The sequence below is a fragment of the Streptomyces sp. NPDC101165 genome (assembly GCF_044768135.1).
In the GTDB taxonomy this organism is placed as follows: domain Bacteria; phylum Actinomycetota; class Actinomycetes; order Streptomycetales; family Streptomycetaceae; genus Streptomyces.
Genome location: NZ_JBIWPG010000007.1, coordinates 171,753 through 226,948, shown reverse-complemented (window position 1 = coordinate 226,948; position 55,196 = coordinate 171,753). Strand labels below are relative to the sequence as shown.

Genomic DNA, 55,196 nt, shown 5'->3' with positions numbered 1-55,196 from the left:
TCCGCGCCGTCCTCACGCCCGCCCGCGCCGCCCTGGACCGCTACGCCTCGTGGGAGTGGGCCGACAGCCGGGCCGACGGCGGTTTCGTGCTGTCCGGCGGACTGGTCGTCACGGCCCATGCCGTGGGCACCAAGATTCCGAAGTACGTACCGGCACAGGCGCCCGAGACCGGCGGCCCGTGGGTGACGGCGTACCGCGTCGAGGACCTGGCCAGCGGGGGAGTGCTGGTCTACGCGCCCTGCGTCGGCGCCTGGAGCCCCGTGCTGGACGAGCTGTGCGCGTCGGCCGACTGCGTGCTGCTGGACGGCACGTTCTTCGCCGCCGACGAGATGGGCAGCGCGGTGCGGACCGGCGCCGGGCAGGCGGCCATGGGACACCTGCCGGTCACGGGACCGGACGGCTCACTGGAGGCCCTGGCCCGCCATCCGGACGCGCGCCGGATCTACACCCACCTCAACAACACCAACCCGCTGCTCGACCCCGCCTCACGGGCACGCGCGCGCGTGGCCGAACACGGGGTGGAGATCCTTCCGGACGGGGCGGAGCTGACGTTCTAGCCGGCCTGCTCGGTCAGCATCCGCTCCAGCACGGCCCGCTGCAGTGGCAGTACCTCGGCGTACAGGGTGCGGCCCTTGTCCGTGAGCGCGACCCACACCCCGCGCCGGTCCTCCGCGCACACCGAGCGCTCGACCAGGCCCTCCTTCTCCAGACGGCCGATCAGCCGGGACAGCGCGCTCTGGCTGAGATGGACCCGTCCGACCAGGTTCTGCACCCGGCACTGGTCGCCCACCGCGGGCGCCGCGGCGGCGAGGATGTCCAGCACCTCGAAGTCGCTGGCGCCCAGCCCGTGCGGGTGCAGGGCACGGTCGATCTCGCACATCGTGTGGGCGTGGAGCGTGAGGATGTCCCGCCACCGCTCTTCGAGCCGGGTGTCGGCCGTCTTGACTGCCATACCCGCACCGTAGCACCGATTCGGCCAATTATTGAGTGTGCAACTAGTGCGGGTGCAAGCACTCTCGCGGGCTTCAGGCGGACGGGTCCTGGAGCAGCCCCACCAGGTTGCCGTCGGGGTCCTTCACCGAGGCGATCAGCCTGCCGTTGCCGACGTCTCGCACGTCCTGGAGCAGTTCCGCGCCCGCCCCCAGCAGCGCGGCGAGCCGCTCCCGGAGATCGGTGACATGCCAGAACGGCACCGGCCCGGTCATCCCCTGCGCGTGCCCGTTCGGGTCGAGGCCGACATCCTGTCCGGCGGCCTTGAAGCCGACGTAGTAGGGCTGGTCGACGTACGGCTCGACACCCAGCAGGGCGGTGAACAGAGCCTTGGACCGGTCCTTGTCCTTGACGGGGTAGATGATCGTCTGCAGGCCGGCGGTCATGGAACTCACTCCTTCGAGGTGCGTGGGCCGACGGGTTTCCGTCGGTGCTCTCACGCTAGGGCGCGGGAGCCCGGCGCCGCTTCTCCGATCCTGACCGGTTGCGGCGGCGGGCTCCCCGGGCCCGCCGGTCACTCGCTGCGCAGCACCTCCGCGACGGTCAGGCGGGCGGCCCGCCGGGCCGGGACGAGCGCGCCCAGGACCGCGATCACGAGCCCCGCCAGGGCCAGACCGGCCAACGTCGGGGCGTGCCAGACGTCCGTCATGTACGACGGGAGGGTGATGTCGATCGCCGCCGCCATCCGGGGGATCACCAGCTCGTAGCTGACGATCCCCAGCGGGATCCCGAGCAGGGAGCCCACCGCGCCGAGCACCGCCATGGAGGTCACCGTCATCACCGTGACCTGGCGCGGGGTCATCCCGATCGACTTGAGCATGCCGAGGTCGCGGCGCCGGTCGTGGGTGTTGAGGACCGCCGTGTTGAACACGCCGAGCGAGGAGACCAGGGCCAGCATCAGGGTGAGCGCGGTCGCGGAGCCGATGATGGTGCGGGTGACGTTGTTCGGACCGCTCAGCTGGAGGGACAGACCCGGGTCGGCCGCGCGCACCGCGCGCGCGTACGCCTGCTTATCGGCGCCCTCGCGGAGTCTGACGTGGTAGGCGATGGGCTTCACGTCCGGTATCAGGGCCGTGACCGTCGGCCAGGCGCCGACGACCAGCCGGTCGTTGTCCAGCATGGTCTCGCCGACGATGGTCAGCCGCTCCTGGCGGCCGTCCTTGCGCAGCCGCAGACGATCGCCGACGTGCGTGCCGGTCCGGTGCAGAAACGCCGTGCCGGCCACGACCTCCCCGGTGCGGTGCGTCCAACGGCCCCGGATCAGGACACTGTCCAGGGGCACGTCCCCGCGCCGGCCCTCGAACATGACCACCTGGGTGGAGCCGTCGAGGAGCGCTTCATCGTCCGACCGCGCCGTGACCCGGGTCGCTCCCGGCAGCGACTCCAGCATCGCCTGGAGCTGCCGGTCGCTGTGCACCGGCCGCACCTCCTTGCCGTGCCGGTAGTTGCCGACGTACACGGTGACGTCGAAAGCGCGGTGTCCCCCGTTCCCGAAGTCGGTCAGCGTCGCCGCCAGTCCGGTCGCGAACGTCACCGTCGTCACCCCGAGCGCAACGGCGGCCAGCGTGAGCGCGCTGCGCGCCGGACGGGCGAACGGCAGCCCCACGCCGAGGCTCACCGACCGGGGCAACCGGGCACCCGCCAGGCGCCGTTGGATGCCCAGCGCCCGTCCCGCACGCGGCGCGCTTCCCGCACTGATCGCCCGTGCCGCCGACATCCGGCGCGCCCGCATCGAGGGCCCCAGCGCGGCCAGCACGCACACGAGCGGCATGCCGAGCAGGGCGAGCACGTTCACCCGGGGCGCGATACCGACACTGTCGTGCAGCACCCCCGAGTTCGGCCCGGTGAACACGAACTGGAAGAAGGGGTGCGCCACCAGATTGCCGACCAGTGTGCCGAACGCACAGCCCAGGACGGACGGTACGGAGATCATCACGAGGTAGACGCCCAGCACCTGCCCCGGCGTGAACCCCAGCGCCTTGAGGATGCCGATGTGCCGGAACCCGGAGACCACCGCCCCGCCGACCACGTTGGCGACGATCAACACGGCCACCAGGATGCCCAGGACGCCGAAGGCCATCAGGTACGGCGCGTACGCGTGCGCGGTGCTGCCGACCCGGTGCTTCAGCGCCAGATACGACTCCGATCCGGCGAGCGCGCCCTTCGGCAGGTCCTCGGTCACCTGGGCCATGCCCGCGCGCAGCGCGCGCTCCGACGACGCGTCCCGGAACCGGAACAGCATCTGGGAGCCGGTCGGGTGCAGAGCCCCGATCTGGTCCGGGACGACCCAGGCGTTCGCCGTGTGGCTCAGGTCGAAGGCGAACCCGACGATGGTGAGCGTGGGCCCCGACGGCACGTGGAACTTCTTGCCCATGTCGTCGGCGGTCCAGTCGGACTGCCGGTTCAGGACGATCTCCCCGGGCCGGGCGGGCCACCGGCCCGCCCACAGGTCCACCCGGTCCACCGGGCCGCCGGGACCGGACCGCCCCACCACCGTGACCTCACCGCCGAGACCGAAGTCGCCCGCATCACGCGGAAGGTCCAACGAAGCCTGCCGGAACGGTCCGGCCGCCGCCTCGACCCCGGACTGCCGGGCCGCGTGCGCCAGTTGGGCGTCCGACACCTCGGCCGGGTCGAACACGGCGATGACATGCGGCCCGCGCTGCTTCCCGAAGACGTGGTCGAAGGGCGCGGACGCCGCATCGAGCAGGCCCAGCGCGACCACGAGCGACCCCGTCGACACGAGCGTGACCAGCCAGATGACCAGCGTCTGAAGTCTCCGCCGGCGTACGGCCGCCCGCGCGGCCTTCCACACCGCCCTCATGCGGACGGCTCCAGGGTGTGCTCGCCGGTCACCCGGCCGTCGGCGACCTCCACCAGCCGGCTCGCGCAGCGCCGCGCGAGATGCTGGTCGTGCGTCACGATGATCAGGGTCTGGCCGATCTGGTTCAGGTCCAGCAGCAGGTCCATCACCTGCTCCCCGGCCCTGCTGTCCAGCGCGCCGGTCGGCTCGTCGGCCAGCAGCAGCGCGGGACGGTTCATCAACGCCCGTGCCACGGCGACCCGTTGCCGCTCACCGCCGCTGAGGACCGCGGGATAGGCGTTGCGGCGGTCGGCGATGCCGAGTTCCCCGAACAGCTCCAGTGCCCGCCGCCGGGCCTGCCGGGCCGGTGTTCCGGTCAACTGGCCGGCCAGGGCCACGTTGTCGAGGGCCGACAGGTCGTCGACGAGGTTGAAGAACTGGAAGATCATGCCGATCCGGCGCCGCCGGTACAGCGCGAGTCCCTTCTCGCTCAACTCCCCGACGTTCTCGCCGTGTACGACGACCGTGCCGGCCGACGGACGGTCGAGACCGGCGATCATGTTGAGCAGCGTGGACTTCCCGCATCCCGAAGGCCCCATCACCGCGACCGCCTCCCCGGCCCGGATGTCCAGCGTGGCCCCGCCGAGGGCGACCGTCTCGCCGTACTCCTTGCGTACCCCGTCGAGCCGTACGACGGTGTCTCCCGTTCTCACCTCAGTGACCATGGACAGGACGCTAGAGGGGCGACGGGGACCTGGGCATCCCTCCGCGGATGGCACCCGGCCGAGGGACTCATCCCAGGGATGCAGGGCGCTGCATCCACAGGTCGATGCGGATGTCGGTGCCGTCTGCGAGAGTTGGGCCATGGGGGAGTACGACGTGTCGGCGGCGGCGCTCGCGGTGGCATGCGCGGCCGTCGTGGTGCTGACGGCCGCGCTGGTGCGCACCCGGCGCCGGTGGCAGGCCGCGGTCGGGGAGCGGGGGTGGCTGCTGGAGCGGGAGCGGGAGAGCGCAGCCGAGGCCGCGATCGCGGCCGAACGCGACCGGATCGCCCGCGAGTTGCACGACATCGTCAGCCACAACGTCAGCCTCATGGTCGTCCAGGCGAGCGCCGCCCGCGAGGTGCTCGGCACCATGCCCGACGAGGCCGCGACCGCCCTGCGCGCCGTCGAGGACGCCGGGCGGGGCGCGATGACCGACCTCAGACACCTGCTGGGACTGCTGGCGCCCGCGCAGAACGGCGAGGACACCGACCCGGGCCCGGCCCGCGCCGACGACCCCGGCACGCCTCTCGCGCCGCAGCCCGGCCTCGACCGGCTCGGGCACCTGGTGGACCGGATATCGTTCGCCGGCCTCCCGGTCGAGGTCCGTATCTCGGGCGAGCCGTGCCCGCTGCCCCAGGGAGTCGACGTGACCGCCTATCGCATCATCCAGGAGGCTCTGACCAATGCGCTCCGGCACGGCGACGGCGGCAAGGCGGAGGTGACCGTGCGCTACGCCGACCACGCCCTGCGCGTCGAGGTGCTCAACACCGGACCCAGTGTGCTGACCGGCACCGCACCGGCCGCACCGAGGCCGCACGGCGCGGGCACCGGGCGCGGTCTGCTCGGACTGCGCGAGCGGGTCGCCGTCTACGGCGGGGACCTGGACGCCCGGCGCCGACTCGGCGGGGGCTACCGAGTCCGCGCCCGCATACCCCTGGACCGCCCGTGACCGGGCAGGCGCCCGAGCGGGCGCCGCGCGTCCTGATCGCCGACGACCAGACGCTCATCCGGACCGGTTTCCGGCTGATCCTCACCGCCCGGGGCATCGACGTGGTCGGCGAGGCCGCCGACGGCATCGAGGCGGTAGCCGCCGCCCGTGAACTCTCCCCGGACGTCGTACTCATGGACATCCGGATGCCGACCATGGACGGTCTGGAGGCCACCCGGCGCATCCTGGAGCAGACCCCGGACTGCCGGGTGCTGATGCTGACCACCTTCGACCTGGACCGGTACGTGTACACGGCCCTGTCGTTCGGGGCCAGCGGCTTCCTGCTGAAGGACGTCACGCCGGAACACCTGGCAGCGGCCGTACGGCTCGTCGGCACCGGCGACGCCCTGCTGGCGCCGCAGATCACCCGGCGCCTGGTGGAGCGGTACGCGGCCGAGGCCGAGCGGACGGCCCAGGCCGTCCCCGCCGACCTGGCCGCCCTCACACCCCGCGAGCGGGAGGTGCTGACCCTGATGGGACGTGGTCTGTCCAACACCGAACTGGCCGCCGAGCTGACCCTCAGCGAGGCCACGGTCAAGTCCCACGTGGCCCGGATCTTCGCCAAGCTGGGGCTGCGCGACCGCGCCCAGGCGGTGGTCCTCGCCTATGAGACGGGGCTGGTCAGGCGGGGCGAACGCTGACCGGCCCGGGGCGTCCTCAGGTCGACTCGCGGCGCACCAGTTCCGTCGGGAGGATCACCGCGGCCGGGTCCTCACCGCCGATCTGGGCGAGCAGCACCCGCACCATCTCGGAGCTGATCCGGTCCCACGGCTGGCGGATGGTGGTGAGCGCCGGGGTGACGGCGGTCGCCGCGGGGGAGTCGTCGAAACCGCCGACAGCGATGTCCTGCGGCACCCGCTTGCCCGCCCGCTGCAGCACTGCCAGCACGCCCTGCGCCATCAGGTCGGAGGCCACGAACACGGCGTCCAGGTCCGGGGCCTGCGCGAGCAGCCGCTCCGCGCCCGCCTCACCACTGGCCCGGCTGTAGTCGCCGGAGACGATCAGCCGGTCGTCCACCTCGACGCCCGCCTCGGCGAGCACCTCCTTGTACCCGGCGAGCCGTTCCACCCCGCCCGGGGTGTCCAGCGGGCCGGTGACCACACCGATCCGGCGCCGGCCCAGCGACAGCAGGTGCCGCACCATGTCCCGGGCGCCACGTCACGCCGATCAATGTGACCAACAACCAGTGCACCATCAGCATCAACAGTGACGCGAACGCGGGCAACTGGATCAATGTCGACGACCTGACCTTCACGTCCGGCACCACGCGTACGTCCATCCACGGCGCCGACATCTCCTCCCTCGCCAAGAGCGAGGCCAAGGGCGGGGTGTACAGGACCAGTTCCGGCACCACCGGCGACGCCGTCACCGTCCTGAAGAACGCCGGCATGAACTACGCGCGGCTGAAGGTCTGGGTGAACCCGGCCGACGGCTTCAACGACAAGGCCCACGTCCCGGCCATGGCCAAGCGCGTCAAGGCGGCCGGCATGAAGCTGCTGGTCGACTTCCACTACTCGGACACCTGGGCCGACCCGGGCGCCCAGACCAAGCCGGGCGCCTGGGCGGGCCACGCGTACAGCCAACTCGAGACGGACGTCTACAACCACACCTACGACGTGCTGAACGCGTTGAAGGCCCAGGGCACCACCGCCGACATGGTCCAGGTGGGCAACGAGATCAACGGCGGCATGCTGTGGTCCGAGGGATCGACGGACAACTGGAGCCGGCTCGCCGGGTTGCTCAACTCGGGCTACGACGCCGTCAAGGCGGTCAACTCGTCCACGGTCGTGGCGCTGCACCTGGCCAAGGGCGGTGACAAGGCCGCGAGCTGGTCTCCGGCTACCCCGCGAGCGTGGCCGGCCAGACCAAGTGGTTGAACGACGTGGCGAGCATCGTGGAGGCCGTCCCGAACGGCCGCGGCCTCGGCGTCTTCTACTGGGAGGCGACCTGGACCGCGGTCACCGGCAACGGCTGGGACCCGACGGACGCCACCTCCGGCAACGGCTGGGAGAACCAGGCCCTGTTCGGTTACGACGACAAGGCGCTGTCCTCCATGTCGTGGTTCAGTCACCGCTGAACCACGCCTGACGGGGGCCCGGTCGTAAGGGGACGGCCGGGCCCCTCCCCGCTTCCGTGAACGGGACCGGCGGGAACGTCCGTTCGATACCGGACAAGGGCTCCGGAGTCCCGTACGGGACGGCTTCGACTGCGCGACAGTGGGAACACGGCGCACGAGGAGGCCGGGAACGGAGGCACGAGGGATGTTGAGGAACCCCACGGGCGGCATACGGCAGGACATCCTGGACTGGCTCAAGGACCCGGCCGCCCACTTCCCGTCGGGACGCCACCACGGCGACCTCGCCGAGACCGGAGTCACCGCGCGGGCGGTGGCCGCCAAGCTCGGTGTCTCCCGCCGGACCGCCGCCGCCCACCTCGATCTCCTCAGCCGCCTCGGCCTGCTCCGCACCCGCCGGATCCGCTGCCGCACCCACTACCGACGCGACGAGATCCGCATCGCCGAGGTGGCCAGGTTGTTCGAGAAGGGCTGGTGACCCGGGGGACGTCGCCGGCGGCGGCGATTTCGCCGACATCCCCCGGGACACGGCAGACGCTGGGACGATGGAGCACCGTCGACCTCGAAGGACAGGCGCCCATGACCCCTCCCACTCCTCTGGTCGTCCACCGGTACGTCGCCGTCGGCGGCGAGGGCCCCGAGGACGTCGTCGCCGACTCCCGCGGCCGGGTGCTCACCGGCGTGGCGGACGGCCGGATCCTGCGGATCGACGGCATCGCGGACCCGTCGGCCACCCGCGTCGAGGTGCTCGCCGAGACCGGAGGACGGCCGCTGGGCCTCGAACTCCTCCCGGACGGCGCCCTCTTGGTGTGCGACGCCGACCGCGGACTGCTGCGCGTGGGTCTGGACGGCGGTGGCGTCCAGGTGCTCGCCGAGGCGGTCGCGGGGGAGCGGCTGCGGTTCTGCAGCAACGCCGTCGCCCTGTCCGACGGCAGCGTGTACTTCACCGTCTCCAGCCGCCGCTACCCGCTGGAGCAGTGGATCGGTGACGTGGTCGAACACACCGGAACCGGCCGCCTGTTGCGCCTCGCGCCGGGCAGCGAACGGCCCGAAGTGCTGCTGGACGGGCTCCAGTTCGCCAACGGGCTGGTACCCGCCGCCGACGAGTCCTTCCTGGTCGTCGCCGAGACCAGCGCGTACCGGCTGACCCGCTACTGGCTGACCGGGCCCAAGTCCGGTGGGCGCGAACCCTTCGCCGACGACCTGCCCGGCATGCCCGACAACCTCTGGCGCGCGGGCAGGTCAGGACCGATCCGGGTGGCCCTGGCCGGCCCGCGCGTCCCCCCGCTCGACCTGCTGCACCGCGGCCCCGCGGCCCTGCGCCGGGCCGCCGCCCGCGTCGCCGTCCGGGCGCCCTACCGGCCCGCCGGCACCCTCGGCGTCCTCGCCGTCGACGACGACGGCCGCGTCCTGGAGCACCTCACCCGTCGCCGCTCCGGCTACCGGATGGCCACCAGCGTCTGCGAGGCCTCCGGTCACCTGGTCCTGGGCAGCGTGTGGGAGCGGGGCATCGCGGTCTGCGCCCTGCCCGAGCCCGCACGCTGACCCACTCCCAGGTGCTCGGGGGGCCGCTCGCCTCGGCCGCGTGTGCGGTCGGGGCGTCGCCGGCGTTACCCTGGTGCGCGGCCGCGATCAACCTGCGCGGCGCGGCGGTGGGGCCCGCCGTATCCGAACCGCGGCGATGGCGCCGCCAACGGTCCCTACTTGCGACGGCATGGCGCCCGTATGCCCCGGGCCCCGGCGAGTAGGAGAAGCAAGAGCATGACAGCCCCGGAAACCGAGAGCCTGCAGGCCCGCCCCGCACCCGCGCGGCGGTCGGAGTGGCGTACCCAGGCCCCCGTCGTCGCCGTGGTCGCGGTGGGCGGCGCCCTCGGTGCGACGGCCCGCTACGCGCTGGCCCTGGCCTGGCCCACGCCCTTGGGCGGATTCCCCTGGGCGACCTTCTGGACCAACGTCGTCGGGTGTGCCGTGATCGGCGTGTTCATGGTGCTGATCACCGACGTGTGGGCCGCCCACCGCCTCGTACGCCCCTTCTTCGGCACCGGCGTGCTCGGCGGCTTCACCACCTTCTCGACCTACGCCGTCGAGATCCGCAGGCTGGTCGACACCGGCCACCCCCGCACGGGGCTGGCCTATCTCGCCGCGACCCTGTTCGCGGCCCTCGCGGCGGTGTGGCTGGCCTCGGTCGCCGCCCGCCTGGTGCTCACCCGGAGGCAGCGATGACCTCACTCACCGGCCGGGCCGTGCGGCTGACCGTCTACATCGGCGAGGACGACACCTGGCACCACAAGCCCCTCTACTCCGAGATCGTGCACCGAGCCCACGCCGCCGGGCTGGCCGGGGCCAGCGTCTTCCGGGGGATCGAGGGATTCGGCGCCTCCTCCCGCATCCACACCACCCGGCTGCTGTCGCTGAGCGAGGACCTGCCCGTGGCGATCGTCGTGGTGGACACCGAGGAACGGGTCCGGGCCTTCCTGCCGCAGCTGGACGAGCTGGTCGGCGAAGGCCTCGTGACGCTGGAGGAGTGCCAGGTCATCCGGTACGTGGGGCGTGCGCCCGGCCCGGACGGGACGGAACCGAAGGGTAAGAAGTCGTTGTGAACTGGCTGCTGGTCGTCCTGGGGGCCGTGGTCGGCGCACCCCTGCGCTATCTCACCGACCGGGCCGTCCAGGCCAGGCACGACTCGCTCTTCCCCTGGGGCACCTTCGTGGTGAACGTCACCGGCTGCCTGATCCTGGGCCTGCTCACCGGCGCCGTGTCCGCCGGAGCCGCAGGTCCGCACCTACAGCTGCTGATCGGCACCGGGCTGTGCGGGGCGCTGACGACGTACTCGACCTTCTCCTACGAGACCCTGCGGCTGACCGAGGCCGGTGCGGGGCTCTACGCTGCCGCCAACGCCGTCGCCAGCGTGGTGGTGGGGCTCGCAGCGGCCTTCGCGGGCGTGTCCCTTGCCGGGGCCCTGTGGGGCTAGGCGCTCGGCCTACGGCCGGGCATAGTGAGTACTGTCTACAGCACTGTCGACCAATCTTCCTCAGAACTGGATCCGCATGAGCGCCATTTCCGTCGGTCAGGCCGTCGTCCTCGGAGTCGTCGAGGGGGTGACCGAGTTCCTCCCCGTGTCCTCCACCGGCCACCTCAAGATCGCCGAGGGGCTCATGGACATCCCGGTCGACGACAAGTCCGTCGTCGGTTTCTCCGCCGTCATCCAGGTCGGCGCCATCGCCGCCGTGCTCGTGTACTTCTTCAAGGACATCAAGCGGATCGTCTCCGCCTGGTTCCGCGGCCTGACCAAGCCCGAGGAGCGTTACCACCACGACTACAAGTTCGCCTGGTGGGTGATCGCCGCGACCGTCCCGATCGTCGTGGTGGGCCTGGCCGCCAAGCCGCTGATCGAGGGCCCGCTCGCCTCGCTCTGGGTGGTCGCCGGCTCCCTGATCGTCGGCTCCGCCGTGATGTGGGCCGCGGACCAGATGGGCCGCCACAAGCGCGGTGAGGACGACACCTCGTTCAAGGACGCGATGCTGGTCGGCGGCTCCCAGATCCTCGCCCTGCTCTTCCCCGGCTTCTCCCGTTCCGGCGCCACCATGTCCACCGCGCTCATCCTCGACCTGGACCGCGTCGCCGCCACCCGTCTCTCCTTCTTCCTGGGCATCCCGGCCCTGACCGGCGCCGGCATCTACGAGCTCAAGGACGCCCTCGGCGCGGGCGTCGGCGCCGCCCCGCTGGCCGTCGGCACGATCGTGTCCTTCGTGGTCGCCTACGCCTCCATCGCCTGGCTGCTGAAGTTCGTCGCCAAGCACTCCTTCAACGCCTTCGTGATCTACCGGCTCGTGATCGGCTTCGGCCTCCTCGGCCTGCTCGCCACCGGCACGCTCAGCAGCTGAGCGACCCTCGAACCGCCCACGGGGCGCGGATGCCTGCATTCAGGCGCCGCGCCCCGTGAATGTTTTCTTACGCGACGCCTTGACAGTTCCCTCCAGCAACCCGCAGGATCGCTCCCGTGAACCTGTCAGACAGCCAGACAGGTGGCCCGGTCCCGCGGCGCGTGAGCGCCATGGAAGCCGTTCTCGGCCACCTCCGCGGCGCCATCGAACGCGGCGACTACGGCATCGGAGACAAACTCCCCTCCGAGGCCGAGCTGTGCCGCACCCTCGAGGTGTCCCGGCCCGTGCTCCGCGAGGCGCTGCGCGCCCTGCAGACGATGGGCCTGACGGTCTCCCGGACCGGCAAGGGCACCTTCGTCGTCGCGAACGCCGTCGAGGACCCCACCTTCGGCGACTACGCCGCCAGCGACCTGCTCGAGGTGCGCCGCCACATCGAGATCCCGGTCGCCGGGTACGCGGCCCTGCGCCGCACCCCGGAGAACCTGGACCACATGGCCCACCTCCTCGACCGCATGGAGCGGGAGACGGACACCACCGCGTGGGTCGCGATGGACAGCCTCTTCCACCTCGCCGTGGCCGAGGCCGCCCAGAACCCGGTCTTCCGCCGGGTCATCGAGGAGATCCGTGACGCACTGGCGCGTCAGTCGGCCTTCCTCAACGAGCTGGGCGGGCGCCGCGAGCAGTCCAACCGCGAGCACCGGGCGATCGTCGAGGCGCTGATCGACGGTTCCGAGCACGACGCCGTCGAGGCCATGAGTCATCACCTCGACCGCGTCGAGACGACCCTCACCGACATCGTGCGCCCCGGGCGCACGGACCTCCCCACGGAAGGCGGACCCGAGGCGTGAGCGAGCAGCACCTCAAAGACGAGACGCGCCCCTCGTCCACCCACGTCGACGCCGGAGACGCGGGCTACAGCAAGAGCCTGAAGCACCGGCACGTCAACATGATCGCGATCGGCGGTGCCATCGGTACCGGCCTCTTCCTCGGCGCGGGCGGCCGGCTCGCCGACGCCGGCCCCTCCCTGTTCGTCGCGTACGCCGTCTGCGGCGTCTTCGCCTTCCTCGTCGTGCGCGCGCTCGGCGAACTCGTGCTCTACCGCCCGTCATCCGGCGCCTTCGTGTCGTACGCGCGGGAGTTCCTGGGCGAGAAGGGCGCCTACACCGCGGGCTGGATGTACTTCCTCAACTGGGCGACCACCGGCATCGCCGACATCACGGCGGTGGCCACCTACACCCACTACTGGGGCATGTTCTCCGACATCCCGCAGTGGGTGATCGCGCTGATAGCCCTGGCCGTGGTCCTCACGGTGAACCTGATCTCGGTGAAGATCTTCGGCGAACTGGAGTTCTGGTTCGCGATCGTGAAGGTCAGCGCGCTGGTGGTCTTCATGTGCATCGGCATCTTCCTGCTGGTCACCCAGCACCCCGTGGACGGCGGCACTCCCGGCCCGTCCCTGATCACCGACAACGGCGGCATCTTCCCGAACGGCCTGCTGCCCATGCTGCTGATCATCCAGGGCGTCGTCTTCGCCTACGCCTCCGTCGAGCTGGTCGGCGTCGCCGCCGGTGAGACCGAGAACCCCGAGAAGATCATGCCCAAGGCGATCAACTCGATCATGTGGCGCGTGGGCCTGTTCTACGTCGGCTCCGTCGTCCTGCTCTCGATGCTCCTGCCCTGGAACAAGTACACCGCCGGCGAGAGCCCCTTCGTCACGGTCCTGTCCCACATCGGTATCCCCGCGGCGGGCGGCGTGATGAACCTGGTCGTGCTCACCGCGGCCATGTCCTCGCTCAACTCCGGCCTCTACTCCACCGGCCGCATCCTGCGCTCCATGGCGGTCAGCGGCTCGGCCCCGAAGTTCACCGCGAAGATGAGCCGCACCCAGGTCCCGTACGGCGGCATCCTGCTCACCAGCGGTATCTGCGTCCTCGGCGTCGGCCTGAACTTCGTCGTCCCGGCGGACGCCTTCGAGATCGTCCTGAACTTCGCGGCGATCGGCATCCTCGCCACCTGGGGCATGATCATGCTCTGTCACCTGCTCTTCTGGCAGAAGACCCAGAAGGGCGAACTGGCCCGGCCCTCCTACCGGCTGCCGGGTTCCCCCTGGACCGAACTGGTGACGCTGGCGTTCCTCGCCTCCGTCCTGGTCCTCATGTACGCCGACGGCGGCGCCGGACGCACCACCGTGCTGTGCCTGCCGCTGATCGTCGCAGCGCTGGTCGCGGGCTGGTACGCCATCCGCAGGCGCATATCGCGCAAGTCCACTACCCGAGCCGATGCGTGACCCGCACGGCGCTCCCTGACAAGCAGGCAGTGATGTACAGCAGTTCCCCCGCGGACCCACCCCTCGTCCGCGAGCCCCTCCACGCCCCCGTCGCCCACCTCATCCGCGGCGGGGTCGTCGAGGGCATCCACTACGGTTCCGTCGTCGTCCTCGGAGCCGACGGCCAAGTCCAGTTCCAGCTCGGCGACATCGAGGCCGCGTTCTACCCGCGCTCGGCCCTCAAGCCCGTCCAGGCCGTGGCGATGCTGCGGGCCGGGCTGCCGCTCGACGGCGACCTGCTCTCGCTGGCCGCCGCGAGCCACTCCGGCGAGGAGCGCCACCTCGCCGGCACCCGGCGGATCCTCGAACTCGCCGGTCTCGCCGAGGACGACCTGCGCAACGTGCCCGACATGCCGTTCGACCCGGCCGTGCGGGACGCCTGGGTCCGCGAGGGCCGGCTGCCCTCGCGCCTCGCCCAGAACTGCTCCGGCAAGCACGCGGCGATGCTGTGGACCGCCAAGCTCAACGGCTGGTCCCTGGACGACTATCTGGACCCGGCCCACCCCCTGCAGCAGGCCATCGCCGAGATCGTCGAGGACCTGACCGGGCAGCGGGTGGCCCGGGTGACGGTGGACGGCTGCGGCGCGCCGCTGTTCTCCGTCTCCCTGCACGGCCTGGCCCGCGCCGTCGCCCGCATCACCACCGCCGCTCCGGGCACGCCCGAGGCCCGCGTCGCCGACGCGATGCGTGAGCACGCGGAGATGGCCTCCGGCTCCGGCCGGGACGTCTTCGCGCTGATGCGGGCCGTGCCGGGGCTGCTCGCCAAGGACGGCTTCGAGGGCGTCCAGGTGGCCGCGCTGCCCGACGGCCGTGCGATCGCCGTCAAGATCGCCGACGGGGCGAACCGGGCGCGGATTCCGGTCGCGGCGGCGGCGCTCGCTCGCGCGGGCGTGGACCCCGAGCTGCTGACCGAGTTCGCCGGAGAGGCGCTGCTGGGTGGCGGGGAGCCGGTGGGCTGCGTACGGCCGGTGCGTGCGCTGGACCCGGTGCCGTTCACTGCTTGCGCGTAGGGCTCCGCTGGTCAGGCCGTCTTGATCTGCGAGCCGGTTGTGGCCGGTCGCGCCCGCGCGGCGGTAGCCGCATGACAACAACGCCCCGCGTCCCTTTCAGGGGCGCCATCACCTCTGTACCTCAGAAAGAGGACCGCACTCTCATGACCGCGCCCACCCGAAGCGAACACGATCTGCTCGGCGACCGCGACGTACCCGCCGACGCGTACTGGGGGGTTCACACCCTGCGCGCGACGGAGAACTTCCCCATCACCGGCACCCCGATCTCCGCCTACCCGCACCTGATCGACGCCCTCGCCGCCGTCAAGGAGGCCGCCGCCCTCGCCAACGAGGAGCTGGGTCTGCTGGCGCCCGAGAAGGCCGCCGCGATCGTCGCCGCCTGCCGGGAGATCCGTGACGGCAAGCTGCACGACCAGTTCGTCGTGGACGTCATCCAGGGCGGCGCGGGCACGTCCACCAACATGAACGCCAACGAGGTCGTGGCGAACCGCGCGCTGGAGCTGCTCGGGCACGCGAAGGGGCAGTACGCGTACCTGCACCCCAACGAGGACGTCAACCTCGGGCAGTCCACGAACGACGTCTACCCGACCGCCGTCAAGATCGGGACGGTGTTCGCGGTCCGCGGCCTGCTCAAGGCGATGGCCGTGCTCCAGGACTCCTTCGCCCGCAAGGCGGTCGAGTTCCGTGACGTGCTCAAGATGGGCCGTACGCAGTTGCAGGACGCGGTGCCGATGACGCTCGGCCAGGAGTTCTCCGCGTTCGCCGTCATGATCGAGGAGGACCGGAGCCGTCTTGCCGAGGCCGTCGAGCTGATCCACGAGATCAACCTGGGCGCCACGGCCATCGGGACCGGCCTCAACGCTCCCGCCGGATACGCCGAGGCCGCCCGCCGGCACCTCGCCGCCATCACCGGGCTGCCCCTGGTCACCGCGGCCAACCTGGTCGAGGCGACCCAGGACTGCGGCGCCTTCGTCCAGATGTCCGGCGTGCTCAAGCGGATCGCGGTCAAGCTCTCCAAGAGCTGCAACGACCTGCGCCTGCTGTCCTCCGGTCCGCGCGCGGGCCTCGGCGAGATCAACCTGCCGCCCGTGCAGGCCGGTTCGTCGATCATGCCGGGCAAGGTCAACCCGGTGATCCCCGAGGTCGTCAACCAGGTCGCCTTCGAGGTGATCGGCAACGACGTCGCCATCACCATGGCGGCCGAGGCCGGACAGCTCCAGCTCAACGCCTTCGAGCCGATCATCCTGCACTCCCTGTCGGAGAGCATCACGCACCTGCGGCGCGCCTGCCTCACCCTGGCCGAGCGCTGTGTGGACGGCATCACCGCCAACACGGAGGTGCTGCGCGCGACGGTCGAGAACTCCATCGGCCTGGTCACCGCGCTCAACCCGCACATCGGGTACACGGCCGCCACCGACATCGCCAAGGAAGCCCTCGCCACCGGTCGGGGCGTGGCCGAACTCGTGCTGGAGAAGGGCCTGTTGCCGGCCGAGCAGCTGGCCGACCTGCTGCGCCCCGAGATCGTCGCGGGCAGCGGGGCACCTGCCGCCTGACCTGCGGATACGTTCCTGCGACTACGCACCTGGACCGGCCGGGAGGCACAATAGTGATCATGACAACGACGTCGTCCCTCACCTTCCTGCCGGTCCTGGAGCGCATCGCCGAGGAGATAGGGCGCACGCCCGGCCGTGGGCGTCCCGCCGACTACATCCCGGCCCTCGCGGCCCGCGATCCGCGCAGCTTCGGCATGGCGGTCGCCGAGCTGGACGGCACGGTGTACGGGGTGGGGGAGTGGCGGCAGCCGTTCTCCACGCAGTCCATCACCAAGGTCTTCACGCTCGCCCTGGAGCTGGCCCGCGAGGGCGACGAGCTCTGGGAGCACGTGGGCCGCGAGCCCTCCGGCAACCCGTTCAACTCCCTGGTGCAGCTGGAGTACGAGAACGGCATCCCGCGGAATCCTTTCATCAACGCGGGCGCGCTCGTCGTCACCGACCGCCTCCAGACCCGTACCGGAGACGCGGCCGACACCCTGCTCGCCTTCCTGCGTGCCGAGAGCGGCAACCCGGACCTGGACTTCGACCGGCAGATCGCCGCCTCCGAGACCGCGCACGGCGACCGCAACGCGGCGCTGGCGCACTTCATGAAGTCGTACGGCAACATCGAGAACGCCGTGCCGACCCTGCTCTTCGAGTACTTCCGCCAGTGCTCGATCGCCGCCTCCTGCGCCGACCTGGCCCTCGCCACCACCTTCCTGGCCCGCCACGGCATCTGCGCCGACGGCAGCCGACTGCTCACCCGCAGCCAGGCCAAGCAGATCAACGCGATCATGCTGACCTGCGGGACGTACGACGCGGCCGGTGACTTCGCCTACCGCGTCGGCCTGCCCGGCAAGAGCGGTGTCGGCGGCGGCATCATCGCGGTCGTCCCGGGCCGCTGCACCCTGTGTGTGTGGAGCCCCGGGCTGGACGAGCGCGGCAACTCGGTGGCGGGGGTGGCGGCCCTGGACCGGTTCACGACGCTGACCGGACTGTCCGTGTTCTGAGTGTTCGCCCGGCACCTGCGCACCGTACTGAACAGCACTTCTCACGCGCCGGTCATGTGCAGGCCGCCCGTTGGTGAGTGGAGTGTCTCCTTCCGGCCACCCCGCGTTGACACGCTGAACCAGTGTTGGCCATGGCTTTCCCCGTCGATCTCCGCCGCTGCCAGGTGCTGGGCCTGGCCGGTACCGCCTTTCTCGCGTTGGGCGGTGAGACGGCCGGTGCCCTGCCCGTCGAGGACCTCCTCGCCCCGGCGTCCGCGCGAGCCGCGCTCGGGCTGGTCGGGGTCTACTTCGGTGTCGTCCTGCTGATAGCGGCCTGGGTGCTCCTCGGCCGCCTGGTGCGCGGTCCGCAACCACCCACCCAGCGCTCCCTGCTGGTGGTCCTGGCCGTCTGGGCGGCCCCGCTGCTGCTCGCGCCCCCGCTGTTCAGCAGGGACGTCTACAGCTACCTCGCCCAGGGCGCCATGGTCGACGCCCACATGGACGTGTACGCCCAGGGCCCCGCCCAGCTCGGCGGACCGCTGGCCGACGAGGTGGCCCCGGTGTGGCAGCACACGGCCGCCCCGTACGGCCCCGCCTTCCTGTGGCTGGCCTCGGCGCTGTCCGGGCTGACCCGCGGCGAACTGCCCGCGGGCCTGATCGGCATGCGTCTGGTCGCCGTGCTCGGGGTGGCCCTCATGGCGGCGGCCCTGCCCCGCCTGGCCCGGCACAGCGGTGCCGACCCGGCCGCCGCGCTGTGGCTCGGCGCCCTCAACCCGCTGGTCCTGCTGCACCTGGTCGCGGGCGCCCACAACGACGCGCTCATGCTCGGGCTGCTGGGGCTCGGCCTGGTCGCCGCCCGCGGCCGGTGGCCCGTCCTCGGGGCGGTGCTCGTCACGCTGGCCGCCCTGGTGAAGGCACCCGCCGCGCTGGGCCTCCTCGCGGTGGTGGTCCTGCAGATCCGCACCCGGCGTACCCCGCTGTGGGCCACCCTGACGACGGCGGCCGCCGCGGCGGCGACCACGGTCATCGCGACCGCCGTGGCCGGCACCGGGTACGGCTGGATCCGCGCCCTGGACACACCCGTCTCCCCGCACAACTGGGCGCTCACCAGCCTGCTGGGCCGCGCCACCGGAGCCCTGCTCGACCGCCTCGGCAGCGACCTGGCCCCGCTCGCCGTACCGGTCTGGCACCTGCTGGGCCTCGCGGCCACCGCCGCGGCCATCGTGCTGATATGGCTGAGGCTGCGCCTGCGACCGGTGTACGCCCTCGGCCTGAGCCTGCTCGCCGTGGCCGTCTTCGGCCCGGCGATCCGCCCCTGGTACGTGCTGTGGGGCCTGTTCCTCATCGCGGCCGCCGCACCCAGCACCTCGGTACGGCACCGGGTGGCCGCCCTCGCCGGTGTCCTGGCCCTCGCCGTGCTGCCCAGCGGCGGCCCGGCGGACATCGGCCAGCTGGTCCTCGCCGTCTCGGGCGGGCTGCTCGGCGTGGTCGTCCTGTGGCAGGCCCACCAGGCGGCCCAGGCCCCGGCGACGGGACGCACGGCATGACGGCGCCGACGCTGCCACGCACGGACCGGGGCCGCGCGCTGCTCGTGCTGGCCCTGGCCACCGCGGTGACCGTGTTCACGGCGACCGTGCCGCTGCTGCGGGACTTCTTCGACCTGCGTGTCTACTACGGCGCGGTGCACACCTGGGTGCACCACGGCGGCCGGATCTACGACTACCGGGTGCCGGGGACGACGTACGGCTTCACGTATCCGCCGTTCGCCGCGCTCACGATGCTGCCGCTCGCCCCGATGGGCCGACACACCGCGATCGTGGCCTCCCTGCTGGTGAACCTGGCCGCGCTGGCGGTGGTCCTGCGCATCCTGGCCGGGCCCGGCTGGCGACGGCACGGCTGGTTCCGCTGGTCGCTGGCGCTGTGTGTGCTCGCGCTGTTCGAGCCGCTGCGGGACACCTTCAGCTTCGGCCAGGTGAACCTGGTCCTGCTGGCCCTGGTCCTCGGCGACGCCTGGCTGTTGACGACCGGCCGGGACCGCTGGGCGGGCGTCGGGGTCGGGCTCGCGGCAGCCGTGAAGCTCACGCCCGCCCTGTTCATCGGGCTGCTCCTGCTCGCCCGGCGCTGGCGTGCGGCAGGAGTGGCCACGGCCGTGGCCCTGGCAGCGACCGGTCTTGCCGCCTGGGCGGACCCGCGTGCGTCCCGCTTCTACTGGACCGAGGCGCTCTGGGACACCAACCGGGTCGGCCGCCTCGACTACGTCTCCAACCAGTCGCTGCAGGGCGTCCTGGCCCGGCTCGGCGATCCGGACCGATCGCTGTGGTCCGCGGTGGTCCTGCTGGTGCTGTGCGTGTGGGCGTGGCGGGCGAGCCGGGCGGTGGCGGCCGGCGACTGGACGGCAGCCTTCGCCCTCACCGGTGCCACGGCCTGCCTGGTCAGCCCGATCACCTGGGTGCACCACCTGGTGTGGCTCCTGCCGTCCTTCGCGGTGCTGGCGCGCGCCGGGCACCGGCGGCTGGCGGGCACCCTGTACGGGGTGCTGTGCACCAGCGTGGTGTGGCTCTGGTTCGAGGACTCCTCCGGCATCGACGGGTTCCTCGGCAGCAACATCTACACCTGGATCACGCTGGGCCTGCTGCTGGGCCTGCCGACCGGTCAGTCGCGTTCGGCCCGCCCGCCCTTGGACCGCAGCCCCAGCCACACCGCACCCGCGCCGAGCCCGGCGAGGCCCGCGACGGCGGCGGGCGACCAGTCCTCCTCGTCGTCCGGCCTTGGGGACGTCGCGGCCGCGACCGTGGTCGATGCCGGTCCCGATCCGACGCGCAGCCCGTCCAGCGAGCCGACCGGATCGACCTGACCGGCCGCTGTGAAACCCCAGTCGAGCAGGGCGCGGGCCTCCTCGTACACGGCGAGCCCACCGCCCTCCTGAGGGTTCATCACCGTCACCACGAGGGTGCGCCCGCCCCGTCGGGCCGCGGCGACGAGGGTGTTGCCCGCGTTGCTGGTGTAGCCGTTCTTGACGCCGATCAGACCCGGGTACCGTGCCACGCCGTCCTCGCCGGTCAGCAGGCGGTTGGTGTTCTCGATCGCATAGGGGGTCCCGTCGCCGGGGAACTGGGCCTCGGCGGTGGAGCAGTAACGGGCGAAGTCGGGGTTGCGCAGCCCCTCCCGGCCGAAGACCGCGAGGTCGAACGCCGAGGACACCTGGCCGGGGGTGTCGTAGCCGTCGGGGGAGACGACATGGGTGTCCAGGGCGCCGAGGGTGCGGGCCCTGGCCTGCATCCGGGTGGCCGTGGCGTGCCAGCCGCCGCCCAGGGCGGCCAGTACGTGCACGGCGTCGTTGCCCGAGCTGAGGAAGACCCCGCGCCACAGGTCGGACACCCGGTAGCTGTGTCCCTCCTCGACGCCCACGAGGCTGCTGCCCTCGCCGACGTCCGCCAGCTCCTCGTACCGGACGGTGTGCTGCATGGTGGCGGGCAGTCGCGGCAGCACGGTGAGCGCGAACAGCGTCTTCAGAGTGCTGGCGGGCGGCAGCCTGCGGTGCGCGTCGCCCCCGGCCAGCACCTCGCCGGTGCCGCCGTCGGCGACCAGCCAGGACAGCGCGGAGACGTCCGGCAGCTCGGGCGCGCCGCGGTGCGGTCTGACCTGGGTGCCGGAGCGGTACAGCAGGGACGGCTTCGGCACCGCCGCTCGCGGCGCGGGCGGTGCGGGATCCCCCGCGCGGTGTGCGGTGGCGGCGGCGGCCGGCGCGAGGGCCAGCACGCCCGCGACGCACAGGGCGCAGGCCGACGACACCGCCCGACAAGAGAATCCGGTGATCATATGATCAACGTAGGAAGTGGAGGGGCGTCGAGCGCGCTGCCGGGGCCGGACGGGCCATCGGAGCACCCGGATGCCGCATTCCGGGACGGCCTCAGGCCGTGGGCAGGGTCGGCTGGACGCGGCGCAGGAACGTGGCGTTGTCGGGGGTGTCCCGCAGCCGCTCCAGCAGGGTCTCCAGGTTGGCCGGTCCGCCCTCCCGGGAGCGCAGGGCCCGGCGCAGGCCCCGAGTGGCCGTCAACTCGGCCGGGGTGAGCAGGAGTTCCTCGCGGCGGGTGCCCGTGGGGTCGATGTCCACGGCCGGGAAGAGGCGGCGGGCGGCGAGTTCCCGGTCCAGCCGCAGCTCCATGTTGCCCGTGCTCTTCAGCTCCTCGAAGAAGTAGCCGTCGGCACGGGATCCGGTGTCCACCAGGACGGTGGCGAGGATGGTGAGCGAGCCACCCTCCTCGGCCTGGCGGGCGGCGCCGAAGAACCGCTTGGGACCGAGCAGGGCGCCCGCGTCGACACCGCCGCTCAGGGTGCGTCCGCCGGCGGCGGAGGCGTTGTTGTGGGCCCGGCACAGCCGGGTCAGGGAGTCGAGCAGGACGACGACGTCCTCGCCGTCCTCGACGAGCCGCTTGGCCCGCTCGACGACCAGTTCCGCGAGGGCGATGTGCTCCTTGGCCGCCCGGTCGAACGTGGAGGCGTAGACCTCGCCGCGCACCGAGCGGCGCATCTCGGTGACCTCCTCGGGACGCTCGTCCAGCAGGACGACCATCAGGCGGCACTCGGGGTGGTTGCCGGCGACGGCGGCGGCGAACTGCTGGAGCAGCACGGTCTTGCCGGTCTTCGGCGGCGCCACGATCAGCCCGCGCTGGCCCTTGCCGACCGGTGCGAACAAGTCGGTGACCCGTCCGGCGAGACCGGCCGCCGGGTGTTCCAGGCGGATGCGCTCGTGCGGGTGGAGCGGGGTGAGGTCCCGGAAGTGGCGGCGGCCCCGGAGTTCGCCCGGGTCGCGGCCGTTGACGTGCGTGATCTCGGTGAGTGCGCGCTGTGCCCCGCGGACGCCCTCGACGAGGTCGCCCTTGCGCAGGCCGTGCCTGCGCACCAGCGCGGCGGGGACCTGCGGATCGGCGGGGGAGGACAGGCAGTTCACGGCCCGCAGATGCCCCTTCCCGTGCGCGTCGATGTCGAGGACACCGGTGACGGTCCGGGCGGCAGGGGCCTGCTGCATTGCGTGAGGGGGTTCGAGTGTGGTGGTCATGGGTGGTCCTTTCACGGACGGAAGACATGAGGAAGGGGGGAGGAAGCCGCGGGACGGGAGGGCGTACGTGCCTCCGGGCGGCGGAAACGACACCTCGGTCCGAGGTGGTGCTGAGAAGCTGACGCGCCTGCGCCGGAAACGGCGGACGGATCAGCGCGGAGAGGAAAACTGGCACCGGCGCCCACAAGGGGGCGTACACAGGTGCTGATTGCACGGTACCACTCGATGGCGCGGTACGGCTGCGATCCGTCCAACACGTCGACGGCGCGGGCTATTCCCGCCACTCCGGCCTACTCGGCAACGGCGGCCGCGCACTTCCCGTGTGCCTGAGCGGCTCAGCCGTATACCAGCGGAACCCACACCAGATGTCCTCACACCGTAACGATCCCGGACGTCAGAGGACTTGACCGCCAACCCTGCACTATCGTCACGACATGTCCACGCCACCGCAGCCCCCGCCGCCGGCCGGCCAGCCCGCGCCGCAGCCCGGACAGCCCGCTCCGCAGTCGGCGGTCCCGCCGCAGCCGACGGCCTACCCCTACCCGAACCCGCAGTCTCCCGCGTCGGGGAGCTTCTACGCGCAGCCCACGCTGGTCGGACAGCCGGCCCCGCCCCAGGCGGGGGTGCCGGGGAACCCCTACGGGCAGCCGCCCCAGTACGGCCCGGTGCCCGCCCCGCCGTCCGGTGGCGGCGGTGGTGCCGGGCGTGCCGTGCTGTGGCTCGCCGTCGGCGCGGCCGTCGCCTCCGCCGCGTGGGCGGCCGGTGTGTTCCTGCTCGGCGGCATGGGCGACAGCGCGGACCTGCGCGGCTACTCGGCGCCCTCCAACATGTGCTCGGGCGCGGACTACTCGTCCTTCAAGGACGAGTACCCCCAGAACGACTCCTCGTCGACGCACAACTCCCTCAAGAACAAGGCGCTGGACGAGAGTTACTGCAGTCTGAGCCTGAAGAAGACCGGCTCCAGCTATGCGGACGCCTACCTCTCCATGCAGGTGGACCTGCACCGGAAGACCGACCCCGGGCCGGAGTTCACCGCCACCTGGAAGAACTACGGCGACAGCCACACGGGTTACGACGTCAGCCCGGTCAAGGGCATCGGCGACGAGGCCTACCTGGTCAGCCAGGACACTACCAGCGGCTCCACCAGCGGATCCCGCTACGCCACCCTCGCCGTGCGCGACGGCTGGGTGACGTACACGATGAGCTACAGCGCCTACCTCAGCTCGTACAACCAGGACAAGAACCCGCCCGCGCTCACCGACGTGACCGACTGGCTGAAGACGGACACCAAGGCAACGCTGGAGCAACTGAAGGGCTGATCCTCGGGTCGCCTGAACCGTCGGGGGCGCAGCCGCACTGCTCAGGCGGACCGCGCCTCCGCCTCCTTCACGATCTGGTCGAACCGCGCGCCCATGGCCTCGGCGAGGGCCTGGGCGCCCGACAGCGGGCGGACCATGACCATGAAGTCGTCGATCAGTCCGTCCTCGTTCACGTGCAGGAAGTCGCAGCCGGTCAGCTCCCGGTCGCCCACCCGGGCCGTGAAGACCAGGGCGTGGTCGGAGGCGTCCGGGGCGCCGATCTCACGGACGTACCGGAAGTCCTCGAACACCTGGAAGACCCCGCGCAGGATCGCCGTGGTGATGGCCTTGCCCGGGTACGGCTTGAAGACGGCCGGGCTGGTGAAGACGACGTCGTCGGCCAGCAGCGCCTCGACGGCCGCCAGATCTCCTGCCTCGACCGCCTCACGGAACGCGCGCATCGGATCACCTCGAATAGTCAATTAGATGAATAGCTGCGGATGAGAGTAGTCAGCTGCGGGATACGTGTCCACAGTCGTGTGAGCGCCTAGGCTGACGGGATGTTCAGCCCCGAAGGCCCCACGCTCCGCGAGCTAGCCGTCCAGGCGCTGTCGTCCGTCGAGCGCGGCTACGACCTGCTGGCCCCGAAGTTCGACCACACCCCCTTCCGGACACCCGACGCGGTGCTGGACTCGGTGGCGAAGGCGCTCGGGCCGCTCGGCCCGTTCGAGGACGGCCTCGACCTGTGCTGCGGCACCGGCGCCGGGACGGACGTCCTGACCGGGCTGTGCCGGCGCAGCGTCACCGGCGTCGACTTCAGCGCCGGCATGCTCGACGTCGCCCGGCGCCGGGCCGCGAGCGCGAGGCTCTCGGCCGGGGACGAGGGGCCGGGCGTCGACTGGGTGCGCGCCGACGCCCGGGCCCTGCCGTTCACCGCCGCCTTCGACCTCGTGGTCAGCTTCGGGGCGTTCGGCCACTTTCTGCCCCGGGAACTGCCCGGCCTCTTCACCCAGGTCCACTCGGTGCTGCGGCCGGGCGGCCGGTTCGCCTTCCCGGTCCTCGCCCCGCCCCGCCCGTCGAGCCCCGCGTTCTGGATGCTGTACGGCTTCGACGCGGTGATGCGGGTGCGCAACGCCCTGTGGCGACCGCCCTTCGTCATGTACTACCGGGCCTTCCGACTCGGCGACGTCCTCGGGCAGTTGACGCGCGCGGGCTTCACGGTCGACCTGCAGGCGCTGCCCGAGTTCGGGCGGCGCGGCGACGGCAGCCCCCGCGTCCGGCTGGTGTCGGCGCACAGGGCCGACGGCGCTACCCTGCCGCCGGCAGCGTGAACTCGTAGACCAGCGCGTCCTGTTCGGCGTTCACCACCAGATCGGTGATCTCCAGCGGGCGCGCGTACTGGTCGTGCACCCACCGGGTCACCCGGACCGAGGCGGCGTCGCCGACCTGGGTGATGGAGTCCCGGTGGTGCAGGGTCAGACCGGCCTTGCGCATCCAGTCGTAGGCCCGGCGCAGCTGCGCGGGAGTGGCCCCGTCGGCCCGGTCGCGGTAGCGGCCCAGCTCCGCGACCTCGGCCAGTGCCACGGCCGAGAACGACGTCACCGCCGTACGCAGTGACCGGCCGTCGGGCGTGGCCGACCGGTAGCGGTGCATCAGCGTCGGCCGCTGCGGGCCCAGGCCCAGCGCCTCGGCGTGCTTCGGCGGTGGCGGCTCCCAGGTCACCGTCGCCCGGTCGACCGCGCCCAGGTCCGCCGGGCGGGCGCCGACCGGGAAGGTGAGCGAGACCGGGTCCTCGACCGGGCGGCCGGGCAGCGTGGCATGGCTGCCCCGCCGGTCGGTGGCGACCAGACCGCCGCGGCGCAGCACCTCCAGCGCCTGCCGGACGGTCTCCCGGCTGACCCCGTAGCGCTGGGCCAGATGCCGCTCGCCGGGCAGCCGCTCACCGGGCGGAACGGTGCCGTCGTGCAGCTCGTCGAGGAGCAGCGACGCGATCTGCCAGTACAGCGGTCTGGCGTCGGTCTGCGGGGGGTCGTGTGGGGTGGTGCGGGCCATGCCGCGCCTCCTGTTGGTGACAAGACGTAGCCGAACGGGTTCATTGCGCGACCAGATCTAGCATTGGTCTAAACCACGAGGGAAGGGTGTCTTGCCGGTTAGGCCGAAACCCACCCGCGTGATCCCGGTGTCATGGGGATCACGGCGAGTGGCGACTGGCCGAAAAGGGGCGAGGGGGCGGAGGTCGGAGGAGGAGCAGCCGGCCTGCCGGCTCCTGGCGACCCTCGGCGGTGTGCCGTCGGCCTGAGCACGCCGGCGGAGCTGCCTGGTCAGGCCGTGCGCACTGCTGGGTGATCTGCTGTTGCCGTGGGATCAGCCAATACGGATCACGACGGTTCCGGGTGCCGGCGCGATGACCGCGGGTGTGCTGGGGGCCTGGGCATCGCCCCCGACCGGTGCCCCGCCCCCACCGGCGACACCCCCTGTGAGCGGGCCGGCTGTTTCGGGCGATCGTGCCGCGCCCGGGGCCTGCGCGAGTCCGTTGGCCCACAGCTGGTCGACACGCGAGCGCTCGGTGACGTTCGGGTAGCGATTGGTGCAGGACGGGCCGGCGGTGCCGCCCGACATCAGCTCACTGCACGGCCCGCCGTAGTCGTCCGGCAGGCCCAGCACGTGCCCGGTCTCGTGGGTGACGACGCGGACCGAGTCGTACTGCTGGTTCTGGGTGTAGTCGAGGAAGACGTAGCCGCTTCCGTGGCCGTTGGTGGAGGTGTAGGACCCGCGCGGGTCGTTGCCCTCGCGGTAGGAGAAGTCGGCACTACCGCTCGACGCCTCCTGGAGCTTGACGTTGGACTCGGAGCTGTTCCAGATCGAGGCCGCGCTCGCTATCTGCGAACGGTAGCTCGGTGCCTGGGAGGCGTTGTAGTAGACGGTCACCGCCTGAGCGTTCGGCTGGTCGGCACGCTTCTCGGCGACGGACTTGAGCACGGCCTCGAAGAACGCCTTGTTGTTCGCGGCCTCCTCGACCGACCCGGTGTACTGCGCCACGGAGGTACCGGTGGCACCGGACGGGGTGTCGGCCGCCTGGGCGCCGGCCGGCACCGCCACGGCCAGCGCGCCGGAGGCCAGACCCAGGCCGAGAGCGAGGGCGAGGAGTCTCGCGGACGTTCGGGACGACTTCATGTGGGGGGCTCCTACTCACTCGGTGACGCCGAGCGCCCGGTGCGCCGTCGACTCTGTGTGAACACCGGTTCCGAACTGCGGCGACGTCCTGTGGGTCGTCATTCTTAGAACGGCTCGACAGGGAGCGCAAAGGGTCCTCGCCACTATGTCGCCTCGTAGGTCCCGGGATCTCGCCAGGGCGGTGCACGGGGCTCCGGTCCGCACATGACGGGCAGGAGGGGAAGCTGTCGCGGCGTCAGAAGCCTTGCATCACCGGGCGACGGGCGTGTGGGCCGGCCGGGGGAATCCCAGGACCGCGCGGCGGGATCCATATCCCGGCCAAGACGGACAAATCCTTGGATGTCTTCCATTTCGCGTCTACTAAGCATGCCGGTTGGTTGGCGGGGCGCTGTGACCGACGTCATAGAACATGAGCTTCTGTTTCTTTTGCGCCCCACCGGCCCCAGGGCGCCCCCCCGGGGGGAGTCACCCTCGGTGCTGGGCGGCGTCCCTCACCGCTGAGCCGGGTGCGATCCCGCCCCTTTCTGCCGTCTTCTCAGGCGTACGGCCGCAGCCAGCGCAGCTTCCGTTCCTCCTGGAACGGCCCGCCGCCCTCATGGTCGTTGAAGTCGTACACCTCGATCGCCTTGTCCTCGTGCGCCCATGCGTTGAACGCGGCGAACACGGTCGACGGCGGGCAGGTCTGGTCCTCCAGGGCCGCCGAGAAGAGCGCCGGGGCCCGGCCGCGGGCCGCGAAGTGCACGCCGTCGAAGTAGGAGAGGGTGCGCAGCACGTCCGCCGCGCGGCCCCGGTGCGTCTTCAGGAACAGGCCTATCTCCCGGTACGGGTGACGCTCCGTCAGCGTCGTCGCACGCGGGAAGTCGCACAGGAACGGCACGTCCGGGGCGACCGCGACCAGGTCGGGCAGCAGCCCGCCGACGGCCAGCGCGATGCCGCCGCCCTGGCTCTCACCGATCACCACGGTCCGCGCCGCGTCGGTCAGCGGATGCGAACGGGCGGCCTCCACCGCACGCACGGCGTCCGTGAACACGCGCCGGTAGTAGTAGTTCTCGGGGGCGTCGATCCCCCGCGTCATGTACCCGGGATAGGCGGGCGCGGCGCCCACCGGGTCCGCCGTGCCGCCTCCGCCGCCCCACGCGCTGCCCTGCCCGCGGGTGTCCATCACGAAGTGCGCCCGGCCCGAGGACGCCCACAGCAGCTTCTCGTGCGGGAGACCGCGTCCGCCGCCGTAGCCGATGAACTCCACCACCAGCGGCAGCGGTTCGGTGGCGCCGGCCGGCAGTCGCAGCCAGCCCTTGACCGGGTGACCACCGAACCCGGCGAACGTCACGTCGTGCACCTGCACCGTGGACAGCCCGGCGTCCACCGGCTCGAAGCGGGCGTCCAGAGCGTGCTCGCGGGCCTCCTGGAGCGTCTTGTCCCAGAAGTCGTCGAAGTCCTCCGGCGCCCCGGACTCGCTGCGGTACGCACGGAGTTCGTCGATCGGGAGGTCGAACAGGGCCATCGGCAACCGCCTTTGCGGAGGGAGCGTGAAGGGTGACTATGTGCTCTCACCGTACGTGGATGATCGGATGACTTGCCAGGCCTGCGCCGGGCACGGACTCGCTCGGCAGCTCCTTGCCTGTAGTGATCGCGCTGGCCAAGGCGGCGAAATCGCTTGCTGCTCGTGCCCGGTGGGGTGATCGCCGGGGATCCGGTGGTCGGGTCACCTGCCGGTCAGGTCCTCGGCTGGTTCCACTTCGGTCCCGTGCGCGCCCATTCCCGTTCCCACTCGGCCAGTCGGTGTCGCAGCGCGATCCGGCGCTCCAGCGCGTGCCCGAGGAGGACCACGGCCACCGCACCGCCCGTCGCGCACACGCCGACCGTGATCGTGTGCTGCCAGACCGCGAACTCGTCCGGCGGCGGGGCGACACTGCGACCCCGGGCGTCGAACCACACGGTCACCGGGTCACCGGCCCGGGTCCCCGCCGGGACACGGGCCATCGCGGTACGCGTCCCCTTGCCCGGCTCGGTCCAGCGGACCCGGGCACGGTAGGGATGATCACGGTCGCCCTGCTCCGTGGGCAGCCGCTCGGGCGTGTTGCCGACCACCACGGCCTGCACCTGACGCCGCTCGGCCCGCTGCGACGCCGCGAGCGAGCGCGCCTGCTCATGGGCGCGCAGGCCCGCCGCCACCCCGGCCAGGGGTGTGACCACGAACAGCAGGACGATGACGACGAGTACGGTCCACGCCTCGATGACGTCCGAGCGGCGCCGCAGCGGATTGCGCCGCCAGCGCCAGCCACGCACCTGGGTACGCATGTCCACCTCCCTGCCGGAGCCGGAGGGCCGGGCGAGCCGGGTCACCGGTCGTCCGCTCCCGCCGCCGCACACGAGCGTCCACACCGGTCTCGTACCCCGTACGGCGCACCTCGCTCACGCCGCCTACCGCGACTTCAAGCCCTCATGGAGCACGGCATGCGGCACGCGCCCCAAGGCGGCGCGAGCGGCCGCGCACGGGATCCGCACGCCCAGGGGCGTGCCGTGGCCGCAGCGAGCGATCCGCGGCCGAAGCGGAAGCGTTCGATCCCTAGCCGAAGCGCTCGATGCGGATGCGGTCGACCGGCTGGCCCGCCTCGACCAGCAGGCGGGAGGCGTGCTCGGCGAACCCGTTGGAGCCGCACACATAGGCCTCCCACCCGCCCGGAGGCTGCTCGGCCAGGAGCGGCGCCACATGTGCGGCCGCCATACGACCCACCGGTACTCCCGCGGGAGCGCTGCGCGTGAACACCGCTGTCGTCTCCCCGCCCAACTCCCCGGCGTAGATCAGCTCCTCGGGGCTGCGTGCCGACACCAGCATCCGCAGCGGAACGGCGAGGTCCCGCGCCCGGTGGTGCCGCACCATCGACATCAGCGGTACGACCCCGGAACCGGCCCCCAGCAGCAGCGCGGGCCGGTCGCCCGGCCAGGCGAAGAACCCGCTCAGCGGGCCGCGCACCTCGACCGTGTCGCCGGGCCGGGCCACCGTGTTGAACCAGCCCGAGACCTCACCGCCCGGCACATGGTCCAGAGTCAGCTCGATATGGCCGGAGTCGTCCGGTGCGGACGCGATCGAGTAGTGGCGCTGGGCCACATAGCCGTCCTCCGCGGTCAGCCGCAGCATCAGATGCTGCCCGGGCAGGTGCCCCGCCCACTCCGGCACCGCGAGCCGGAACGTGGCCGCGTGCGAGGTCTCGCGCCTGATCTCCGTCACGGTGGCCGGCTGCCACACCGACGCCGCCTGGCTGCTCACGGCGATGCGGCCGGGCACGGCGAAGCGGGTCGCGGGAGTGAAGTCCGTGGTCACCGTCGTCTCAGTCACCGGAGTACCGCTGTTCCTCCCACGGGTTGCCCCGCTCGTGGTAGCCGTTGCGCTCCCAGAAACCCGGCTCGTCGTGGTCGAGGAGCGTGATACCGGCGATCCACTTGGCGCTCTTCCAGAAGTACAGGTGCGGCACCAGCAGCCGCGCCGGGCCGCCGTGCGCGGGTGCGAGCGGCTCGCCGTCGTACTCCCAGGCGATCCAGGCGCGCCCGCCGGTGAGGTCGGCGAGCGGCAGGTTCGCGGTGTAGCCGGTGTGCGAGTAGGCGATCGCATGGGTGGCGGACCCATGGGGCCGGACCACATCGAAGAACGTGTCCAGCGAGACACCGCCGAACCGCACCCCGAACTTCGACCAGCTGGTCACACAGTGGATGTCACCCGTGTACGAGGAGGCGGGCAGGGCGTGCGCCTGCTCCCAGTCCCAGGTCTGCGGCCGCTCCACCAGTCCGTCGATGCGGAAGGACCAGTCGGCGGGCGTGAGGTCGGGGGTGACCTCGGCGGACAGGACGGGCCAGTCGTCCCCGGCGTCGTACTGCCCCGGTGGCAGCCCTGGATCGGAGACACGCGGGCGACCCGTGAAGCCTCGGGTGACGTTCATGGTTCAACCGTACGCTGTCGCCGCGGGTGCTCCGTCCCAGGTCAGTACCCCGACCGTTGCGGCCGTACGAACTCTGCGCAGGGCCGGGAATAGCCGCCCCGCACTGCTCCTTGGCCTGAGTGCCGGCCGGTGCGCCGGTGACAGTACGAGGGAAACGAGGACAGACGATGCCCAAGGCGTACGTCTTCACGCGGTACGGCGGCCCGGAGACCGAGGCGCTGACCGACGTGGAACGGCCGACCCCCGGCCCCGGCCGGCTGCTGGTCGCGGTCCGGGCGGCGGGAGTGAACCCCGTCGACTGGAAACTGCGAGGCGGTTTCCGCCGCCCCGGCGAGAGCGCCGAACGCGTCTTCCCCGCGGTCTTCGGCAGCGAGGCCGCCGGTGTCGTCGAGGAGGTCGGCGCCGGTGTGACCGGGTTCGCCGTCGGCGACGCGGTGTTCGGCAACACCGTCGACGGCGGATACGCCGAGTACGCCCTGCTGCGCGCCGACCAGGCCGCGCACAAGCCGGCCGGACTGTCCTTCGCCGACGCCGCAACCCTGCCGGTCGCCGCGGCCACCGCCTACGACGGGGTCCGCCAGCTCGGGCTGCCCGAGGGCGCGACCCTGCTGGTGACGGGCGCGGGCGGCGGGGTCGGTACCGCGGCCGTCCAGATCGCCCGTGCCTTCGGAGCGAAGGTGGTGGGCGTGGCGAGCGAGAGCAAGAAGGAGTTCGTGGAGTCGCTCGGGGCCGTGCACGTGCCCGGGGGCCCGGGCCTCGCCGAGCGCGTGCGGGCCGCCGCACCCGAGGGCATCGACGCGGTGTACGACCTGGTGGGCGGCGAGACGCTCGCCGAGGCGGCCACCCTGCTCGCCGACCGGACCAGGCTGGTCACCGCGGGGGCCGCGCCCGGGACCGTCGCCGAGCTGGGCGGCTCCCGGGTCGCCCGCGCCCGCACCGCCGCGGTCCTGGACGCCGTGGCCGACCTCGTCCTGCGCGGAGCCCTGAACCCGCATGTCACCCGCACCTTCCCGCTCGACCGGGCCGAGGTGGCCCTGCGCACCGTCGAGGACGGGCACGCCCAGGGCAAGATCGTGATCGAGGTGACCGCATGAGCGACCCGACCGGCACGGGCACCAGCACCGGCTCCGGCGAGGTGACAGCCACCCCGCACGTCCTCGACAACCCCGCCCTCGCCTCCCTGACCGGCCCGCACGCCCACTTCGCGGAGCGGCGCGGTCGCGTGCTGCGCTACCCGCTGGACGTCTCCCCGTGGTCGGCCATGCCCAGTGAGCCGGACGCGGACGACTGGGCGGACCTCGCCGTGCTGGCCGGCCCCGGCACCGAGGTGCCGTTGGCCGGCTACTGCGGGGAGGTGCCGGACGGGTGGGAGGTGACCTTCCACGTCGAGGGCGTGCAGCTCGTGGACGAGGGCCTGGCCGCCGCACCCGACGCGGAGGCGGTCCGCCTCGGCCCGGCGGACGTACCCGAGATGCTCGAACTCGTGGTGCGCGCCCAGCCCGGCCCCTTCCTGCCACGTACCATCGAGATGGGCACCTACCTGGGCATCCGCCGCGAGGGCGCCCTGATCGCGATGGCGGGGGAGCGGCTGCACCCGCCGGGCTGGACCGAGATCAGCGCGGTCTGCACCGACCCGGCCTTCCGCGGCGAGGGCCTGGCCACCCGCCTGCTCCGCGCGGTCGCGCACGGTGTCCGGGAGCGCGGCGAGACCCCGTTCCTGCACGCCAGCGCCCGGAACACCAACGCCATCCGGCTGTACGAGTCCCTCGGCTTCCGGCTCCGCCGCCGCACCGCGTTCCTCGGGGCCCGGGCCCCCGAGCACCTGTCGGACGGCCGGGCCGCCGTACCGGTGCCGTGACCGGTCGTCAGTCCGAACCGGCCCCGGACGGCCCGGCGTTGTATCGCTCCAGGTAGGCAGCGAAGCGGATCAGGTCCTCCTCGGCCCAGTCGGCGAGCCGCTCCCGGAAGGCGCTCCGGCGGCTCCGGGTGACCTGCGCGAGGATCTCCTGGCCGGCCTCGGTCAGGTGCAGTACCTGGACCCGGTGGTCCTCCGGGTCCAGGCGCCGCTCGATGAGCCCGGCCCGCTCCAGCGCGGCCACCTGGCGGCTGACCGTGGACTTGTCCAGGGCGTAGTGCGCGGCCAGGTCGGTGGCCCGGCAGCCGCCGCTCTCCTCCAGGTGGCCGAGGAGGGTGTACGACACGAGCGACAGCTCGGGATGCATACGTCCCGCCGAGGCCCGGGCCCGGCGGGCGAAGATCGTCATCTCGTGCTGGATGGTCTCGACCGCCGTCTGTGCTGCTGTCACCGGAATACCTCCTCCGCCGCTCTAGTTGTATAGTACAACTTGAAGTGAAAGTTGTATAAGCCAACTATTGGAGGTCGCGCCCGATGAGGTCACCAGCGCTCCGCCATGTGCTCACGCACCTGATCACCCCGCTGCTGATGTGTCTGGGCATGGGGCTCGCGTACATGGGGGCCTTCGTGACCCCGGAGCCGAACCACCTGCCCGTCGCCGTCGTCGGCGCCGGACCCCGGGCCAAGGTGTTCGCCCAGACCGTCAAGGACACCGTGGGGGACAAGCTCGACGTCCGCACCGTCGCCACCCGCGCCGCCGCCGTCGACCTGCTGAAGTCCCGGGACGTCACCGGCGCCTACGTGCCGAGCACCGAGGCGCCCGAGCTGCTGGTGGCCACCGCCGCCTCCGACATGGGCGCCACCGCCGTCGAGAGGGTCTTCACACCGGTCGCCGCCGAGGAGGGTGTCCCGCTCAAGGTGACCGACGTGGCCGCGCCGGTCGCCGACGACCCCACCGGCCAGGGCCTGTTCTTCCTGCTGATCGCGCTCAGCATCGGCTCCTACGCCTCGGTCGCCGGCCTCGGCGCCGCGGGCGCCACGCTCCCGATGCGGATACGTACGCTGCTCGCGCTCGGTGTCTCCGCCGTGGTCAGCGGCATCGGCGCCCTGCTGGCCGGGCCGGTGTTCCACCTCGCCCACCACGGACTCGGCAGCCTGTGGGGCATGGCGTGGCTCTACTCGGCGGGCATCCTCTTCATCGGTGTCGGCCTGCACACCTTCCTCAAGCGGTGGACCACGCTGACCATGATGGTGCTGTTCGTGATGCTCAACTTCACCAGCTCCGGCGGCCTGTTCCGGCCCGAGCTGCAGAACGGCTTCTTCGGCACCCTGCACGCCTTCTGGAACGGCGCCGGCTTCGTCGAGGGCGTCCGCAGCCTGCTGTACTTCGGCGACGACGGCCTCGCGCGCAACGTGTGGACGCTCGTGATCTGGCTGCTCGTCGGCCTCGCGGTGACCGCGATCGCGGCCACGTACGAGCGGGCCCGGGCGCCCAGGCAGGCGACAGCTCTTCCCGAGCCCGCGCCGACCGCGGAGCCGGTCCGGCAGAAGGCCGAAGCGGCGGTCGATGAAGAGGCCGAGGCGGAGGTCGAGGAGACGGTCGGCGTCTGACCCGGCCGACGTACGGGGAGAGGGGGCGCACCGTCCGGCGACGGACGGCGCCCCCTCGCCACGTGAGGCTCACCGGCCCCCGGGCCCGATCGTCACCACCCGGGCCCACTCGGGCGGTGCGTCCGGCCGGTACTCGGGGTTGTCCTCGTCCCGGGACCCGCTGCCCGGCCGCTGCCGGGGAAACAGGCCCACCACCGTCCGGCACGGTGGCCGCGACTCCGGCCAGCGTGTCTGCCCGTCCGTCAGGACCACGACGACGTCCGGGCCCGGCCGTGCCCGCAGCGCCTGAGTGAAGCCCGTCCGCAGGTCCGTCCCGCCGCCGCCCACCAGCGGGATCCCCTCGGCCCGGCACAGCGGGTGCACGGTCTGGGCCGCCGCGTCGCACGACACCACCGTGACCAGGTCGCGACGGCCGCCCACGGCCCGGGAGATCGCGGCGACTTCCAGGAGCGCGCTGCCCAGTTCGGCGTCGCTGACCGATCCGGACGTGTCGACGACCACGCACACCCGAGGCGGCCTGCGCCGCAGACTCGGCAGGACCACGCCGGGCACCCCGGCCGAGCGCCGCGCCGGACGGCCGTAGCTGTAGTCGTCGCCCGAGCCCGCGCCGGAGACCGCCGAGCGCATCGCCGCACCCAGCAACTCCCGCCAGGGCTGCGGCGGATGGAATGCCTCCTCGGCCCACCGCTGCCACCCCTTGGGCGCGTTCCCCGGCGCGCCGGTGATGCCCTGCGCCACCCGGAAGCGCACCGCGTCCCGTTCCTGTTCGCTGAGCCCGTGGGCGCCGTCCGGCCCCAGGTCCCACTCACGTTCCAGGCCGTCGGCGCCGCTGCCGCAGTCCAGCCAGGCCAGCGACTGGTGCCGTGGCCCGAGCCGGAACAGCCGCAGATAGTCCTCCATCAGCTCGCCCTCGGGCAGCTTCAGTTGCCCGGGCGTGACGGCGCCTTCCGGCCGTGCCAGCCCGTCGCCGTACACGTCGTCGTTGATCTCGAGGTCCGCCGCGATGTTCATCCGCAGCCGCTCCCCGCGGCCGTGCAGTCCGCGCTCCCGGGCCACCCGGTCGCCGCGTCCGTGGTGGTCGCGCAGCAGGTGCGCCACCTCGTGCACCCACACCCCGGCGAGATCCTCCACGGGGGTCCGGTCCACGAAGGCCGGTGAGACGTAGCACCGCCAGTGCCGGTCGACGGCCATCGTCGGCACCTGCCGCGACTCGACGGGACGCAGCGCGAACAGGGCCGTCGCCAGGTAGGGCCGCACCCGGGCCGCGTGCAGCCGGGCGGCGAAGAGTTTGCCGAGGTCCAGCGCACCGGCCGTCATCGGCGGGCCCCGGCCGCGACCGCGGACCGGCGGACGGCCTCGTCGGCGCGCCGGGACAGGGAGACCACACCGGCGAGCCGCTCGATCGCCTCCGGTACGTCCCAGTCCTCGCGGCGCAGGGAGGCCAGCGTGGTGGCGGGGACGACCACCACGTCCGGGGCCCCGGTCTCCATCGCGCGGACCAACAGCGTCCACGCCGCGTCCCAGCGGGCCCGTTCCGGACGCTTGCGGATCGCGTCCACCACGCCGTCCAGCACGGCCTGCCGCAGATCCCCGCGTTCGGGCAGCACCGCACCCGCGGGGTCGGCCAGCAGGGCCTCGGGATCCGGCAGGTCCATCCGGTCCAGGCTCGCCAGCAGTTCAAGGCCCGGACCGTCCCCGACCGTCCCCCTGACCAGCAGGGACAGCACCTCGCGGGAGGAGCCGGCGGCGGTCGCGAAGGCGATCAGACGCAGGGTCATCTCCCAGCTGCGGGGCGACGGCCAGGCACCGCCCCGGCGGGTCTCGCCGCTGGGCAGCCGGTGCACGAGTGCCGGGCGCGCGGTGAGGAAACCGCAGACCGCGCGCCGCGCGAAGTCCACGGCCTCCGGCAGCTTCTCCGCGTCGAGCCGGGGCAGGGCGGCCCTGGGCCAGGTCCCGCCCAGGCCGCGTACGACGACGTCGTGGTCGTGCGTCCACTGGAGGTGCACGAACCGGTTGGCCAGGGGCGGGCTCAGTTCCCAGCCGTCGGCTGCCGAGGACCGCGGATTGGCGGCGGCCACGATCCGCACACCGGGCGGCAGCCGCAGCGCGCCGATCCGCCGCTCCAGCACCACCCGGAGCAGGGCCGCCTGGACGGCGGGCGGCGCGGTGGACAGCTCGTCCAGGAACAGCAGTCCGCGCCCGGCCCGGACCAACCGCACCGCCCAGTCCGGCGGCGCCATCGGGACCCCCTGTCCCGCCGGGTCGTCTCCTACCACGGGCAATCCGGAGAAGTCGGACGGCTCGTGGACGCTGGCGATCACGGTGGTCAGCGGCAGTTCCAGGGCGCTCGCGAGCTGCGTCAGGGCTGCCGTCTTGCCGATGCCCGGCTCACCCCACAGCAGCACGGGGAGGTCGGCGGCCACGGCCAGGGTCAGCGCTTCCAGCTGGGTGTCGGCGCGGGGCTCGGTGGTCGCGTCCCGCAGTAGGGCCAACAGGTCGGCGGCGACGTCGAGTTGAGAGGTCTGGGAGGGCGTGTCGGGCACGACGAAGGGAGTGTATGAAGACATATGTGGTCACCTGGGATGTGAAGTCGGTGGACGGGAACGTGAATTCAGCTGAGGAACGTCGCCTGACGAGGGCGTCGGCGGTGGTGTCGGGCGGCGCGGGGCTTGGGATCGACAGGGGCGGGGCCTGGACCGACGAGCCCCGCCCGGTAGAGCCCGTACGTGATCTTCCGGGCGGCGGCCGCCTCCAGCTCGTCCCGCAGGGAGCCGTCACGCAGTAGCGCGCCGGGACCCAACAGGCCCTCGACCACGGCCAGCGCGCCCGCGGTGTCGCCGTGGTCCAGGCGTTCACGGACACCCGTGAGGCGGTCCGGACGCCGGTGCGCCTCGTCGATGGCCTGCAGACAGGGCAGCGGCGGTCCGCCGAGCGCGACCAGCAGGTCCTCCCGCCGGATCTCCTCCGGAGCGTGATCCAGCGGGGCCAGCACGCCGTCGACCAGGCCGATCCGGTGCCGGGCTCCCCGGCACGCCACGAGCCGTGGTTCCCCCGCCCGGTCGGGACAGCGAGGCGGACCGGACGGCGTGTGCTCCGGCACGAGCGCGGACGTGACCAGCGGGTGCAGGCGGTCGGGTTCGAGCAGACCGGCCCGCAGCAGCTCCAGATCCGGCAGGACCCAGGTCGCCGCGTCGGGCAGGACGGGCAGCGCGGACACGCCGCCCCCGGGCAACGACGCCGCGACCCGCAGCGCAGCCGGAGCCCCACGCTCGCCGTTCGCGACCAGGTCCAGCACCAGTCGGCGCCGGCCGCCGAGCCGCACGACGAAGGGGCCGGCGGACCGGGAGGCGGATCCGAGCAGGACGGCCGCCTCGGCCGCCCATCGGCCTGTGGCACAGCCGACTCCCGGCGGCACCAGGTCCGGCAGCTCCGGGTCCGTCACGGGTGCGTCGGCCCCGGACCGGCCCCGCAGCTCACCGGCCCGGCGTGCATCCCACAGGTGCCGGTGCAGATCGAGCCGGTAGCGCCGGCTGGGGCGCGGATGCGGATGGCGGGCGACGCCCGAGCGGGACCCGTCCCACAGCGCGAGGCCGATCCGCTGACCGGCGTCGGCCCAGGCGGGAGGTGTCCGGGCCACCAGATGCACCGGGCCGCCCGCCGCCTGCCCCGGGTCGTCGTACCGGGCCAGGGTGAGGGTCAGTCCCGGGCGCAGCAGCCCGTCGGGCGCGATCCGCGGCATGTGCCAGCGCAGCAGGTCGGGAGCGAGGTGGCGGAGGTCGGCGCGGACCCGGGCCGCGAGATCCCGGCCGTGGTCGCGGGCGACCGAACGCAGATCGAGGTCGACGTCGACACCGGCGGCGGCGCACGCCCCCGCCCAGTCCCCGGCGCGGCGGCGGACGGTCGCGGTCTCGATCATGGAAGGCGGCACGGCGAACTCGCGCACGCGCAGCCACAAGGAGAGTCGGGAATCCCCGTACGCGGTCTGAGTGAGCATCAGCACTCACCTTGCGCGGACGGGACCCCCAATCTGGCAGCAGAATGAGTGGTCATCGCGGCGATCGTAACCGGCCGTACTCTGCCGCGCCAGGCAGTTTCGAACTCGGCGCGGGCGACGGCCGATGCCGCCACTGGGGTAATGTAGCCGTCCGGCCGCGCACGGTACGCGGCCACCGGCTGTCGAGGAGGTGGGACCCATTACCGCTGTGTCAGCTGGGGTGCTCTCTCCTTGTGACAGCCATCTGTGACTGCGCGGACCACCGGCACCGGTGACCGCGAGAGCGCCCTTCGGCTCCAGGTTTCCGAAAGGCTTTCGGCTTCCATGCCCTCCCTGCCCCCGCTCTCCCCTTCCGCCGTCGTCTCCACGCTGCGTGCCGCCGGGTGCGTCTTCGCCGAGGACGAGGCGGAGTTGCTCCTCGCCGCCGCCCGCACCCCCGGGGAACTGTCCGCGATGGTGGACCGGCGCGCCGCCGGACTTCCGCTCGAACTCGTCCTCGGCTGGGCCGAGTTCCACGGTCTGCGCATCGCCGTGGACGAAGGCGTCTTCGTCCCCCGCCGCCGGACCGAGTTCCTGATCGACCAGGCCCTGGCCCAGTCCCCGGACACACGGGTCGTGGTCGACCTGTGCTGCGGCTCCGGTGCGCTCGGCGCGGCCCTGGCCGCCGCGCTGGGTGCCGTCGAGGTGCACGCGTCCGACATCGACCCAGCGGCCGTACGCTGCGCCCGCCGCAACCTCACCCCGTACGGCGGCCGGGCCCACGTGGGCGACCTGTTCGACGCCCTGCCCACCGGCCTGCGGGGCCGCGTCGGCATCCTCACGGCCAACGTCCCCTACGTCCCCAGCGCCGAGGTGGCGCTCCTCCCGGCGGAGGCCCGCGACCACGAGCCGCAGACCGCCCTCGACGGTGGCGCGGACGGCCTCGACGTGCTGCGCCGGGTGGCCGCCGGGGCCCCGCAGTGGCTGGCGCCCGGCGGCTGCCTCCTGACCGAGACCAGCGAACGCCAGGCGCCGGCGGCCGTGGAGGCCTTCACGCGCGCCGGTCTGACGACCCGTCTGGCGGTGGCGGACGAGGCGTACGCGCACGTGGTGATCGGCGTACTGGACTAGGGCCTGATCCGCCGGACGGGCCCCGGCAGCTCACTCCAGTTCCTGGGCCCGGGCGATGAGCAGGGCCACGTCGTCGTGGTTGTCGGGGTGGTGCAGCGTCCGCAGGAGCAGGTCGCAGGCCTCCTCCAGGGGACGGGCGGGGTCGCCGAGCAGGGACAGCAGGAAGTCCAGGCGTTCGTCCAGGGAGTGGCAGCGGGTCTCGACCAGTCCGTCGGTGTAGAACACCAGCTCGTCGCCCGGCTCGAAGTCGACCGTCACGGTGGAGAACTCGACCCCGCCCACGCCCAGCGGTACCCCGGTGGGCAGGTCGAGCAGCTCCGGCGGGTGGCCGGGACGCACCCGGGCCGGGGGGAGGTGGCCGGCGTTGGCGATCCGGCACTGCTGCAGATGCGGGTCGTGCACGGCGTACACACAGGTGGCGATCGAGTGGTCCAGGGCCGAGGTCGTCTTGTCCAGGTGCTCCAGCAGCAGCGCCGGGTCGAGGCCGAGCGAGGCCAGCGTGGTGGTCGCGGTGCGCAGCCGGCCCATCGTGGCGGCTGCGCTGATGCCGCTGCCCATCACGTCGCCCACCACGAGCGCCGTGCGGTCGCCCTCCAACGGGATGACGTCGAACCAGTCGCCGCCGACCTCGCTGGTGGCGCCCGCGGGCTGGTAGCGGGAGGCCACCTCCAGGCCCGCGGTGACCGGCGGATGGCTGGGCAGCAGGCTGCGCTGCAGGGTGAGCGCGGTGTTACGGGCGTTCTGGTACCAGCGGGCGTTGTCGATCTGCATGGCTGCGCGGGCCGCAAGCTCGCGGGCCAGCAGGACGTCGTCCTCGTCGAAGGCCGCCGGATTGCGGGTCCGCTTGAGGTCGAGGGCGCCCAGCACCTCACCGCGGGCGATCAGCGGCACGGCCAGGTACGAGTGCATGCCCGCCCGGCCCAGCAGCACGGCCGCCTCGGGGGAGCGGGCGATGCGCGGCAGGTCCTCGTCCTTCACATGGGGCACCAGCACCGCCTCACCCGTACGGACGCACTCGGTGACCAGCCGGTCGGGCCCGTACGTGGCGATCCGGCCGGGCGCGTCGGCGGCCCGGACGGCGTCCGACTCCTGCTCGGCGCGCAGTGCCAGGGCCCGGATCACCGCGGGCTCCGACGGGCCGAGCGTGCTGGGCCGGCCCTCCACGACGGCGTCCAGCAGGTCGACGGCGGCCACGTCGGCCAGCGCGGGCACGGCGACCTCGGCCAGCTCGAACGCGGTGCGCTCCAGCTCCAGCGTCGTACCGATCCGGGTGGAGGCGTCGGCGATCACGGCGAGCCGGCGCCGCGCCTTCTCGGTCTCGATACGCCCGCGGTAGGCCTCGGTGATGTCCACCACCGAGGCCGCGACGCCGAGCACGGTGCCCACCGAGTCCTCCAGCCGGTAGAGCGACACCGACCAGGCGTGGTCCTCGTCCGGATCCGCCGGGGTCCGGCCGATGGTGGACTGGGCGACCATGGGCACCCCGGTCTCCATGACCCGGCGGGCCGCGTTCTCCAGGGCGTCGACGTCGAGCAGCGGCAGCATCTCGCCGACGGTCCGTCCGACGTGCTCCTCGGCGGGGATGCCGTTGATCTTCGCGAGGGACGGGTTGATCGAGACGTACCGCAGGTCCGTGTCGAACACCGCGAATCCGATCGGTGACTGTTTCACCATCCGCTCGGACAGCGCCACGTCCTGTTCGAGGCGGCGCACCGTGGACCGGTCGGCCGCGAGCCCCAGCGCGTACACGTCGCCCTGGTCGTCCAGCAGGCGCATGTTGCGGAACTCCACCAGCCGCGTGCCGCCGTCCTTGACCCGGATGGGGAACGCCCCGGCCCAGCTCTGACCGGTCTGCATCACGTCGGCGAACAGCTTGCCGACCAGCTCGATGTGCTCGTCGTGCACCATCAGCCGCGCGGCGAACTCGCCCAGCGCCTCCTGCGCCGAGTAGCCGAACAGCTCCTCCGCCTGGGGGCTCCACAGCACGATGCGGCCCTCGGCGTCCAGCACCACCGACGCCACGCTCAGTACGTCGAGCAGCCCGCTCGGACGCACCGGCCCGCCGCCCTCGGCCACCGGAGCCCCGGCTGCACTCATGCCATGCACCGCCTTCGCCCGTCCGCACGGCACGCCGTCCCCCGTGCCGACTCCCCTTGTTCTATCGCGCTCACACCCAACTCTCCGACGCCGTCGCCGACTATCTCCACCATCTCTCAACACGGCGGCGGACGTCCGCCGAAGTAACCACCCCCGTGACCCGCGGGCAAGCCCCCGGGCCCATGAGAGTTCACGCTGATGTTGTTCTTTGGTCTGTACATGACCATCGGGCCCCGCCAGACTGTCCGCCGACCGAGTGCCCCCACCCCCCGCTCGAGGAGTCGGCCATGCCCGCGTCCCCGTCCGTCCGGCAACGTTGTCACACAGTCCTCGCCGGACTCGTCACCCTGGCCACCGCCGCCGTCGTGTCCCTCGCCGCACCCGCCCCGGCCTCCGCCGCCGACAACTGGACCGAGACCGGCTCCGACCGCGCCGACCCGCTGACCGAGAGCCAGGGTCTGACCTCGGTGGAGGTCCCGGCGAACAGCCCCAACCGGTACACCGGCATCGGCACCATCCCCATCGGCGTCTCCAGCCGCGGCTGGAACCACGTCGGTGACCCCGATGCCTCGTACAACGGCTACTACATCGAGCCCTACCAGCAGGACTCCGGCAACTCGAAGATGTTCCGCGTGCAGGCACCGGGCGGCGCCTGGTCGGAGTACGTGCACACACTCAGCCCCGGCGAGGCCCTGAACAACTCCTGGGACGCGATCTCACCGGACGGCCAGTGGATGCTGGCGGGGGAGTGGGGCACCATGAACCGCCTGCTGGTCTTCCCGACCCCCGGCATCAACCCGAGCACCTCGCCGTCGGCGAACCTCCCGCAGGCCTCCAAGGTCAACCTCGACCACGCCGTGCGCGACGTCCAGGGCTGCGACTTCTCCGGCCCGACGACCCTGCTGTGCTCCTCGGACGACCCGGACGGCTCCCTCTTCGGCATGACCAAGCCCCTGCTCCAGATCGACCTGTCCGCGACCCCGGGCTCGGCGGACGTCTCCGGCCATGTCACCGCCCTGCGTCAGCTGCCGCTGCGCAGCTCCTGCTCGGGCACCTTCGAGGCGGAGGGCATCGACTACGACCGCCGGACCGGCGTCCTGCGCGTGATCGTCATCTCGCCCGGGTTCTGTGTGCTCACGGACAGCAAGACGTACAAGTTCGCGCGCGGCTGAGCGGATGGGCTCCCCGCCGCCTCCGGTGCCGCGACAGGTGGTGCGTTTCCGGAAAGTGGTGGTTTTCTGGGGAGGTGGCGCGGTGCGCGGGGAGCCCGCGGTATCGCGCCACCGCCATGAGAGGAGCGACCACGATGGCCCGTGAGCGATCGCACGAGGAGTCCGTCTCTCTCGAGATCAGCGGATGCAGCAAGGAAGACGCCCGGATCGTGTTCGACGCGCTGTGCGAGTGCTTCGAGTCCGACCGGTGCGCCGAGGACGTGCCGCAGCAGCTCCATGAAACGCGCCCGATGGTGTGGCTCGGCACCTTCGAGGTCACCGACGCCCACGCCTGCAGGCCGCCCGCCCGGCTCGCGGCCTCCGTCGAGGCGGACGCGCAGGGCAGCTACTGGGCGATCAACCGGCTCCACAGGACGCTGGACTCGATCTTCGCGGTGCGCAACCTCTCCTCGGCCTCGGGGGATCAGGAAAGGGAGCTGCACGTCCTGCTCGAAAGCCGGTGACACCGGACCGGCTGCACCACCCCCGGCCGCACGGTGCGGCCCTGTGGTGGACCGGGAGTGACCGACAGTGTACATACTGGTAGTTACAGAGTGATCGGGTTCACCTCCGCGCGTTTATGCAACTAGTTGCACAATGGCTCCGGGGTCCTCTAGAACAGAGACCACCACACCGCGCACGGAGGGCCCGATGAGCCGTTACCCCCACCTGATGTCCCCGCTCGACCTGGGATTCACCACCCTGCCCAACCGCGTGCTCATGGGCTCCATGCACGTCGGTCTGGAGGAGGCCGAGCGAGGCTTCGAGCGGATGGCGGCGTTCTACGCGGCCCGCGCGCGCGGCGGAGTCGGGCTCATCGTCACCGGCGGCATCGCGCCCAACGACGAGGGGCGGCCGTACGAGGGCGGCGCCAGGCTCACCACCGAGGCGGAGGCCGAGCAGCACAAGGCCGTCACCGAGGCCGTGCACCGCGAGGGCGGCCGGATCGCGATGCAGATCCTGCACTTCGGCCGGTACGCCTACCACCAGGACCTGGTCGCCCCGAGCCCGCTGCAGGCCCCGATCAGCCCCTTCGTGCCGCGCGAACTGACCGACGCCGACGTCGAGCGCACCATCGACGACTACGCCCGCGCCGCCCGCCTCGCCCGGCAGGCCGGTTACGACGGCGTCGAGATCATGGGGTCCGAGGGCTACCTGATCAACGAGTTCATCGCCGCCCGGACCAACCACCGCACGGACCGCTGGGGCGGCTCGTACGAGAACCGGATGCGCTTCCCGGTCGAGATCGTCCGGGGGGTGCGCGAGGCCGTCGGCGAAGACTTCATCATCGTCTACCGGCTCTCCATGCTGGACCTGGTCCCGGGCGGCTCCTCCCTTGAGGAGGTCGTCACCCTCGCCAAGGCCGTCGAGGCCGCCGGCGCGACGATCATCAACACCGGCATCGGCTGGCACGAGGCGCGCATCCCCACCATCGCCACCTCGGTGCCGCGCGGCGCCTACACCTGGGTCACCAAGAAGCTCATGGGCGAGGTGTCCGTGCCGCTGGTGACGACCAACCGCATCAACACCCCCGAGCTGGCCGAGGAGTTGCTCGCCGACGGCTGCGCGGACATGGTCTCCATGGCCCGCCCGATGCTCGCCGACCCCGACTTCGTCAACAAGGCGGCGGCCGGCACGCCCGAGGCCATCAACACCTGCATCGGCTGCAACCAGGCCTGCCTGGACCACACGTTCAGCGGCAAGATCACCTCCTGCCTGGTCAACCCGCGCGCCTGTCACGAGACGGAACTGGTGCTCTCCCCGACGCGGCTGAAGAAGCGTGTCGCCGTCGTCGGTGCCGGTCCGGCGGGCCTCGCCTGCGCCGTCAGTGCCGCCGAACGCGGCCATGACGTGGTGCTCTTCGATGCCGCGAGCGAGATCGGCGGCCAGCTGAACGTGGCCCGCAAGGTCCCCGGCAAGCAGGAGTTCGACGAGACGCTGCGCTACTTCCGCCACCAGCTCGACGAGCACGGCGTGGACGTACGCCTCGACACCTGGGTCACCAGCGAGGACCTGGCCGGCTACGACGAGGTCGTCGTCGCCACCGGCGTCACCCCGCGCACCCCCGAGATCCCCGGCGTCGACCACCCCCGCGTCGTCGGCTACCTGGACGTCCTGCGCGACGGCGCCCCCGTCGGCGACCGCGTCGCCGTCCTCGGCGCCGGCGGCATCGGCTTCGACGTCGCCGAGTACCTCACCGACGGCGGCGACAAGGCGAGCGAAGACCCGGAGACGTACTTCCGCACCTGGGGCGTCGACATGGACTACGCGGCGCCGGGCGGTCTCGCGGCGCCGCAGCGGCCGGCCCCGCCGCGCACGGTCCACCTGCTCCAGCGCAAGACCACCAAGGTCGGCGCCGGACTCGGCAAGACCACCGGCTGGATCCACCGCACCGAGCTGAAGCACCGCGGCGTGACCATGGTTCCGGGCGTGCGCTACGACCGCATCGACGACGCGGGCCTGCACATCACGGTGGGCGACGAGAGCACGGTCCTCGAGGTCGACACCGTCGTGCTGTGCACCGGCCAGGAGCCGCGCCGTGACCTGTACGAGGAGCTGGTCGCCGCCGGGCGCAGCGCCCACCTGATCGGCGGCGCCGACGTCGCTGCCGAACTGGACGCCAAGCGGGCCATCAAGCAGGGCACCGAGGTGGCGGCGGCCCTGTAGGGGCCGTACGCCCGTCCCTAGGATGAGCCCATGTCACTCCCGCACGCCATCCTCATCGCCCTGCTGGAGAAGCCGTCGTCGGGTCTCGAGCTGACCCGCCGGTTCGACAAGTCGATCGGCTACTTCTGGTCCGCGACGCACCAGCAGATCTATCGCGAGCTGGGGAAGCTGGAGGGCGAGGGCTACATCCGCACCCTGCCGGCCGAGCAGCCGGCCCGTGGGCAGAAGAAGAGCTACGAGGTTCTGCCCGCGGGCCGCGCCGAACTGGCCCGCTGGACCGCCGCCTCCCAGGACCCCAAGCCGCAGCGGGACATCCTGCTGCTGCGGCTGCGCGCCGCGGCGGTGGTCGGCACGGCGGGCCTCCGGGCCGACCTGCGCCGCCATCTGGAGCTGCACCAGCGGCAGTTGGCCGAGTACGAAGAGATCGAGCGGCGCGACTTCCCGCCGGACCGGGCCGCCCCGCAGGACCGCCTCCGGCATCTGGTCCTGCGGGCGGGCATCGACCTGGAGACCTTCTGGACCCAGTGGCTCAGCCACGCCCTGAAGGAGTTCGCCGAACTGCCCGCCGAAGCACCGGAACCGACGGCCGACACGTCCGGCTGACAGGGAGGTCTCAGAGGCGGTACGGCTTCGAGCGGCGGCGCAGGAACCAGGCCGTGCCGACCACGCCCGAGGTCACCAGGGCCACGCCGACGCCCAGCGTCAGCGGGCCGTAGTCGCGGGCCGCACCGCCGAGACCGCCCATCACGCCGCGCGCGGGGGGCGCGGGGGGCGCGGGGGGCGCGGCGCGCGTCGAGGAGGTCGTGGGGGTCGTGGCGGCCGACACGATCACGGACTGGCTGCCGGCGGTCACGCCGTTGGAGCACACCACCACGACCGTGTACGTGCCCGGGCTCACTCCCGACCAGGCAGCGGACTGGCTGATGGTGGTGCCCGACAGGGCCACCTGGCGGCCCTGGGCGAAGTTCGCCTGGCCGCTGCTGAGCAGCGAGGCGGTGCCCCAACTGCCGTTGTTCTGGACACAGGCGCTGGTGACGACCGAGACCGTGGACCCGGTGGTGCTCACCGAGATTCCCGACACCGCGGCCGAGGGCCCGGCGAGTGCGGTCGGGAGCGCGGCGGCGGCCGCCAGGGTCAGGCCGGAGCGGAGGAGGAATCTGGAGTTTCGCATTGGCTGGCCTCCGGCGGCACGGTTGGCGGTACATCCCATGCGCCGCCGAGGGTCGGGAAACGTCCGTGCTGCCCTCAAGGGCAGCAAACGCGTCCCCGGACCCCGCCGCACGCGGACCGCGCCCGGTCAGGTGACGGCCGACGGGATTCGTCCGTCCGGTGCAGGCCCGACTCCGGCCCACAACTCCGGCCCACCGACCCTCAGCCGCCCGTGCCCATGCCCGCCTCCCCGCCTGTGGTCACGGTCCGCTCCGCCGAGAGCCCGCCCCAGGTGCCGTCCGGCAGTCGCGCCCGCAGCCGCACCCGGTGCTCCGCCCCCGCGTCCCGCCCGACGTAGAAGCTGTAGCGGGCCCGGCCGCGCGGCGGATCGCCGCCCCACACCAGGGAGGTGGCCGTGGTGCCGTCCAGCCGGATCTCGTACTCGGTGATCACTCCGTCCACGCGCGGCGGATCCCAGGCGAGGTCGATGTAGTAGGCCCCGGCGGACCGGTGGGTCGTGGCGGTGAACCCGGTCGGCGCGGTGTCCCGGCCGTCGTCGGTGCCCGGCGTAGTGATCCGGACCGGCGCGCCGGCCGGCGAGAGGTTGTCGGCCGCGTCCCGCGCCCGCACGGTGAAGACGTACCGGGTGCCGGGACGCAGCCCGGTGACCACGGTCGCGGTCTGGCCGCCGCCGACGCTGTGGATCTTCGCGTCGCCCTGGTAGACGTCGTACGACACCACGCCCTTGTCGTCCCGGGATGCGGCCCAGGACAGCTGGACCGCCCGGCTGCCGACCGCCCGGCCGGCCGGCCGCAGCGGGCGGGTCGGGGCCGAGCGGTCCGCCGCCACCACGGCGGGTGTCCGCGCCCGCACCTCGCGGCTCGGCGGACCGAGCCGGCCGTCCCTGTCCCGGGCCCGCACGGTGAAGGCATACACGGTGGACGGCCTGAGCCTGGTGACGTCCACCATGTGCTGCGAGCCCGGTACTTCGGTGACCTTCGTGGAGCCGCGATACACCTCGTAGATGCGGATCCCGGGCCCGTCCGGCACCGCGTTCCACATGACGTGGACGCTGGTGGCGCTCCCGGCAGCGGCGGTGACGCCTGTCGGAGCGCCGGGCGCCCGCCCGCCGTCGCCGTCGGCCGCACCGCTCCGGCCGCAGGACGCCACCAGCACCATGGCGCCGCAGGCCAGCACGGGCCGGAGGGGAACGCGTCGCACGGCGCTGCCTCCCTGGGGACGGCATCACGGGCAAAGGTCCGGACCAATATGACCCGGCGTGTGCGGCCGAAGCAAGGGGGGGGGCGTGTTGGTGACCATGTGCGGGAGTTACGTATGCTGAGGGTTCCCTAGGGCTGAACTCCCCGAGAAGGAGGGGAAGTTCATGCCCGTGGCGCGGAAACGCTGTCGTCGCCGAACCCGCGCCGACGCGGGCGGCCGGGGGGCCTGGGCCGACATCGGCTCAGGTCCCCGGTCCCTGTTGCTTTCTCACAGGGCGTCAGGAGGGTGCTCCATCTGGCCCTATAGGGGTGGCTGTGCTCGCCCCCCGACACCACTTTGGGCAAGGTGTCCGGAATGTTCCAGAGGAGAGAGTCCCTCAGAGCGCGTGTCCAGTCGCTGACGCTGGCCACGGCCGGCGCCGCCCTGCTCGCCCCGACGCCGCTGCCCGCCGCTGCCGTCCCGCCCCTGCCGGGGCCCGCGACCCACAGCGAGGGCTCCGTGGCCGCCGCCGACCTGCTCGACCGGGTGCGCTCCTGCACCCAGGTCTCCAGGGGCCGGTACCGAACCGACGGCGGCACCCGCTCGGCCGTCCCCGTCTGCGGCACCCGCAAGGCGGTGTTCTGGAAGGCCGACCTGGATGTCGACTGCGACGGACGGCCCACCACCCGCTGCAACCGCCGTACCGATCCGATGTTCTCCGCCGCGACCGCCTACCAGCAGTCCGACGGCCGCCACTTGAACGCCGCGTCCCTGCCGTACATCGTGATCCCGGCCCCGAGCGGCATCTGGAACCCCCGTGTGCAGGGCGTCCGGGGCGGCTCGGTGGCGGCCGTGATCTACCAGGACCGGGTGCAGTACGCGGTCGTCGGCGACACCGGCCCGCGCGACATGATCGGCGAGGCCTCCTACGCCACCGCACGGGCCCTCGGCATCAGACCCGACCCGCGCAACGGCGGAGTCCCCTCCGGCGTCACGTACATCGTCTTCAAGGACTCCGAGGTCGCCCCCATCGAGGACCACCGGGCGGCGGTGGAGACAGGGGAGCGGCTGGCCCGGCAGTTCGTGCAGGCCAAGCATTGAGATCGGCGGGGCGCGGGCGGCGGGCGCGAACGGCGCCCCAGCCGTTGTCCGCGGGCAGCATCGCGCCGTCGGTGCTGCCCGCCGCGTCCGAGGCCGGGAACGCGATCGCGGCGGCCTGCTCCTCCGGTTCGGAGGTGCGGTCGACGTTCCCGAAGCAGGGCCCGAGCACCGAGCGCCGCCGGGCCGTGGGCGCCGTCCTCCGGGTACCGGGCGATGGCGGTCCGGGTGCCACCGGGGGCGATGGCGTTCGCCCGGATGCCCTGGTTCCGGTACATCCCGGCCAGGGACTTCGTCAGGCCGACCATGCCGTGCCGGGACGCCGTGTGGGCGGCGCCGGGCGGGCTGCCCCGCCGGCCGGCCTCGGAGGCGGTGCCTACGATCGGCGGGCAGCACGGCTGTGTCCTGGGCCGCCCGCACCGTCTCGGCCGCCCTGTCCGCGGCCGCTGGCCGCCGGCCGAGGGCACCCGGGGCCGCCGGGCGCCCTTCGTGCCCGCCGAGTCGGGTGGTCGGTGGGCACGGGCCGGGGTCCAGGGAGCGGAGCCCCCCGGACCCCGCTCGGTCACACCTTGCGGTAGCTGTACGCCTCCACTGCCGCCGCCTCCACCGCGTCGAGGTCCGCTCCCGTGGCCGCCGTAACGACCGCAGCCACCGCCCCCTCGACGAACGGCGCGTCCACCAGCCGCGCGCCGTCAGGGAGTTCGTCACCCTCGGCGAGCAGTGCCTTCACGGTGAGCACCGCACTGCCGAGGTCGGTGAGGACGGCGACCCCGACCCCCCGGTCCACGGACGCGGCCGCCGCGGCGATCAGCTCGGCGCTGGTGCCGAGCCCACCTCCCTCGGTGCCGCCCGCCGCGGCGACGGGCACTTCGGTGGCTCCGCCCGCCAGGCCCTTCGCCAGCTCGGCGACGGACGTGGCGACCTCCGCGCTGTGCGACACCAGCACGATCCCGACCAGTTTCCCGTCACTCACCGGACGCTCCCGAAGCCGCTTCTTCCAGTCCGGCGATCAACAGGGCCGACGACGTGGCCCCCGGATCCTGGTGCCCGATGCTGCGCTCGCCGAGATAGCTGGCCCGGCCCTTGCGGGCCAGCAGCGGAATGGTGGCCGCCGCACCCTCCTCCGCGGCCGACCGCGCCGCGCCGAATCCGTCGCCGAGCGCGTCCACGGCGGGGACAAGGGAGTCGATCATGGTCTTGTCGCCGGGTGCCGCACCACCCAGCGCCATCACCCCGTCCACGCCCGCCCTGAGCGCCTCGGCCAGCTGCTTCTCGCTGACCTCGGAGGCATCCCCGAGTGCCTTGCCTGCCTTGCGCAGCAGGGTGCCGTACAGCGGCCCGGCCGCCCCGCCGACCGTCGAGATCAGCCGGCGCCCGGCCAGGATCAGCACGGCGCCCGGGGTGGCCGGCGCCTCCTCCTCCAGGCTGGCCAGGACGGCGGTGAACCCGCGCTGCATGTTGCTGCCGTGGTCGGCGTCCCCGATGGCCGAGTCGAGGGCCGTGAGCCGTTCCGCCTCCCGGTCGACGGACGCGGCGGTCGCCGTCATCCAACGGCGGAAGAAATCGGCGTCGAGCACTGGATCTCCTTGCGTCGTAGGGGTGTTGACCGCTTCGTCCGCCGTGTCACATCCCCCAGCGCAGGGCCGGGGTCTTCACCGGTGCGTCCCACAGCCGCAGCAGTTCCTCGTCGACCTGGCACAGCGTGACCGAGGCGCCCGCCATGTCGAGGGAGGTGACGTAGTTGCCGACGAGGGTGCGGGCCACGGTCACGCCCCGCTCGCCGAGCACCCGCTGCACCTCGGCGTTGAAGCCGTACAGCTCCAGCAGCGGGGTGGCGCCCATGCCGTTGACCAGGACCACCACGGGGTTGCGCGGGGGCATGTCCTCCAGGATGGCGTGCACCGAGAAGTCGGCGATCTCCCCGGAGGTCATCATCGCCCGCCGCTCCCGGCCCGGCTCGCCGTGGATGCCGATGCCCAACTCCAGCTCGCCGGAGGGCAGATCGAAGGTCGGAGAGCCCTTGGCCGGGGTGGTGACGGCGCTCAGCGCGACACCGAAGCTGCGGGCGTTCTCGTTCACCTGGCGTCCGACGGCCTCCACCCGCTCCAGCGGCTGTCCCTCGGCCGCCGCGGCACCCGCGATCTTCTCCACGAACAGCGTCGCGCCGGTGCCGCGCCGGCCGGCCGTGTACAGGCTGTCGGTGACCGCCACGTCATCGTTGACCAGCACCTTCCCGACCTGGATGCCCTCGTCCTCGGCGAGTTCGGCCGCCATGTCGAAGTTGAGCACGTCACCGGTGTAGTTCTTCACGATGAACAGCACGCCGGCCCCGCTGTCGACGGCGGCCGCGGCGCGCGCCATCTGATCCGGCACCGGCGAGGTGAACACCTCTCCGGGACAGGCCGCCGAGAGCATGCCCGGACCGACGAATCCGCCGTGCAGCGGCTCGTGCCCCGAACCGCCGCCCGAGATCAGCGCGACCTGCCCGGCCACGGGAGCGTCCCGGCGGACGATCACCCGGTTCTCCACGTCCACGGTCAGCTCGGGATGCGCGGCCGCCATACCCCGCAGCCCGTCTGCCACCACGGTCTCCGGGACGTTGATCAGCATCCTCATGGGTGTCTCCTCGTGAGCTTGGCACTGGGGCTCAGGACCTGCTGCGTCGCAGATCACCGGCGCTGAGGGCAGTTGTTGATCTTGGCGGTTCGTTGCGGTTCCTTGCGCTTCCTTACGGTCCGAGGCGGGGCGTGGCGGGCCCGTCGCCGGCTCATGCCGACTTCGGTCACGGGCTGTCAGGTGCCGACGGCCACCTGGCAGAGGTGGTCGCCTGTCCCGTCTATTGGCAGTATCGACCTTGCGGCAGCGAAGGTCACCTGCGATCGTGCGGCTTCACGGTGCGTAGCGTCCAGTCGGCCCCCTGTGCTCGCTGCTCGTGTGGGGCGGCGCCGCACGGGACGGACGCTGCCCCGATCCCTTGCCACCGGTCAGTCACGGCGCAGCAGTTCCGCCACGACGTCGTCCCAGTGCATATGGGAGCCCTCCGCGCCGGCGGGTACCACCTCGAAGGTCTCGGTCAGCCAGCCCCGGAACGCGGTGGCCGGTACGTACAGCGCGGCGGCCCCGCCCCTGCCGCGCAGCACGATCCGCACCGTGGTGGGTCCATGGCAGCGGCAGGGTGGCCAGACGCGGACGTCGCCCTCGCCGGAGGGGCCGTGCAGACCCGCGTTCAGCAGGTCCCGTGAGAACAGCCAGGGTGCGGTGGTCCCGGGGCCGCCGCGGAAGTCCAGCCGGACGGCGAGCGGATCGGCGGAGTCGTAGCTGAAACGAACCTCGATCGGGACGGCTTCGGTGGCGCTGAGGACCAGATGGATGGTCAAGTCGGTGTGCAGGCGCTCTGTTCGGCCGGTCGAGTGCATGGCGCCTCCCAAGTGAGCGGAACGCGGGCTCTGTCGCATACCGGGGGCGAGCCTCCGGGCGCGACAGCGGCAGCGCGCTCGACCGCCGGCCCGAAGCTGCCCCACTCCCGCTTCCGCACGGCGCCGCGGAGCGGATGCGGACGGGTGGCCCGTATCCCGGGAGGTGATGATCACCGCTGCCACCAGGGGAAGAGCCGGCGGGCCGCCGCATCCGGCCGCCCGGCTCGCACGGAAGAGACAGGTGAGGGCCGCGACAGCGGCGGGCGACGAAGAGGTGGGCGGTGGAAGCGACCATGGGCGACCACGACACCGCAGGGACCGGGCACCCGGCGGACGGCGGCCTGACCTGCCTGGTGACCGGTGCGACCGGGTACATCGGCGGCCGGCTGGTGCCGGAGCTGCTCGACGCGGGCCACCGGGTGCGCTGCCTGGTCCGCACCCCGAGCAGGCTGCGTGACCACCCCTGGGCCGCCCGGGTGGAGATCGTGCAGGGCGACGTGACCGACGCCGAGTCGGTGGCGCGGGCGATGGACGGCGTGGACGTGGCCTACTACCTCGTGCACGCCCTCGGCACCGGGCGCGGATTCGAGGACACCGACCGGGACGCGGCCCACGTCGTCGGCGAGCAGGCCCGACGGGCCGGCGTCGGCCGCATCGTCTACCTGGGCGGACTGACCCCCGGTGCGGTGCCCGAGCGGGAACTGTCACCGCACCTGCGCTCCCGCGCCGAGGTCGGCCGCGTCCTGCTCGCCTCGGGCGTGCCCACGGCCGTGCTCCGCGCCGCCGTCATCATCGGCTCCGGCTCCGCCAGCTTCGAGATGCTGCGCCACCTCACCGAGCGGCTGCCCGTGATGGTCACCCCGCGCTGGGTGCACACCCGGATCCAGCCGATCGCCGTACGGGACGTCCTGCGCCTCCTCGTCGGCTGCGCACGTCTGCCCCGCGAGGTGAACCGCACCTTCGACATCGGCGGCCCGGACGTGCTGACGTACCTCGACATGATGCGCCGCTACGCCGCCGTGGCCGGCCTGCACCGGCGGCTGATCGTGCCCGTCCCCGTCCTCACCCCCGGCCTGTCCAGCCACTGGGTCGGGCTGGTGACGCCGGTCCCGGCCTCGCTCGCGCGTCCCCTGACGGAGTCCCTGCGGCACGAGGTGGTGTGCCGCGAGAACGACATCCGACGGTACGTGCCCAGCCCGCCCGGCCACCCCGTCGGCTTCGACCGCGCCGTCGCCCTCGCCCTACAGCGCATCCGCGATGCCCAGGTCACCACACGCTGGTCGTCGGCCTCCGTGCCCGGCGCCCCCAGCGACCCGCTGCCCACCGACCCCGACTGGGCGGGCGGCAGTCTCTACACCGACGTGCGCCGACGCGACGCCGGCGTCCCGCCCGAGGTGCTGTGGGAGGTCATCGAGGGCATCGGAGGGGAGAACGGCTGGTACTCCTTCCCGCTCGCCTGGGCGGTACGAGGCCGTCTGGACCGCCTCGTCGGCGGTGTGGGCCTGCGCCGGGGACGCCGTGACGCCCGGCGCCTGCGGGTCGGCGACTCGCTGGACTTCTGGCGGGTCGAGGAGATCGAACGCGGTCGCCTGCTGCGGCTGCGCGCCGAGATGCGGCTGCCCGGCCTGGCCTGGCTGGAGATGGTTGTGGACGGCGACGTCCACGAGCCCGCCCGGTACTGGCAGCGGGCCCTGTTCCACCCGCGCGGGCTGCTCGGCCACCTGTACTGGTGGAGCGTCTCGCCCCTCCACGCCGTCGTCTTCGGCGGCATGGCCCGCAACATCGTCCGCGCCGCCGAGCGCCTGGCACCCCGGCAGGACGGGCACGGGACGACTGCGTCCACCGAGCCGGTCACGGCCGAAGACTTCCGTACCGGTTCCCGACACCCACCCGGAAGAAGCTGACGCTCATGCACGTCTCGGTCGTCCTGTTCACCGCCGACCTGCGCCTGCACGACCATCCGCCGCTGCGAGCGGCCCTGGAGGCGGCCGACGCCGTCGTCCCGCTGTTCGTGCGGGACCGGGCCGTCGAGGCAGCCGGCTTCGCCGCACCCAACCGCCGCGCCTTCCTCGACGGCTGTCTCGCGGACCTGGACGCCTCACTGCGCGAGCGGGGCGGCCGACTCGTGGTGCGCTCCGGCGACCCGGTGGAGGAAGCGTGCCGGGTGGTGACCGAGGCGGACGCCGACGAGGTGCACATGTCGGCCGAGCACAGCTCGTTCGCCGTGTGCCGGGAACAACGGCTGCGCTCCGCTCTGGAGCAGGCAGGCTGCCGGCTGTTCGTGCACGACGCGGTCACCGTCGCCGTACCGCCAGGCGTGGTGACCCCCGCGTCCTCCGACCACTTCGCCGTCTTCACCCCGTACTACCGGCAGTGGACGCAGGTGCCGCTGCGGCCGGTCGTCGGCGCTCCGCGTCGGGTGCCCGTGCCCGACGAGGTGCGCGGCGAAAAGCTCCCCGCGCGCGACGAGACCACCGGGGCGTCCCCGGATCTGCCGCCCGGCGGGGAGAGCGAGGCCCGCAAACAGGCGACCGTCTACTGGCGCCACGGCCTGGACGCCTATGAGACCACCCGCGACGACCTGGCTTCCGACGCCACCTCGCGCCTCTCCGCCCACCTGCACTTCGGCACCCTGTCCCCGGCGGAGCTCGTACAGCGCGCCCGCTGGCGTGGCGGCGCCGGTGCCGAGGCGTTCGTACGGCAGCTCGCCTGGCGTGACTTCCACCGGCAGGTGCTCGCCGCGCGTCCCTGGACAGCCCGTGCCGACTACCGCACCAAGCGCGACCGCTGGCGCACGGAGCGCACCGCCGGTGCCGACATCGACGCCTGGCGCGAGGGCCGCACCGGCTACCCGGTCATCGACGCGGCCATGCGACAACTGCACCAGCAGGGCTGGATGCACAACCGCGCCCGGCTCCTCACCGCCAGCTTCCTCACCAAGACCCTCTACGTCGACTGG

General features: G+C 72.5%; 51 protein-coding genes and 5 pseudogenes (2 of these 56 cut by a window edge). 30 read left to right on the top strand and 26 right to left on the bottom strand.

Going from position 1 to position 55,196, the window contains the following annotated elements:
* Window positions 1-557 carry the 3' portion of a pyrroloquinoline quinone biosynthesis protein PqqB gene (gene pqqB / locus ACIRVH_RS17055; RefSeq protein WP_403953493.1) on the top strand. It extends 334 nt beyond the left edge of the window, so only the last 557 of its 891 coding nucleotides appear in the window; its start codon lies beyond the left edge, outside the window; it ends in the stop codon at window positions 555-557.
* On the opposite strand, the gene ACIRVH_RS17050 is transcribed toward pqqB, so the two are convergent.
* The 4 genes from ACIRVH_RS17050 to ACIRVH_RS17035 all read right to left on the bottom strand — a co-directional run bounded on the left by ACIRVH_RS17050 (window position 554) and on the right by ACIRVH_RS17035 (window position 4,518).
* Window positions 554-952: a MarR family winged helix-turn-helix transcriptional regulator gene (locus ACIRVH_RS17050; protein WP_403953491.1), complete on the bottom strand. Its 399-nt coding sequence runs from the start codon at window positions 950-952 to the stop codon at window positions 554-556. The genes pqqB and ACIRVH_RS17050 overlap by 4 nt on opposite strands.
* Before the next feature lie 73 nt (window positions 953-1,025).
* Window positions 1,026-1,376: a VOC family protein gene (locus ACIRVH_RS17045; protein WP_403953489.1), complete on the bottom strand. Its 351-nt coding sequence runs from the start codon at window positions 1,374-1,376 to the stop codon at window positions 1,026-1,028.
* Window positions 1,377-1,504: 128 nt separating this feature from the next.
* The gene (locus ACIRVH_RS17040; RefSeq protein ID WP_403953486.1) at window positions 1,505-3,814 is read right to left on the bottom strand and encodes an FtsX-like permease family protein; all 2,310 of its coding nucleotides are present in this window, start codon (window positions 3,812-3,814) and stop codon (window positions 1,505-1,507) included.
* Window positions 3,811-4,518, bottom strand: a complete 708-nt coding sequence (locus tag ACIRVH_RS17035; protein ID WP_403953484.1) for an ABC transporter ATP-binding protein — start codon at window positions 4,516-4,518, stop codon at window positions 3,811-3,813. The genes ACIRVH_RS17040 and ACIRVH_RS17035 overlap by 4 nt, the downstream gene beginning before the upstream one ends.
* A gap of 139 nt (window positions 4,519-4,657) precedes the next feature.
* Here ACIRVH_RS17035 and ACIRVH_RS17030 point away from each other — a divergent pair, with 139 nt between their 5' ends.
* Window positions 4,658-5,506, top strand: coding sequence for a sensor histidine kinase (locus ACIRVH_RS17030; RefSeq protein WP_403953483.1), 849 nt, complete (start codon window positions 4,658-4,660; stop codon window positions 5,504-5,506).
* Window positions 5,503-6,186: a response regulator gene (locus ACIRVH_RS17025; protein ID WP_403953480.1), complete on the top strand. Its 684-nt coding sequence runs from the start codon at window positions 5,503-5,505 to the stop codon at window positions 6,184-6,186. The genes ACIRVH_RS17030 and ACIRVH_RS17025 overlap by 4 nt, the downstream gene beginning before the upstream one ends.
* A gap of 16 nt (window positions 6,187-6,202) precedes the next feature.
* On the opposite strand, the pseudogene ACIRVH_RS17020 reads toward ACIRVH_RS17025, so the two are convergent.
* Window positions 6,203-6,700 (bottom strand): annotated as a pseudogene (locus tag ACIRVH_RS17020) (LacI family DNA-binding transcriptional regulator); the annotation flags it as partial.
* Between ACIRVH_RS17020 and ACIRVH_RS17015 the strand changes: the two are divergent.
* The 14 genes and pseudogenes from ACIRVH_RS17015 to ACIRVH_RS16950 all read left to right on the top strand — a co-directional run.
* Window positions 6,697-7,622 (top strand): annotated as a pseudogene (locus tag ACIRVH_RS17015) (arabinogalactan endo-beta-1,4-galactanase); the annotation flags it as partial. The pseudogenes ACIRVH_RS17020 and ACIRVH_RS17015 overlap by 4 nt on opposite strands.
* A 184-nt stretch (window positions 7,623-7,806) precedes the next feature.
* Window positions 7,807-8,097, top strand: coding sequence for an ArsR family transcriptional regulator (locus tag ACIRVH_RS17010; protein ID WP_403953478.1), 291 nt, complete (start codon window positions 7,807-7,809; stop codon window positions 8,095-8,097).
* Between the two features lie 101 nt (window positions 8,098-8,198).
* Window positions 8,199-9,164 (top strand): SMP-30/gluconolactonase/LRE family protein, encoded by a 966-nt coding sequence (locus ACIRVH_RS17005; RefSeq protein WP_403953476.1) that lies wholly within the window; start codon window positions 8,199-8,201, stop codon window positions 9,162-9,164.
* 216 nt (window positions 9,165-9,380) lie between these two features.
* Window positions 9,381-9,842, top strand: coding sequence for a fluoride efflux transporter CrcB (gene crcB / locus ACIRVH_RS17000; protein WP_403953474.1), 462 nt, complete (start codon window positions 9,381-9,383; stop codon window positions 9,840-9,842).
* Window positions 9,839-10,219, top strand: coding sequence for a DUF190 domain-containing protein (locus ACIRVH_RS16995; RefSeq protein ID WP_403953471.1), 381 nt, complete (start codon window positions 9,839-9,841; stop codon window positions 10,217-10,219). Before crcB (ACIRVH_RS17000) ends, ACIRVH_RS16995 begins: the two co-directional genes overlap by 4 nt.
* Window positions 10,216-10,590, top strand: a complete 375-nt coding sequence (crcB, locus tag ACIRVH_RS16990; RefSeq protein ID WP_403953469.1) for a fluoride efflux transporter CrcB — start codon at window positions 10,216-10,218, stop codon at window positions 10,588-10,590. The genes ACIRVH_RS16995 and crcB (ACIRVH_RS16990) overlap by 4 nt, the downstream gene beginning before the upstream one ends.
* A 76-nt stretch (window positions 10,591-10,666) precedes the next feature.
* Window positions 10,667-11,503: an undecaprenyl-diphosphate phosphatase gene (locus tag ACIRVH_RS16985; RefSeq protein ID WP_403953466.1), complete on the top strand. Its 837-nt coding sequence runs from the start codon at window positions 10,667-10,669 to the stop codon at window positions 11,501-11,503.
* A gap of 170 nt (window positions 11,504-11,673) precedes the next feature.
* Window positions 11,674-12,351, top strand: a complete 678-nt coding sequence (locus tag ACIRVH_RS16980) for a FadR/GntR family transcriptional regulator (RefSeq protein ID WP_403953946.1) — start codon at window positions 11,674-11,676, stop codon at window positions 12,349-12,351.
* Window positions 12,348-13,790 (top strand): amino acid permease, encoded by a 1,443-nt coding sequence (locus ACIRVH_RS16975; protein ID WP_403953463.1) that lies wholly within the window; start codon window positions 12,348-12,350, stop codon window positions 13,788-13,790. Before ACIRVH_RS16980 ends, ACIRVH_RS16975 begins: the two co-directional genes overlap by 4 nt.
* 32 nt (window positions 13,791-13,822) lie before the next feature.
* Window positions 13,823-14,839 carry an asparaginase gene (locus tag ACIRVH_RS16970; protein ID WP_403953460.1) on the top strand — a complete coding sequence of 339 codons (1,017 nt, stop codon included), beginning with the start codon at window positions 13,823-13,825 and terminating at the stop codon, window positions 14,837-14,839.
* Window positions 14,840-14,982: 143 nt separating this feature from the next.
* Entirely contained in the window at window positions 14,983-16,392 is a 1,410-nt protein-coding gene (gene aspA / locus ACIRVH_RS16965) for an aspartate ammonia-lyase (protein ID WP_403953459.1), read from the top strand.
* Between the two features lie 59 nt (window positions 16,393-16,451).
* Window positions 16,452-17,381: a glutaminase gene (locus tag ACIRVH_RS16960; RefSeq protein WP_403953456.1), complete on the top strand. Its 930-nt coding sequence runs from the start codon at window positions 16,452-16,454 to the stop codon at window positions 17,379-17,381.
* A 131-nt stretch (window positions 17,382-17,512) separates the two neighbouring features.
* A complete protein-coding gene (mptB, locus tag ACIRVH_RS16955) occupies window positions 17,513-18,907 on the top strand; it encodes a polyprenol phosphomannose-dependent alpha 1,6 mannosyltransferase MptB (RefSeq protein WP_403953454.1) in 1,395 nt (464 codons plus the stop codon).
* Complete coding sequence (locus ACIRVH_RS16950; protein ID WP_403953452.1) at window positions 18,904-20,214, top strand: glycosyltransferase family 87 protein; 1,311 nt, start codon at window positions 18,904-18,906, stop codon at window positions 20,212-20,214. The genes mptB and ACIRVH_RS16950 overlap by 4 nt, the downstream gene beginning before the upstream one ends.
* A gap of 131 nt (window positions 20,215-20,345) precedes the next feature.
* Here the strand turns inward: ACIRVH_RS16950 and ACIRVH_RS16945 are convergent.
* Window positions 20,346-21,179: pseudogene (locus ACIRVH_RS16945) on the bottom strand (D-alanyl-D-alanine carboxypeptidase family protein); the annotation flags it as partial.
* A 91-nt stretch (window positions 21,180-21,270) separates the two neighbouring features.
* Window positions 21,271-22,419: a transcription termination factor Rho gene (gene rho / locus ACIRVH_RS16940; RefSeq protein WP_403953449.1), complete on the bottom strand. Its 1,149-nt coding sequence runs from the start codon at window positions 22,417-22,419 to the stop codon at window positions 21,271-21,273.
* Between the two features lie 434 nt (window positions 22,420-22,853).
* Between rho and ACIRVH_RS16935 the strand changes: the two genes are divergently transcribed.
* A complete protein-coding gene (locus ACIRVH_RS16935) occupies window positions 22,854-23,738 on the top strand; it encodes a hypothetical protein (protein WP_403953446.1) in 885 nt (294 codons plus the stop codon).
* Between the two features lie 41 nt (window positions 23,739-23,779).
* Here the strand turns inward: ACIRVH_RS16935 and ACIRVH_RS16930 are convergent, their stop codons facing one another.
* On the bottom strand, window positions 23,780-24,178 hold the full coding sequence (locus ACIRVH_RS16930; RefSeq protein ID WP_403953444.1) for a nuclear transport factor 2 family protein: 399 nt from the start codon (window positions 24,176-24,178) through the stop codon (window positions 23,780-23,782).
* A gap of 99 nt (window positions 24,179-24,277) precedes the next feature.
* Between ACIRVH_RS16930 and ACIRVH_RS16925 the strand changes: the two genes are divergently transcribed.
* Entirely contained in the window at window positions 24,278-25,048 is a 771-nt protein-coding gene (locus ACIRVH_RS16925) for a class I SAM-dependent methyltransferase (RefSeq protein WP_403953441.1), read from the top strand.
* Here ACIRVH_RS16925 and ACIRVH_RS16920 read toward each other — a convergent pair.
* From ACIRVH_RS16920 to ACIRVH_RS16895, 6 genes and pseudogenes are all read right to left on the bottom strand, one after another.
* Window positions 25,026-25,769 carry a GntR family transcriptional regulator gene (locus ACIRVH_RS16920; RefSeq protein WP_403953438.1) on the bottom strand — a complete coding sequence of 248 codons (744 nt, stop codon included), beginning with the start codon at window positions 25,767-25,769 and terminating at the stop codon, window positions 25,026-25,028. The genes ACIRVH_RS16925 and ACIRVH_RS16920 overlap by 23 nt on opposite strands.
* A 465-nt stretch (window positions 25,770-26,234) precedes the next feature.
* Window positions 26,235-26,891 (bottom strand): annotated as a pseudogene (gene snpA / locus ACIRVH_RS16915) (snapalysin); the annotation flags it as partial.
* Window positions 26,892-27,426: 535 nt separating this feature from the next.
* Complete coding sequence (locus tag ACIRVH_RS16910; RefSeq protein WP_403953435.1) at window positions 27,427-28,395, bottom strand: acetylxylan esterase; 969 nt, start codon at window positions 28,393-28,395, stop codon at window positions 27,427-27,429.
* Between the two features lie 212 nt (window positions 28,396-28,607).
* Entirely contained in the window at window positions 28,608-29,192 is a 585-nt protein-coding gene (locus tag ACIRVH_RS16905) for a hypothetical protein (RefSeq protein ID WP_403953433.1), read from the bottom strand.
* Window positions 29,193-29,460: 268 nt separating this feature from the next.
* On the bottom strand, window positions 29,461-30,216 hold the full coding sequence (locus ACIRVH_RS16900) for a ferredoxin reductase (protein WP_403953943.1): 756 nt from the start codon (window positions 30,214-30,216) through the stop codon (window positions 29,461-29,463).
* A gap of 7 nt (window positions 30,217-30,223) precedes the next feature.
* The gene (locus ACIRVH_RS16895; protein ID WP_403953430.1) at window positions 30,224-30,829 is read right to left on the bottom strand and encodes a sulfite oxidase-like oxidoreductase; all 606 of its coding nucleotides are present in this window, start codon (window positions 30,827-30,829) and stop codon (window positions 30,224-30,226) included.
* Between the two features lie 167 nt (window positions 30,830-30,996).
* Here ACIRVH_RS16895 and ACIRVH_RS16890 point away from each other — a divergent pair, with 167 nt between their 5' ends.
* Entirely contained in the window at window positions 30,997-31,923 is a 927-nt protein-coding gene (locus tag ACIRVH_RS16890; protein ID WP_403953427.1) for a zinc-binding alcohol dehydrogenase family protein, read from the top strand.
* On the top strand, window positions 31,920-32,687 hold the full coding sequence (locus tag ACIRVH_RS16885; protein WP_403953425.1) for a GNAT family N-acetyltransferase: 768 nt from the start codon (window positions 31,920-31,922) through the stop codon (window positions 32,685-32,687). Before ACIRVH_RS16890 ends, ACIRVH_RS16885 begins: the two co-directional genes overlap by 4 nt.
* 7 nt (window positions 32,688-32,694) lie before the next feature.
* Here ACIRVH_RS16885 and ACIRVH_RS16880 read toward each other — a convergent pair whose 3' ends face one another.
* Window positions 32,695-33,093 carry a MarR family winged helix-turn-helix transcriptional regulator gene (locus ACIRVH_RS16880; RefSeq protein ID WP_403953942.1) on the bottom strand — a complete coding sequence of 133 codons (399 nt, stop codon included), beginning with the start codon at window positions 33,091-33,093 and terminating at the stop codon, window positions 32,695-32,697.
* 125 nt (window positions 33,094-33,218) lie between these two features.
* On the opposite strand from ACIRVH_RS16880, the gene ACIRVH_RS16875 reads away from it, so the two are divergent.
* Window positions 33,219-34,295, top strand: a complete 1,077-nt coding sequence (locus ACIRVH_RS16875) for a hypothetical protein (RefSeq protein WP_403953424.1) — start codon at window positions 33,219-33,221, stop codon at window positions 34,293-34,295.
* 69 nt (window positions 34,296-34,364) lie between these two features.
* On the opposite strand, the gene ACIRVH_RS16870 is transcribed toward ACIRVH_RS16875, so the two are convergent.
* The 3 genes from ACIRVH_RS16870 to ACIRVH_RS16860 are packed head-to-tail and all read right to left on the bottom strand — an operon-like array spanning window position 34,365 to window position 38,289.
* Window positions 34,365-35,612, bottom strand: a complete 1,248-nt coding sequence (locus ACIRVH_RS16870) for a VWA-like domain-containing protein (RefSeq protein WP_403953421.1) — start codon at window positions 35,610-35,612, stop codon at window positions 34,365-34,367.
* Window positions 35,609-36,862: an AAA family ATPase gene (locus tag ACIRVH_RS16865; RefSeq protein WP_403953419.1), complete on the bottom strand. Its 1,254-nt coding sequence runs from the start codon at window positions 36,860-36,862 to the stop codon at window positions 35,609-35,611. Before ACIRVH_RS16865 ends, ACIRVH_RS16870 begins: the two co-directional genes overlap by 4 nt.
* Before the next feature lie 44 nt (window positions 36,863-36,906).
* Window positions 36,907-38,289 (bottom strand): hypothetical protein, encoded by a 1,383-nt coding sequence (locus ACIRVH_RS16860; RefSeq protein ID WP_403953417.1) that lies wholly within the window; start codon window positions 38,287-38,289, stop codon window positions 36,907-36,909.
* A gap of 324 nt (window positions 38,290-38,613) precedes the next feature.
* On the opposite strand from ACIRVH_RS16860, the gene ACIRVH_RS16855 reads away from it, so the two are divergent.
* Window positions 38,614-39,399, top strand: coding sequence for a putative protein N(5)-glutamine methyltransferase (locus ACIRVH_RS16855; RefSeq protein ID WP_403953416.1), 786 nt, complete (start codon window positions 38,614-38,616; stop codon window positions 39,397-39,399).
* A 30-nt stretch (window positions 39,400-39,429) separates the two neighbouring features.
* Here ACIRVH_RS16855 and ACIRVH_RS16850 read toward each other — a convergent pair whose 3' ends face one another.
* Complete coding sequence (locus tag ACIRVH_RS16850) at window positions 39,430-41,496, bottom strand: SpoIIE family protein phosphatase (RefSeq protein ID WP_403953413.1); 2,067 nt, start codon at window positions 41,494-41,496, stop codon at window positions 39,430-39,432.
* A 287-nt stretch (window positions 41,497-41,783) separates the two neighbouring features.
* On the opposite strand from ACIRVH_RS16850, the gene ACIRVH_RS16845 reads away from it, so the two are divergent.
* The 4 genes from ACIRVH_RS16845 (at window position 41,784) to ACIRVH_RS16830 (ending at window position 45,977) form a co-directional block, all read left to right on the top strand.
* Window positions 41,784-42,668, top strand: coding sequence for a hypothetical protein (locus ACIRVH_RS16845; RefSeq protein ID WP_403953410.1), 885 nt, complete (start codon window positions 41,784-41,786; stop codon window positions 42,666-42,668).
* Between the two features lie 134 nt (window positions 42,669-42,802).
* Window positions 42,803-43,171, top strand: coding sequence for a hypothetical protein (locus ACIRVH_RS16840; RefSeq protein ID WP_403953407.1), 369 nt, complete (start codon window positions 42,803-42,805; stop codon window positions 43,169-43,171).
* Between the two features lie 187 nt (window positions 43,172-43,358).
* On the top strand, window positions 43,359-45,374 hold the full coding sequence (locus ACIRVH_RS16835) for an FAD-dependent oxidoreductase (RefSeq protein WP_403953405.1): 2,016 nt from the start codon (window positions 43,359-43,361) through the stop codon (window positions 45,372-45,374).
* A gap of 30 nt (window positions 45,375-45,404) precedes the next feature.
* Entirely contained in the window at window positions 45,405-45,977 is a 573-nt protein-coding gene (locus tag ACIRVH_RS16830; RefSeq protein ID WP_403953402.1) for a PadR family transcriptional regulator, read from the top strand.
* Window positions 45,978-45,987: 10 nt separating this feature from the next.
* Here ACIRVH_RS16830 and ACIRVH_RS16825 read toward each other — a convergent pair whose 3' ends face one another.
* Both ACIRVH_RS16825 and ACIRVH_RS16820 read right to left on the bottom strand, forming a co-directional pair.
* Window positions 45,988-46,545, bottom strand: a complete 558-nt coding sequence (locus ACIRVH_RS16825) for a hypothetical protein (protein WP_403953400.1) — start codon at window positions 46,543-46,545, stop codon at window positions 45,988-45,990.
* 200 nt (window positions 46,546-46,745) lie between these two features.
* On the bottom strand, window positions 46,746-47,744 hold the full coding sequence (locus ACIRVH_RS16820; protein WP_403953398.1) for a fibronectin type III domain-containing protein: 999 nt from the start codon (window positions 47,742-47,744) through the stop codon (window positions 46,746-46,748).
* Between the two features lie 354 nt (window positions 47,745-48,098).
* Between ACIRVH_RS16820 and ACIRVH_RS16815 the strand changes: the two genes are divergently transcribed.
* Window positions 48,099-48,824 (top strand): glycoside hydrolase family 75 protein, encoded by a 726-nt coding sequence (locus tag ACIRVH_RS16815; protein ID WP_403953395.1) that lies wholly within the window; start codon window positions 48,099-48,101, stop codon window positions 48,822-48,824.
* A gap of 209 nt (window positions 48,825-49,033) precedes the next feature.
* Here ACIRVH_RS16815 and ACIRVH_RS16810 read toward each other — a convergent pair.
* From ACIRVH_RS16810 to ACIRVH_RS16790, 5 genes and pseudogenes are all read right to left on the bottom strand, one after another.
* Window positions 49,034-49,288, bottom strand: a pseudogene (locus tag ACIRVH_RS16810) (SDR family NAD(P)-dependent oxidoreductase); the annotation flags it as partial.
* A 95-nt stretch (window positions 49,289-49,383) separates the two neighbouring features.
* Window positions 49,384-49,794, bottom strand: a complete 411-nt coding sequence (locus tag ACIRVH_RS16805; protein WP_403953393.1) for a PTS-dependent dihydroxyacetone kinase phosphotransferase subunit DhaM — start codon at window positions 49,792-49,794, stop codon at window positions 49,384-49,386.
* Complete coding sequence (gene dhaL, locus ACIRVH_RS16800; RefSeq protein WP_403953390.1) at window positions 49,787-50,398, bottom strand: dihydroxyacetone kinase subunit DhaL; 612 nt, start codon at window positions 50,396-50,398, stop codon at window positions 49,787-49,789. Before dhaL ends, ACIRVH_RS16805 begins: the two co-directional genes overlap by 8 nt.
* A gap of 46 nt (window positions 50,399-50,444) precedes the next feature.
* Entirely contained in the window at window positions 50,445-51,437 is a 993-nt protein-coding gene (gene dhaK, locus ACIRVH_RS16795) for a dihydroxyacetone kinase subunit DhaK (RefSeq protein ID WP_403953387.1), read from the bottom strand.
* 368 nt (window positions 51,438-51,805) lie between these two features.
* Window positions 51,806-52,237 carry an SsgA family sporulation/cell division regulator gene (locus tag ACIRVH_RS16790; protein ID WP_403953384.1) on the bottom strand — a complete coding sequence of 144 codons (432 nt, stop codon included), beginning with the start codon at window positions 52,235-52,237 and terminating at the stop codon, window positions 51,806-51,808.
* A 293-nt stretch (window positions 52,238-52,530) separates the two neighbouring features.
* Between ACIRVH_RS16790 and ACIRVH_RS16785 the strand changes: the two genes are divergently transcribed.
* Window positions 52,531-54,141 (top strand): SDR family oxidoreductase, encoded by a 1,611-nt coding sequence (locus tag ACIRVH_RS16785; RefSeq protein ID WP_403953381.1) that lies wholly within the window; start codon window positions 52,531-52,533, stop codon window positions 54,139-54,141.
* A gap of 5 nt (window positions 54,142-54,146) precedes the next feature.
* On the top strand, window positions 54,147-55,196 hold the 5' portion of the coding sequence (locus ACIRVH_RS16780) for a cryptochrome/photolyase family protein (protein WP_403953378.1). Its footprint extends 324 nt past the window's final position; 1,050 of the gene's 1,374 nt are visible here — the first part of the coding sequence; the start codon lies at window positions 54,147-54,149; its stop codon lies beyond the right edge, outside the window.

Bases quoted from the DNA above. Each gene is read 5' to 3' on its own strand.
- ACIRVH_RS17050 (WP_403953491.1), bottom strand. From the start codon at position 952: ATGGCAGTCAAGACGGCCGACACCCGGCTCGAAGAGCGGTGGCGGGAC.
- ACIRVH_RS17005 (WP_403953476.1), top strand. From the start codon at position 8,199: ATGACCCCTCCCACTCCTCTGGTCGTCCACCGGTACGTCGCCGTCGGC.
- ACIRVH_RS17040 (WP_403953486.1), bottom strand. From the start codon at position 3,814: ATGAGGGCGGTGTGGAAGGCCGCGCGGGCGGCCGTACGCCGGCGGAGA.
- aspA (WP_403953459.1), top strand. From the start codon at position 14,983: ATGACCGCGCCCACCCGAAGCGAACACGATCTGCTCGGCGACCGCGAC.
- rho (WP_403953449.1), bottom strand. From the start codon at position 22,419: ATGACCACCACACTCGAACCCCCTCACGCAATGCAGCAGGCCCCTGCC.
- ACIRVH_RS16885 (WP_403953425.1), top strand. From the start codon at position 31,920: ATGAGCGACCCGACCGGCACGGGCACCAGCACCGGCTCCGGCGAGGTG.
- ACIRVH_RS16835 (WP_403953405.1), top strand. From the start codon at position 43,359: ATGAGCCGTTACCCCCACCTGATGTCCCCGCTCGACCTGGGATTCACC.
- dhaK (WP_403953387.1), bottom strand. From the start codon at position 51,437: ATGAGGATGCTGATCAACGTCCCGGAGACCGTGGTGGCAGACGGGCTG.
- ACIRVH_RS16840 (WP_403953407.1), top strand. From the start codon at position 42,803: ATGGCCCGTGAGCGATCGCACGAGGAGTCCGTCTCTCTCGAGATCAGC.
- ACIRVH_RS16985 (WP_403953466.1), top strand. From the start codon at position 10,667: ATGAGCGCCATTTCCGTCGGTCAGGCCGTCGTCCTCGGAGTCGTCGAG.
- ACIRVH_RS16980 (WP_403953946.1), top strand. From the start codon at position 11,674: ATGGAAGCCGTTCTCGGCCACCTCCGCGGCGCCATCGAACGCGGCGAC.
- ACIRVH_RS16970 (WP_403953460.1), top strand. From the start codon at position 13,823: ATGTACAGCAGTTCCCCCGCGGACCCACCCCTCGTCCGCGAGCCCCTC.
- ACIRVH_RS16845 (WP_403953410.1), top strand. From the start codon at position 41,784: ATGCCCGCGTCCCCGTCCGTCCGGCAACGTTGTCACACAGTCCTCGCC.
- ACIRVH_RS16995 (WP_403953471.1), top strand. From the start codon at position 9,839: ATGACCTCACTCACCGGCCGGGCCGTGCGGCTGACCGTCTACATCGGC.
- ACIRVH_RS17045 (WP_403953489.1), bottom strand. From the start codon at position 1,376: ATGACCGCCGGCCTGCAGACGATCATCTACCCCGTCAAGGACAAGGAC.
- ACIRVH_RS16950 (WP_403953452.1), top strand. From the start codon at position 18,904: ATGACGGCGCCGACGCTGCCACGCACGGACCGGGGCCGCGCGCTGCTC.
- ACIRVH_RS16825 (WP_403953400.1), bottom strand. From the start codon at position 46,545: ATGCGAAACTCCAGATTCCTCCTCCGCTCCGGCCTGACCCTGGCGGCC.
- ACIRVH_RS16860 (WP_403953417.1), bottom strand. From the start codon at position 38,289: ATGCTCACTCAGACCGCGTACGGGGATTCCCGACTCTCCTTGTGGCTG.
- ACIRVH_RS16910 (WP_403953435.1), bottom strand. From the start codon at position 28,395: ATGGCCCTGTTCGACCTCCCGATCGACGAACTCCGTGCGTACCGCAGC.
- ACIRVH_RS16815 (WP_403953395.1), top strand. From the start codon at position 48,099: ATGTTCCAGAGGAGAGAGTCCCTCAGAGCGCGTGTCCAGTCGCTGACG.
- ACIRVH_RS16930 (WP_403953444.1), bottom strand. From the start codon at position 24,178: ATGCGCGCGTTCCGTGAGGCGGTCGAGGCAGGAGATCTGGCGGCCGTC.
- mptB (WP_403953454.1), top strand. From the start codon at position 17,513: ATGGCTTTCCCCGTCGATCTCCGCCGCTGCCAGGTGCTGGGCCTGGCC.
- ACIRVH_RS17035 (WP_403953484.1), bottom strand. From the start codon at position 4,518: ATGGTCACTGAGGTGAGAACGGGAGACACCGTCGTACGGCTCGACGGG.
- ACIRVH_RS16830 (WP_403953402.1), top strand. From the start codon at position 45,405: ATGTCACTCCCGCACGCCATCCTCATCGCCCTGCTGGAGAAGCCGTCG.
- ACIRVH_RS16850 (WP_403953413.1), bottom strand. From the start codon at position 41,496: ATGAGTGCAGCCGGGGCTCCGGTGGCCGAGGGCGGCGGGCCGGTGCGT.
- ACIRVH_RS16920 (WP_403953438.1), bottom strand. From the start codon at position 25,769: ATGGCCCGCACCACCCCACACGACCCCCCGCAGACCGACGCCAGACCG.
- ACIRVH_RS16880 (WP_403953942.1), bottom strand. From the start codon at position 33,093: ATGACGATCTTCGCCCGCCGGGCCCGGGCCTCGGCGGGACGTATGCAT.
- ACIRVH_RS16905 (WP_403953433.1), bottom strand. From the start codon at position 29,192: ATGCGTACCCAGGTGCGTGGCTGGCGCTGGCGGCGCAATCCGCTGCGG.
- ACIRVH_RS16855 (WP_403953416.1), top strand. From the start codon at position 38,614: ATGCCCTCCCTGCCCCCGCTCTCCCCTTCCGCCGTCGTCTCCACGCTG.
- crcB (WP_403953474.1), top strand. From the start codon at position 9,381: ATGACAGCCCCGGAAACCGAGAGCCTGCAGGCCCGCCCCGCACCCGCG.
- ACIRVH_RS16790 (WP_403953384.1), bottom strand. From the start codon at position 52,237: ATGCACTCGACCGGCCGAACAGAGCGCCTGCACACCGACTTGACCATC.
- ACIRVH_RS16925 (WP_403953441.1), top strand. From the start codon at position 24,278: ATGTTCAGCCCCGAAGGCCCCACGCTCCGCGAGCTAGCCGTCCAGGCG.
- ACIRVH_RS16865 (WP_403953419.1), bottom strand. From the start codon at position 36,862: ATGTCTTCATACACTCCCTTCGTCGTGCCCGACACGCCCTCCCAGACC.
- ACIRVH_RS16870 (WP_403953421.1), bottom strand. From the start codon at position 35,612: ATGACGGCCGGTGCGCTGGACCTCGGCAAACTCTTCGCCGCCCGGCTG.
- ACIRVH_RS16875 (WP_403953424.1), top strand. From the start codon at position 33,219: ATGAGGTCACCAGCGCTCCGCCATGTGCTCACGCACCTGATCACCCCG.
- ACIRVH_RS17030 (WP_403953483.1), top strand. From the start codon at position 4,658: ATGGGGGAGTACGACGTGTCGGCGGCGGCGCTCGCGGTGGCATGCGCG.
- ACIRVH_RS16890 (WP_403953427.1), top strand. From the start codon at position 30,997: ATGCCCAAGGCGTACGTCTTCACGCGGTACGGCGGCCCGGAGACCGAG.
- ACIRVH_RS17010 (WP_403953478.1), top strand. From the start codon at position 7,807: ATGTTGAGGAACCCCACGGGCGGCATACGGCAGGACATCCTGGACTGG.
- ACIRVH_RS16935 (WP_403953446.1), top strand. From the start codon at position 22,854: ATGTCCACGCCACCGCAGCCCCCGCCGCCGGCCGGCCAGCCCGCGCCG.
- ACIRVH_RS16785 (WP_403953381.1), top strand. From the start codon at position 52,531: ATGGGCGACCACGACACCGCAGGGACCGGGCACCCGGCGGACGGCGGC.
- ACIRVH_RS16895 (WP_403953430.1), bottom strand. From the start codon at position 30,829: ATGAACGTCACCCGAGGCTTCACGGGTCGCCCGCGTGTCTCCGATCCA.
- ACIRVH_RS16960 (WP_403953456.1), top strand. From the start codon at position 16,452: ATGACAACGACGTCGTCCCTCACCTTCCTGCCGGTCCTGGAGCGCATC.